This is a genomic window from Mesorhizobium sp. WSM4810 (assembly GCF_055811235.1).
This window is the reverse complement of record NZ_JBVVQV010000016.1, coordinates 13,763-67,773: the sequence shown is the minus strand read 5'-3', so window position 1 is coordinate 67,773 and position 54,011 is coordinate 13,763. Positions and strand designations below refer to the sequence as shown.

Here is a 54,011-nt window from a genome sequence, read left to right as displayed (position 1 = left end):
TTTTTTTTTTTTCTTTTTTTCTTTGGGTTCTTCCCCCCCCCCCCCCCCCGCGGGGGGGGCGCCTCCCCCCCCCCTCCCTCCGGGCGGGGGGGGGGGGGGGGGGCCGGGGGGCCCCCCAACCACCCGGAAGACGTGGTTTTTGAAGTTACACTAAGCAGGTACGTCAACGGCCAGCGACCTGGAAACGGCAAGGCCGTAAACGGAATTCGGGAGAGAAAGCGTCCCTATACCGTGGCCGAGACCTCAACGGCCCTCGCGATCCCTGTTTCTGGTGGCCTCCAGTAGGTCCGCTCGGGCGTGACTGTAGTTGCGGTTTATGGCCTGCCCGATTAGACCACCCCGCTGCAGCTGTTCATAGGAGATTTGCGCGCCTGTCGCACGGGCTGCAGCCTCAAGACCTGCTATGTGGCCGTCCAGATTCGCATTTCGTTCCTCTGCCTCATGCTGCGGCGGAGGCATTTGCCGCAAGATGTTTTCCATGCCGGGAACTGCGTGAGCTTGGGCCTGTTGATTTGCATCGAACTGGTGATACGCGGCTATAATAGCATTGCGTGCCACCGTCCTGATGTTGCCATCCGGATCAGAAGCCAATTCAACGGCCTGATCAAGAATGCGAGATTTGTTTTCCTCATTGAACTTACCGAAGTTTGGCGCAACGTTAAAAGCTCCGAGAGCTTGCGAGGCCGGCTCCATGTTGCCAATGCGATTGACAACAGCATCTTGCATATGTGGCGTTAGGTAATTGGCTATGTTGCTGACCGCTCTGACTTGCTCCAATGCTACGTTATCCGGCCGGTACCCCAATTCGGATGTCAATTTCCAGGTCAGCTCTCTGGCTGATTGTCCGAGCTGATTGCCCCGCCTTTCAAATTTTGCGAGTTCAGTTTCTGACCCGGGTTGAGTGCCCCGAACGGCTGTTCGCGCTTGCCTCCCGAGGTCTTTGAAGCCCGCAAGATTTCGCGCTGTATCGCGTGGGTTAGCGGTTACCAGCCGTTCTGCTACCTCGCTTAATGGCCCCTCTGGAAGGGACAGGATGTTACTGGGTTCCCTCCCGCCTTGGGATGAACTTGCAGCTGCGCGTGCGCGTTTGTTATCGCGATCCATGCTCGGTCTCCAAAGTCGTTATTCTACGCAATGAGGTTACCACCGAAGCTTGACCTGCTGAACCGATATGATGTTACAGTTGTAGTCTGGCAGAGGGTTCCCAGCCCCGTCTAAGCCAAAGATGATGAGGCTGGCATCAAATGCGATGAGTGAGTTCTGCCTGAGCGCATGAATGGCACGCCGTCGCCGACTCTTTGGCTGCTTCCGGTCCTTGCAAGAGCCCGGCATGATGTCCGCCGCAGCAGCTTCTCCTTTGAGCGCAGGTTTGCATGCTCGAGGATTCATGACGAGGATCGCCCACTCCGGCTGATCAGCCGCGGCCGAGTTGTCGTGCTCCCTCGGCAAGGAAAACAGTCGCGACCTGACCGGTAATTTGCGCAGCGCCGCGCCAATAGCATCACTGTGCCATGCCCGCGACTAAGGCATTCCTGCTGGAGGCCCGTGGCAATCTCCCGACCCAGCCGGCGCTAGGCGAGGAGCAAAGGTCCGACGAGGAAAAATCGCGCGTGGGCGGGCCGCACGGTCGCGCAATGCCGCCCCGTCCTTCACTCGGCCGTGTGTCGTCTATGAGTGCCGCGGTCGTCAGCACCAGCCGGTGGCGAGCCAACCAACGCCTGGGCGATCGCGACTTCTTCAATGCCTTTGGGCCTGGGTTTTCTCAACGGGAGTCGCCTGGCAGCCACCGCGGAACGGACGGCATATATTCAGCGCCACCTCCGCAGCAACATGACCGGCTGCAATTGCCGCGCTGCCCCAATCGCATCTTTGCAGGCGCACCATCGATATAACTTGCTTTGGCTGCATCATCCCTCGCCTTCCACGCCCCTCGACGGTGCAGGACTCACAGAAAATTTCAATTCCCTAAAGACGGGTTCAGTTCTTCACGCTGCAGTCTGGGGCCAACCTTGCACGGTCCTACACGATCGGGTGCAAGGGGGTGAATGAGGGTGCAAGTGGCGCCGACGCGCTCTGCTTGTGAGAAGCGATTGGCATTACTGCCGGAATGCAGCCATCCTGGCCGCCACCATGCCTGTTCATGGGCGCAGCCTGAATTGAAAGCCCTATCAAGGCTCAAATACGCTTCAGCTTACCGTCGCGATCGGCATTAGACACTCTCGCCACCCACATTTCTGCGCGATGCCAAAGCAAACGATCTACGCTAACTGTCAGGCCAGATTTCTCGAGTGGATCCGACCGCAATGATGTATTCGCCAGAGGGAGCATGGGCACGTACTTGTGACGTTTTTGCCTATGCCCCCGCGCCTCACCGCCGAGTCGGCTCTGGGCTTGCGTGGTCGCGACCGAAGATCCCAAGCCCTGTCGCCAGCCATGACGACCAGTGTCGGCTTTGCAACAAAGTCAGAGGTCCGACGGACAAGGGCGGCTCCTAAACCGTGTAATTGAAACCTTTTCTTTTTGGCACGCTCAGTGCAGCAGATGATCCTCAAACGATGCACGGAACCGCGATACACAGTGAGGGGAAATGAACATGACAGGCATCATTGCGTCGGTTGCGCTGTCAACTTTGTCTGGCTGCCAGAGGTTGGACCCAGGCCTGATATCGTTAGAGGTCGATCCTACAAAGCGGCATTCCACGTCCTGGGGGACCCCGATACGCAGAGCAACGTAGACGGTCAGCGTGTTTTCACGTGTGAAGGCCTGAGAAGCGGCTGTACACGGTTCCAACATTGATTTCGACCACGACCTGGGGAACGGGGGGCCGATCCCAGGCACAGAGACCGAGATTTACCACGATCACTGCGCCATGACGAAATCGTTGGATCATCAGGCATGGTTGAGGGCACCAACTATGATGGGAGCATCGACAGAGGCGATGGGTATGCAAGCCTGCTTAGCGACCAGCAACAGTTTGCTACTTTGAACGAGCTCTCACAACGAAGGCATCGTAGAGCCGGCCAGAGTTGCCTCTCGCCTGAAGCCGAGGCGCGCCTCAAACCATTTTGCTGTGCAGGTCTTTGCCGCCCCATGCGATTTGGGAGACCACGCATCGTTGAAGCGGATCAGCTTGCTTCTGCTGAGCGCATTTCGGGGGTCGGAAGAGAGTGGTTCGATCCGGCACTGACCCTAGAGCGGGGGGGCTTGGTTGAGCCGGTGCCGGACCGAACCGTCTCAGGCAACGCCGGCTATGTCGTGGGATATTGCGGCAACTCCGTGGCCAAACCGCGGCGGTGATGTGTCGCAGATTCACCGATTCCAACACGCGCATTGCAAACGTGACTGGACGTCCCGGAAACCGCGCAACGCTACTGGGTATGACGGGAGCTCTGCCGGTGGGCGGCCACTCTTGGCTATGAAAATAGCCGCCCGATCACGACAGTCCGATGCAGGAAGGAAAATACTCGCAATGTTGATTCCGTGGGGCGCCTGGCGACACACCACCACAAGCCAGCCTGCGTCGCCCGACCCCATCGAGTTCGACCAGATCCTTCGGAAGGGCTCACAACAGAGGACATGCTATCCAAACATTCGGATTCGAAGCAGAAGTCATGCGCTTCAATATTGCGGACTGATGCAACAGGCCCGGCGATTTTCATGACCGGGCAAGGCCGTTCCGTTTGTCAGCGATGCCGGAATGGCGGAACGGCCCCGAGTCGCCAGTATACAGGTGAGGCGAGCCAGCCGGGTGTAGGGTCGGGCTCTCGGCCTTTCGGGGAGACCGCATGAGCGGCAGGGTTTCGCGGCGCCAGTTCATCGCAGCGGCGGCTGGCGCGGGGATCGCGGTCAAGATCCGTTTTCTGGGCCGGCCCGCTGCGCCCATTGCCAATTCGCCCGGCCGTTCGCCAAACTGGATCGGACCGGACGGTCGGCCGCGTTTCAGGATGGATGCCGTGGCCAAGGTCATCGGGGACAAGACCTTCACCCGCGATTTTCGCGCGCGTGACATAGCGGGCTGGCCGCAGCAACAGAGCCACGCCTTCCTGATCCGCGGCACCCGGGCCGACGCCCCGTTGGACGGGCTGGACCTCTCACTGCTGGGCGAAGGTCTCAAGCCCGACCAATTGATAGTCGGCGAAGACCTTGTGCGCGATGGTGTTGCGCCGCCGGAAACGACGGCTCCCGGCTTCTATGGCGACATGTTCCTGGTGCCGAAGGGACGCATTCCGCGCCTGCTCGGTCAGCCGGTCGCGCTCTTGATCTACAAGGATTTCGCGCGGTTCGAGGCGGCCAAGCGGCTGGTCCGTTTCGCCGAGGGCGTAGTGCGCTGGGGGGCGGCCGACGGCTACGACACGCCACCTCATTACGGCGCCGGCCGTTTCGTGCGTATCGGCGGCGCGGCATCGGATAAACCCGACATTTATGCTCCGCTCGAAGGCACCACGATCTACGGCAGTTTCGACGGCGATCGGGTCGTCTGGCCGAAGCCGGATCAGAGCGGCGATGCGGCGGCCCGCGCCATGTGGGCGGCGGGCGAGATCGAGCATGAGATCACGGCTACCGGCGACGACGCGTTGGTCCTGAAGCGAAGCTATTTCTCGCAGTCGACCGACGCCTCCGCGATGGAAGCCGACAATGGCAATGCCTGGTTCGAGCCGGGCAGTTCGACGCTGCACGCACTCATCGCGACCCAATCGCCTTATGAGGTGGCGACCTCGACGCTGGAAATGCTGTCGAAATCGCGGTTCGCGGTGAAGGCGCTCGACCTTTCGATGGGTTACACGGTCGGATACGGTACCAAGGATCATTCGATCTTTCCCTACTACGCCATCCTGGCAGGCCTCTATGGCGACGGGCGGCCGGTGCGTCTTGCCAACGATCGGTTCGAGCAGTTCCAGATGGGGTTGAAGCGCCATGCCTTCTGGATGGAGAACACGCTTGTCGTGGATCGCGTCACGCACGCCTTCCGCATCATGAAAGGCAGGTATCGCACGGATGCCGGAGGCCGGCGCAATTTCTCGCCCGACATTGGCAAGGTCGGGGCCAACGCGGCGCAGAGCATCTACTATCTGCCGAAGAGCGATTTCTCGGTCGAAGTCCGCGCTTCGCGCGCTGTCGATGCCGGTTCGACTCGCGGGTACGGAACGCTGCCGACCATGGCCGCGACCGAGATGATGGTTGATGAGGCCGCCGAACTGCTCGGCATCGATCCGATCGAGCTTCGCCTCAAGAACGCGTTCAAGACCGGCATGCAGAACTCGCAGGGCGCCATTGCCGGCGAGGCGCTAAGGACCGAGGAGATCCTGGAGCGAGCCCGTGCCCATCCGTTGTGGAGGGATCGCGCTGCAAACAAGGCGGCGTTTGAAGCCGCCAATCCGGGTACTCGCTATGGCATCGGTTTCGCGCAGGTGCAGAAGGACTACGGCACCGGAGCCGAGGCCGCGGTGACCACGCTGTCGTTCGATCCGTCCGGCCGGCTCACCATGCGCCAGAACGGCAATGATATCGGCACGGGCCTGGCCACCTCGCAGGCGGCGATGGTCGCCGACATCATCGGCCGGGTGCCGCACGACTATGCCTTTGGGATCGTCGACTGGCCCGAGATGCCTCTCGCCTCCACCGAGGAGCCCTATACGACGCCGCAGGACAGGGAGGACGCGCTGGCACGCAATCCACGCTGGACGCCGTCGTTTATTTCACCGATGAGCGCCTCAAACAGCGCCTATTTCGTCGGCCACGCCACGCGGATGGCGGCGCGCGCGCTGCTGCACCTGTCGCTCTGGCCGGCTGCGGTCGCGCTCTGGTCTAGTGGACCGGGCGGCGGGCGGGCGGGGCCGCTCGCTGTTGACATGGCGGACGTGCGGATCGCAGATGGCAAATTGACGGCTGGAGGGATGGAGCCGCTCGCACTGGAACAACTCGCGGCGGCGGCGCACAGGCTCAGCCTGGTCACGGGGGTCAGCGTCCATGTCTTCAATCGCGGACAATGGGCCGAGGCGGTGTTCGATGTGCCGAACGTCGGCGCCGTCCGCTTGCCGGTCGACGCGCTTTCGGTCTGCTATGGCCAGAGCGCACCGGCTGGTTTGAAGGCGCTGATGACCTGCGGCGGCTTCCATTTTCTCGACCGGCGCCAGGTCTTCTATCCGCCGGTACAGCGCCAGAACGCCGCTGGCACCTGTTACACGGGCGTGGCGACGATCGCCGAAGTCGCAGTGGACACCGCCTCAGGCGACGTGAAGCTCCTTTCGCATCATTCCATCCTCGAATGCGGCACTCAAATCGTGCCGGAACTTGTCTCAGGTCAGCTCCAAGGCGGCCTGGCTATGGGCGTCGGCCACGCCTTGCTCGAGGAGTTGCCGCTCTATGAGGACGGTCCCGGCGACGGGACGTGGAACTGGAACCGGTATCGCCTGCCGCATGCCAGGGATGTCGCGGTCTGGACACAGACATCGGAGGTATTGGCGCCGCTTTCCGATATCGACCCACCAAAGGGAATGGCCGAGGTCGTTATGATCGCGATCGTTCCGGCGATCGTCAATGCCGTCAACCATGCCATCGGCAAGCGCTTTTATCAGACGCCGATCACGCCAGAGAAGATTCTGCAGGCCCTGCCGTGACCGTCGCCACGCGACCACTTTCGATGACCGTCAACAATCGCAAGGTCGGTCCGTTCGACGTACCTGACGATCTCATGATGATCGACTTCCTGCACGAATATCTCAACCTTACGGGCTCGCGGCTTGGCTGCGGCCAAGGCATCTGCCACGCTTGCGCGATCATTCTCGATGGGCCGGAAGGAAGTTCCCGCGAGATCCGGAGCTGCATCACCGGAGCGCATTTCTTCGAGGGCAAGTCCGTCCGCACCATCGAAGCACATGCCGAACGCGACGCGAATGGCGACGTCATCCGGCTCTCCGCGATTCAGCAGGCCTTCGTCGAACGTTTTTCGTTCCAGTGCGGCTATTGCACGCCGGGCTTTGTCACCGGTGCAAGCGTGCTGGTTGAGCGTCTCAAAGAGAAGCCGGTCCGCAGGGCGGATGTCGAACGCACGATCGAGCAGGCGCTTGCGCCGCACATTTGTCGCTGCACCGGTTATGTCCGTTATTATGAGGCGGTCCGTCACGTAATCCTGAGCACGCCCGGCCTGGTACAGGGCTGAGGTCCGGCGATGAGGCGTTCCCTGGATATTTGGGCCTGCGGCACGCATCAGGTCGACGTACAGCCAATACGGGCGGTCTGTTTCCGGCACCTGGGCGTGTCCCTTTTGCTTGCCGCGATACGGTCAAATAGTTCTCGTCCGTGCCTGCGCTTGCGCGGCACGCCTCGCAAGAATATGCGGCTCGCGTCCCAATGTTGCCGAAGCGGTCCAGAAGAGCGTCTCTTTGTTGGCCCCGTTTCAAATCGAAGAACGGTTCACCGCTCATTTTTCCGCTTTCGAGATCGCCGCATGGACCCAAGCTGGCACTTTCGCCTTGAGGGCGACTACGCGAGTCCATTCCTCGGGTGTCAGTCTGTTCTTGAGCAACTTCGCGTAGTGGACACCGTTAGCTCGGCCAAGGTGCGCGATTGCCCGGATGGCTTCGCCCGACCTGTTCTTTGGCAGGCTCGTGATCCAGGCGGGCGCGTGCTTGAGGCGTATTGTGCGGCGGCCAAGTTTCAGGTTCTTCGACTTTCCGGTCGTGAGAAAGACTGTTTGAACCGGAACTTGTGTCGTCAGGCCGAGCTGGTTCGCCGCCGTAGCACCGGTATTGACGACCTTCTCACCTGACAAGGAAGCGTACGACTTCACGACGGCTTCCGCTTCCGGCAGCACATATCCATAAGGCGTCTTCCTGTAGGGCGTGTACATTCCCCTGTAGACGCGCGCCAGTTCGCCCTTTTTCGCAAGTCTGCTCAGAGCTTGATCGGCTGCCGCACGGTTTCCAGAGCCAACGAATTCCTTCGAAGTGAGCAAAGCACCTTCCTTGGCTCTTTTCGTACGCATTTGAACCGCTCGCGTGACCTCTTCCATGGCATTAGCTCCTGTCAGAGAGAAGATTCTAGTTTCTGACCGAATTCGCTTTTATCATATTGATTACAAAAAACAGTTCAAGATGGACTATGGCCAAATCTGGACGCTATATCCCACCCAAATTATGACGCGGCCTGCCTGTCCAAACTGGACGTCTGGCATGAGCTTTTGGAACGGGATCAGGCTGCCGCAGGTCTTCGACCTTCCTGCATGGATGAATGAGGCATCCGGGTAAGGCGACTGCGGAAGATGGCCCGAGTCATTGCCGCCCTCGCCCGCAACTTCAGGCCCGACGAGGTTGCCGATGATCGGCAGCTCCATTTCGGGGCCGCGGCTCAAGGGTTTTTGGGAATCAAATCGCGACCATCTTACGGCCGCACCAAAGTCGAAATCGGTCGATTCAGAATCCGAGCTTCAGCGTCGGATCCACAGTTTCCCGTGTTTTCCTGAAGGTCTCGGCGAAGTTGTCTTCCAGAGCCACGTTTGCCAACGCAAATTCGACGAGCTCGGTATCAGATGTCAATCCGCTTCGAGCTTTGGCCTTCTTATTAGATCAGCACTCACCCGTCCCGCAATCCTGCCGTCCTTCTCAGCGCGCAGGCCGGATTCTTCCGCCCTCTGCAGGACGGCGTTAATCCTGGCCAAGCGACGCATCTGCAATTTCTCAGCCAGTTTGGGAAAGGTTCTCGTCCGCTTGCCCACCGACCCTTGGCCGCGACGCATACGTACAGCTATCTTCGTCATCGGGGTTCCTCGCAGGTCCCGTTTAACAAAAATCGATTTTAGACAACATAGCCGGCGAGGTGATTTTTCAAAAACCCCAAAATAAAAGGCGGTCGTTGGCAGCCCCGGAGGTTGGGTTGCTGAAGCTCTCCAAAAGGAGGGATGTCACGGCTGCAGCGACCGGATGGCTGGGTTTCGGAGCGCCAGGTCGTAGGCGCTCCCGGGCCAAGCTCGCAGCGGTGAGTTTTCACCTCATCCGAGCGGCCCGGCAGCGCCAAGTTGGCACGATTCGGGTGTTGCCAGCATCGCGCCAATTCGAAAGATCGGTGAGGCCTTGACCCTCGCCAGCACCTGACATGCTTTCTATAAGCAACTTGCGTAGGGATCGCGTGTGCAGCTATGATATCGAACTCATTGTGGACGCTGACATTTCGGAGGACCCTGCCTCCTCTTTGATGTCGTCTAGCCCGATGGCGTGCTTCAGCTATTGGGGGACGTGGAGATGGGCAGCAACCATCTGGTTGTCCGTGACCTGCATATCGGGGGCGATGCCCAGGTCCAATGGGGTTGGTCCGAATTGCGCAAGCTCGGTCGAGTGATCGCGGAGAAGCTTAATGTCGACTACATCGAAGTTCATGGAGCGGTTCGGACAACGGGTGCGAACCCGGGACGTCGTCCGGGTGTCGTCAGGCTCTCCCGTCCGGCTGAGCCTCAGCTTTCTACACGGCGCGAATACTCCTGAGGCTGCTCGGGTTCTTGTCAGGAGACAGCTGCCGCTGAGGACGGCCCATGCGGTACTCACGGAAATGGTCGATCACGGCAAGGCGTTCGTAACTGTTCCTTGCGTCGACGACCTGCGGGCACTTAAGGACGAACTCTCGTCCGCAGGAGTGATCGCGAAGGTTCATGCGCCGCGGCCGATAAGCGTTCGCGAAGTTCGGGATCGCACCAAGCTGTCCCAGGAGGCGTTCTCCGTGAGGTATGGCCTCGATCTGGCAACGCTTCGGAACCGGGAGCAAGGTCGCTCGGAACCGGATGCAGCGGCGAATACTCTCCTTTGGACCATCGCCCGGAATCCGGAGGCAGTCGAAAAATCGCTCGACATGGAGGACGAAGTGGCGGCGCCGTCTCGCTAGTAGTCTAAGTCTAGGGAGAGGGCCGTCGGAACGGCCACTCCATCGCGCGGCTACTCGGCAGCCAACGCGATGGCCGGCCGCCGGACGGAAGGCAACAGATCCGGGAGATGAGCGGATCCGGCCTGCTGTAGCGCCTTTCCGTCAGCCGTTTCTCGCCTGACCGCCGCAGTGCCAGAACGGGCCGCCCCGCCTTCCGACGCGTGTAGGGGCCCCGGTCACTCAGCAAGAAACTCGATTTGTTTCGCGCTGAATATATGCACAGGAAATCAGCATCTTTATGTCGCGCTATATAGCTCTCGAAGAACGGAAATATCCCGGCGAGCTAGCGTCGCCACAGCAGGTTCACGAGCTGGCAGAGGAAAACCGCAAGGCGGCAAACCACCTCCTTGAGCTCGGACGACCCGGCAAGCCGCTCACCAGAGCGCCTGACCGCGCTTTTGCTCCATCGTGGGCACAATCCCAATCAGATCCGCAAACTGCAGCACGACCTGTCGAGACGCACGGAGCACGGACTGGAGGCGGGCCTGCGCCTTCGCACGAAGACGGCCAAGCATCTCCAGTCCCTTAGCCAGAACCGGGAATATCTCGTCACCCGCTACGGCCCGGAACGGGCCGCCACCGCCTTGCAGATAAACCGCCTCACCGCCACCCTTGAAGAGGTGGCGGCAAAGGTCAGTGCATTGATCGCGCTGCCCGCGAGATTGCAGCAGGCAGATCCAGCTGCCTCCGGGGAGGTTCACGGCCGGGATTCAGCGGCCTCCTGGTCTGCTTCGACAGTTAATCCAATGACATGATGCACCAGGAACACGTCGACTAGGTACGCAGCCTCGTCCCGTGAAATCGGCAACATGTCTGCGGTGATTTCATTATCGATATAGGACTCGGCGTCCCAAAGGGTGCGAGTCAGCTTCTCGTTGGCCGGCTCAATCCGCTCAAGGACCCTTTCGAACGCGGCGTTGGCAGCCTCGATAAGCACAGTACGGTCGGCCCCGGCGACTGGCAGGGACGCAATAACGGCATGGGAATCCATGACGAACGTTTCCTTCTGGAGTGGCGGTCTCTTGCCTCAGCATTTTCGGTCGCCATGCCGACGCTGGTTCTTGCTGGGGTGGCTCGTCGAAGCGCCAGGCGCCACCTTGTGCTCACATGCGCAGCCGCAGGATACGCGAGAATTCGGCAGATGCAATCCAAGGTGACATCGTCGAGCACGGCAGCGCCAGGGACAGAACAGTGTCGGCGCAGTAGGCGAAAGGCGGTCTCCGAGCTTTAGCTTCCCGCACGAAGCGATCTGGAACCAAGCCTGATCTCCGGAGCCGCCGTCGCGCGTCCCGTCAAGCGCAGGCGCGCGCACTCCGCAAGGGCTTGAGCGGAGCGTCCCTTGAGGACGAGCACGGCTGCGCGAGGGACAGAGCGCGTCGGAGGCGGAGCGGGAGCGGGTTCAGGCGGCCTGATCCTTGGTGTGTCCAGAGCGTCTTCTTTGGTCGGCCGCTTACGCTGTTCCTGGGGGTGGCAACCTGGCCCTATCCTTGTCGAAAGCAAGGAGCTAACGGGATTAAGCCTTCCGGTTTCGGCACGCGTTGTCTAGTCGGCGGATAGATGAGTGTTGTGATGTCTGCTACAATCGAAAAGTAGAGTCGAGGGGGGCGACAATGGTTGAAGTGTTCCGCGGAAGGAGCGGTAAACTCGAACACGAAGGGGCCGCGCTCGGTAGAGTCCATGCGCAGGCAAATCACCGCAAGGCGTTGGGGTACTGGCTCGGGTTCTTGAAGGGCGTGATGGCCAGCGAGCGGGTCGAGCGGGCGGAGATGCCGCCACTCAGGGTCGAAGCTGAGCAGTTCCTGTCCCTTCTTCACGACGATGATGCTGCCGAGCTCATCCGCGATCTGGATATTTGGGGTAACGCGCCCGAAGAGATCTACGCCGTCCTTGAAACAATAATCGGCATACGCTCACGGGAGTTTGTCGCAGCTGACGACAAGGACGAAGTCAACGAGTTCTACGGATTCTGTGCCGGTATCGCCTGCGACAACTCCATCACGCCAGCAGAGGTCGAAAAACTGCTGTCCAGGTTGGACTCGAGTGTGGTCCTGCGCAGAGACAGCCGCGTGGCAACTCTCGGAGAAACTGCCAGAAGGTCTTTTGCTGACGGTCGCATAACCGCCGACGAGGCAGAAGACATATGCGGGTGGATTGCCCGTCTTGTCGGCGACAGCGCGACAGACACGGGGCTGCCTACCTTCGGCAATGTGGGTGTCATTGACGGCGCCTTGGAGGATGCAAGCCAGTTCGTGATTCCGAGCCGGATGTTCGTCCTCACGGGGAAATTCGCCATCGGCCCTCGAAAAGTAATCGCTGCGATGATTTGCGAACGCGGCGGTGATTGGAAGGACACCGTCTGCGGCCAGACCGACTACCTCATCGTCGCGGCCGAAGCGTCTCGGGACTGGAAGCACAGCCACGAAGGCACGAAGATCATCAGGGCAATGGAGCTTCGCGAAAAGGGAGGTCGGCCGCATCTGGTTCTTGAACCGATGCTGGCCAAAGCGTTGGGTTTCTGACCGCCTCCATCCGGCAAAGGGAAAACCTATTGTCTTGGAGGTGCGGCTTCAGAGCCTTGTCGTCGGAAGCGCGGAGCTGAACACCTGAGCCTTAGTGAATCGTGATACGGGTGTCTGGGCGCTCGCCACACTTTTCTGACAGTTTTAAGGCGAGCAGCGGCGGCACCTGCAGGAACAATATCTCCCGCAGGATCGCGGCACCGTCGTGCTTCACTGGTTCACCGGAAGCAAAAGCGAGGCTCGACGTGCGGCGATGCTCGGCTGCTATTTCTCCGTCAAAGCCGAGATGACCCGTTCGGATCGCGGCCGCTCTCTCGCCTGCACTTGCCCATCGATCTGATGGTGACAGAGACAGACGGCCCTTTCACTGCCAAATGTTTTCTGGCAACGAGAGAATTTTGAAGTTTCGTAGACTATCGGGACCAGTTGGACGATTTTGCACCTCGCGGCCTCCCGGCGGCTGCTTGACGCTCGTTAAATACCGTCGCGCAACATATATATCACGCATCCTGGACCGATGCCATCCAACCGCAAGGGAGCACCGCCCGGACTGCCCGCGCCTTGATCAAACCCTGCGTTCTGGTTATATTACTGGAAATATGTCGGAGGCAACTATGGGCAGCTCGCAAAAACGCGCCATTCAAAACTATCGATCTCGCCTCAGCGAGCGCGGCTTGGCGCGCTTCGAAGTGCTTGGCCGCGATGCTGATCGCGACCTCATTCGATCTTTGGCTCGCCGCCTGGCCGAAGATGGGCCGGATGCCTCTAGCCTGCGCGCTGCTGTCAGCCAGACCATCGCGGGCGAGCCACCCAAGCCTGGCGGGATCCTCGCCGCATTGCGTCGTTCGCCGCTGGTGGGAGCTGACCTCGATCTTTCCCGCCCCCATGAAGAGGGACGGAAGATCGACCTGTGACAGGCTACCTCCTCGATACCAACATCATCAGCAATGTCGTCAAATCGCAGCCGTCGGAATCGCTCCTGGCATGGATGTCGAGACAGCGTGACGAGGATTTGTTTATCGCTTCGCTGACCGTTGCGGAAATTCTTCGCGGGGTTCTGGAGAAGCCGCGCGGGAAAAAACGCGACGCACTTGAAAAGTGGTTCTCTGGGCCTGAGGGGCCGCCGGCGCTGTTTGCGGGCCGCATCCTCTCGTTCGACGACAAAGCCGGGCTGATCTGGGCGCGGCTGATGGCAGGAGGAAAAGCGGCCGGCAAGCCGCGCAGCGGGCTCGACATGATCATCGCCGCTGTCGCCGGAGCGAACGAGTGCGTGCTGGTAACGGATAACGAAAAAGACTTTGCCGGGCTCGAGGTCGTCAATCCGATACGCGGAGCGGTCTGATGCGGCGGCGGGTCAAGGAATGCTCGGGAGGGTAAGATGACTGAACCCAGATAGAGTGGACAGACTCCACTTGGAACCCGGTCGCAGGGTGCTCGATCGTTACGGCAGGCTGCACCCATTGTTATGCAATGGAGATGGCCAGACGGCCTGAGGCCATGGGCATCGCGAAATATGCGGGGCTTACCCGTAAAACGGGAAAGCGCACGGTGTGGAATGGCGTGGTGCGGGAAGACCGCGAGGCGTCGTCGTCGAAGGTGAAGGACCGGCTGAGAATCCAGATGTCGTAGAAGTCCTTCATCCTGCTATTCGCCCGCCCCAGCGCCACCATCGCCTGATATTTCTCGGCAATGACAGTTTCCCGCGCATAAGCCCGCAGCCGGGGCATGGGAAGTCGAGCATGGAAGGATAGTCCAGCTCTTCGGCACCAGGCTCCAGCGCATCGCCAAAGCCGATGTCGATCGTCAGGCTGACCCGGGCGCCGCTGATCGAGGCCGTCGTCCGCAGCCTGAGCCCACCATACTCCAGCTCCTCGCGTATGCGGTCGACCCGGAGTGCGTCAGCGTCGAACTCGACGCCATCGCCGGCGTCCTGCGCCAGGACCTCCCGAAAGGTCGCCAGCATTGGCTCCGCGCTCGGATCGCCAAAATCCAGCAGGTCAAGGTCGCGGGTGCCGCGGTGCGGATCATCGAACCAGCTCATCATCAGCATCGCGCCTTCAGCACGAAACGGTCGGCGTGGGGTGACTGGCTAAGCCGGAAAAGCAGCCGCTCGAGGGCGAAGCGGGTCAGAACCAGATCGAAGCTCTGGCCACTTACCTTGGCGAGTTGCAGCAGACGTGCGCGCACCGAGGCGCCGATGTTCTTGATCTCTTTAGCCATTGGCAGTCAGCGCCTCGATATACGGCCGGATGACCGTGGCGACACCGCCACGCTCGGACTGCCTGGCAATTTCGCCGGGCGTGGCCTTGCGCTGGCGAAGCGCTTCCTGGAGGCCCTCGATCGCCACCGACAGGCCGATCTTGTTGCGATATCGGAAACAGTCCGCGATTGTTGTGACAACCCCAAAGACCTTTACGGTCACGCCCTCGACAACATGAGTTTCGACGCTGTCGTTGAGCAGACTTTCGGTAAAACGCACGATGCGAATGGGTGTGCCGTTGGGTTTGGGAGCCCAGTCCTTCTGGCCGATGGCCAGCCATACCTGTCTCGGAAGCTGATCGGTCAGCTGGTGGAATGCCAGGGCTGACACAAGGCAGACAACGCCTTTGGGTACGCGCTTGGCAGCCTCGGCTAGGCTATGATTGGCGTCGAGCGGCGCATCGGAGAGCTGGTAGAGGCCGCGTGCGAGCCGGAGCACCTCCCCATCCCGTTCCATGCGACTCATCGTGGCCGCTGTTACGCCGGCGTTGCGCAGCTCCGCGAGACGCGCGATTCCGCGCACTGTCAGAAGTGCGTGGGCGATTTGGCGCTGGGGAGCGGGCTCTGGCATTGATACGAAATCTCGGGACTAAGGGGTTACAGTCCGAGGATTTGTATCACTTGTTGAGAATCAATGAAGCCAATCGTCAGCTGCATTGAGCCTTGCGCCGCAGCCATGCTTTGAGTTCGCCGTGGACGGCGGCGACTTCGAGCAGGATATTGGTTTCCCTGGGATGTGGTCCATCGGGATAGAGATCGGAGCCATGGACAACATGGATTTTTCATCCCCGTCGATGCTGAGCGTCCTGCCCATCGCGCGGGGACCAGCGCATGAAGGCCTCGGCCGTTCGCCGCATCTTCGCAAGCCGGCCTTACCGCGCAGCCGCCGTTGTGCTGGGGCGCATCCTAGCCGGTATGCACGTGTCGCAACAGATCCTTCAAAGAAAATCGCGGACTTTTAGCACTCTAAACCGCTGAGAATATGTACGTTGAGCCTGTCATTTGAGCCGCGGGTCGAGACCGTGGCGTATCGGAAACGATCTGCGATGCGGTCGGGCGTATTGACCTCGCCGGACGGCAAGATTGCCTCTGAAATTAGTGGGAGGACGCCAAATGGACGAAGTCAATACAAGGAGTGCCGGCCGATGGTGACACTGGTCATGCGCCTAAAGGCCGCGGCTCATCTTGATCGACTTCGAATCCTGGGACTTTGTGCGCATGCGGACCTAACCGTCTGCGAGCTAGCAGAAGTTCTGAGTCTGTCTCGCGAGCACGTGGTCGCACACGTCCGCCAGCTCGCCAGAGCCGGCTTTCTTCTCGGCAACGAACAGCGCCCCTGGCCTTCGTACCACCTCGAAGCAGGAGGCTCGGACGGCGGCTTGGTTCAATTGTTGGTTGATCTCCTGCCCCACGGCGATGGCCATCACACACAAGACCTACAGCGCCTGGAGGCGATACAGGGGGCGCGGTCCAAGGTGGCCGCCTGCTTGTCCTGAAACTTAGTCCCAATGGAGCGCGAAGCTGATATGAACAATTCGACTGGCGGCGCCATCGCGGAGCCTGACACTTACGGGTGGCCTCACCTGGCTGCCGTAGATTCTCGCGTTCACGAGCTGCTTTTAAGACAAGAGCGCCAGGAGCGGACGACCCTCAAACTTATCGCCTCCGAGAACTTCGCGTCCTCGGCGGTGTTGGAAGCGACCGGGTCTATTTTCACCAACAAGTATGCCGAGGGATATCCCGGCGCGCGCTACTACGCCGGAAACGAGATCGTCGATGAGCTTGAGAACCTTGCCATCGAGCGATTGAAGGCGCTATTCGGCTGTGAACACGCCAACGTGCAGCCTTATTCCGGCTCGCCGGCCAATCAGGCTGTCTGTCGAGCGCTGTTGTGTCCGGGAGACAAGATGATGGGCTTGACGCTCCCCGGCGGCGGGCATCTGACTCACGGTTGGGTCGTCAACTTCTCCGGCACTGACTATCAGCGAGTTCCGTACGGGCTGCACGACAAGACGCAGCAGATTGACCATGACCGCTTGCGCGAGACGGCCAAACGGGAACGACCGAAGCTCATTTGGGTCGGCGGAACTGCTTATCCGCGTATCTTTGACTATGAGGCAATGGCCGAAATTGCTTCCGAGGTGAACTCCTATCTCGTGGCCGACATCGCCCACATCACCGGCCTCGTTGTCGCAGGAGTGCATCCGAATCCTGTTGGCCATTGCGATGTGGTCACCAGCACCTCTCACAAGTCGATCCGCGGCCCTCGCGGTGGCTTCATCTTGTCAAGGAATGAAGACCGCTATCAGGCGCTCTATCATTCCAAGAGCAAACACAATCTGGCCAAACGCATAGACCGTGCCGTGTTCCCTCTCCTCCAGGGCGGACCGCACATGAATACGATTGCCGCGCTAGCTGTCGCTCTGCAGGAAGCAGGGAACCTGTCCTTCCGTGTGTACGGTCAGCAGATCGTCAAAAATGCCAAGGCGCTGGCCCAGGCGCTTCTACAGCGAGGTTATGAGCTCGTCACGGGGGGCACTGACAATCACATGCTGATCCTTGATCTTCGGGACCGGCCGCTATCCGGGAAAGCCTATGCCGAGCGCTTGTCGCAAGCGGGCATCATTACGAATTTCAACATGGTGCCGGGCGACCGGCGCCATCCCGCGCTCACCAGCGGCATACGCTTAGGTACGCCAGCAGTGACGTCTGTGGGCATGCGCGAGGCGGAAATGGTGCAGATTGCCGCTTTCATCGACCTGGTCTGTCGCCAGCCCGATGATTCGGACGTGCATGCCAGGGTGCGCAGAGACGTTGCCGACTTCTGCGCTGCGTTCGACGTGCCTGGCATCTCCGACAGGTAAGACGGCCAGATCAACTGTCACATCCAATTCCAACGTTTGAAGCGAGGACATTCCATGACCAGACAATTCGTGTTCTCTTCCGAATCCGTCGGCGCGGGACATCCCGACAAGATGGCCGACAATATCTCAGATGGCGTCCTCGATGCGATCCTCCGCAAGGATCCTACGGCTCGTGTTGCTTGTGAAGCGTTGGTGAAGTCAGGGATGGTCGTTCTGGCTGGCGAGATCACCAGCGACGCGCAGATCGACTACAGCCAAGTTGCCCGCGATATCATCTTGGACATTGGATATGACGACGATGCGATCGGCTTTGACGGCCGGCGTTGCGCCGTGATCTTGGCCTTGACCGAGCAGTCGCCTGACATCAGCCAGGGCGTCGACGAGGGACGAGGGCAGGATCTCGAGCAGGGAGCGGGGGATCAGGGCCTCATGTTCGGGTACGCGTGCAACGAGACCGAAACATTGATGCCGTTGCCAATCCAACTCGCTCACGAATTGACAAAAAAACAGGCAGAGGTGCGCCAAACCGGACGCCTTGGCTGGCTTCGCCCGGACGTTAAATCTCAAGTGTCGGTCCGTTATGAGGGTTTGCGCCCGGTAGCGCTTGATACCATAGTCCTGTCGACGCAGCATGACGAGGAGGTCTCACAAGCCACAGTCCGCGAAGGCGTCATTGAGGAGATCATAAGGCCGGTCTTGCCCCACGACTTGGATACGACGGGGATAAGGTTCCTGGTCAATCCAACAGGCCGGTTCGTGGTCGGTGGGCCGCGCGGCGACTGCGGGCTCACCGGACGCAAGATCATCGTCGATTCCTACGGTGGGATGGGGCGTCACGGCGGCGGCGCCTTTTCGGGCAAGGACCCGTCCAAGGTTGATCGCTCGGCCGCCTATGCGGCGCGGTACGTCGCAAAAAATGTCGTTGCAAGCGGCCTTGCGGATGTCTGCGAGGTTCAGCTTGCCTACGCGATCGGTGTGGCCGCGCCGGTGTCTATCCTGATCAATACCTTCGGAACCGCAAAGATCGACGAAAAAAGGATCGAGCGCGTCGTTCTTGAGCTTTTCAATCTCCGACCGAAAGGCATCATCAAGATGCTTGATCTCTTACGCCCAATATACCGCAAGACCGCGACATACGGACACTTCGGCCGCGAAGAGCCGGAGTTCACGTGGGAAAGGACGGACAGAGCTGAGGACCTGCTGCGTGAGGCAGGACCGGCAGCAGCGTGATGCGCCGATGTTGGATGCAGCGGCATACGGCAACTCCATTCCACACCTGCAAAAACCCGCCCGCGCCCGGCGCGGCAGAGGGTGGGTTTTTGGCGGAGATATGAATAGATGCTGGACTATGACGTGCTTTGTATCGGTAATGCCATTGTCGACATCATCGCCCAGTGCGACGAGGCATTCCTTGAGACGAACGGCATCATCAAGGGCGCGATGAATTTGATCGACATGAGGCGCGCCGAGCTGCTCTACAGCCGCATGGGCCCGGCCCTCGAAGCCTCCGGCGGCAGCGCCGGCAACACGGCGGCGGGCGTCGCCAGCTTCGGCGGCCGCGCCGCCTTCTTCGGCAAGGTCTCGAATGACACGCTCGGCGAGATCTACGCCCATGACATGCACGCCCAGGGCGTCGCCTTCGACACCAGGCCGCTCAATGGCGAACCGCCGACGGCGCGCTCGATGATCTTCGTCACGCCGGACGGCGAGCGCTCGATGAACACCTATCTCGGCGCTTGCGTCGAGCTCGGTCCGGAGGATGTCGAGGCGGACAAGGCGTCGGGCGCCGCCGTTACCTATTTCGAGGGCTATCTGTGGGACCCGCCGCGCGCCAAGGAAGCGTTCCGGCAGACGGCGAAGCTCGCCCACGCAGCCGGGCGCGAAGTGTCGATGACATTGTCGGATTCGTTCTGCGTCGACCGCTACCGCGAGGAGTTTCTGGAGCTGATGCGCTCGGGCACCGTCGACATCGTGTTTGCCAACAGCCACGAGATCAAGTCGCTGTACCAGACCGCCTCGTTCGACGAGGCACTGGCGCAGATCCGCACGGATTGCAGGATCGCCGCCGTGACCTGTTCTGAAAAGGGCTCGGTGATCGTGCGCGGCGGCGAGACCGTGGTGATCAAGGCGACCGCGATCAAGGAACTGGTTGACACGACAGGCGCCGGCGATCTCTATGCCGCCGGCTTCCTGCATGGCTACACGCAAGGCCGCGACCTGCAGACCTGCGGCGACCTTGGCTCACTGGCGGCCGGATTGGTGATCCAGCAGATCGGCCCCAGACCCCGGCAGAATTTGCGCCGCGAGGCTGAACAGGCGGGTTCGCTGTAGGGCGGCATTTCCGCCACGTGTTGCCCACCTTCCTGTTGTGCAGGCTGTCCAGACGAGCGCGTGTAAATCGAACGCGTACCAGTCCGAGAAGGATGGCGGTTTTTCTCCAAATTTCTGGTTGTTGAGGCTCAGGAACGTTGTCGCACTTCGGGCCAGTACTGCCCGATCATGAATGGCCAACACGCGCCATTTTTGACGAAGTCGTTTTGGGACGGGATCGTACAAATGGCAGATTGCCCGAGCGGCCAGGCACAGCCTGCGCACACCGGAGAGTGGCGCAGAAGGCTCAGCTCTACGGCGACCTCCGAATTGGGAGCCGCAGGTGAACAGTTCACATAAACACATAAACATTTCTTTATACCTCATTGACAACAAAGCGGGCTGCTGCGATTGTCCGCGTGTCGTGGTTCTCCGCTAGGCGTTGCCGTAGCAGAGCTAAGAGGGAAGCCGGTGCAATGCCGGCGCTGCCCCCGCAACTGTAAGCGGCGAGCCAAACCCATCAATGTCACTGGGGCGAACTGCCCCGGGAAGACGGGGCAGAGGCTGTGACCCGCGAGCCAGGAGACCTGCCACGGTAAACAACGTCCACGGGCGGGGTGTCTGGTGGCCGCGGCAGCTCGGCGTTTATGCCGGCCTGCTAGCGCCTTCCTTGTCCCCGCCGCAACCATCGGGGTATGGAATGAATGTCTCCCAGCAAGTTCCCATAGCAACGCTTGGCATGCCGCGTGTCGGTCGCCGGCGAGAACTGAAATTCGCGCTCGAAAGCTACTGGTCCGGAAAATCTTCTGCTGCCAACCTTCTGTCGACGGCGAAGGCACTCCGTGCCGCCAGCTGGAGCGAGCAGCACGACCGCGGCGTGTCGAAAATCCCGTCGAACGACTTCTCACTGTATGACCATGTGCTCGACACCGCAGCAATGGTCGGCGCCGTGCCAGCTCGTTACGGCTGGACGGGCGGCGAGGTCCCGCTCGACATCTACTTCGCGATGGCGCGCGGGACGCAAGGCGATACTGCGGGTTGTGGACACGCCAGTCACGGGCATGCAGTTCAGGGGCAGCGCGTAACCGCGATGGAAATGACCAAATGGTTCGACACTAACTACCACTACATCGTGCCGGAGCTGAGCCAGGATCAGACATTCGCGCTCTCGTCGACGAACCCAGTCGATCACTTTCTGGAGGCAAAAGAGCTTGGCATCCATACACGCCCGGTCATCCTTGGACCGGTCACCTTCCTCAAGCTGGCGAAGTCTCCCGACCAGGGTTTCGATCCGATAGCGCTCCTACCGCGGCTGCTGCCCGTCTACGAGCAACTCCTGCGGACGCTGGAGCTCTCGGGGGCGGACTGGGTGCAGATTGATGAGCCGGCGCTTGTGCTCGATCTTAACCCGATCGAACGAGCTGCCTTCGAATTCACCTACGGCCAGCTGTCGAAAGCCGCGCCCAAGTTGAAAATTATGCTGGCTACCTATTTCGGGCCGCTCGGGGACAATCTCGAGACCACGCTTTCGCTGCGCCTGGCGGGCCTACATCTCGATCTCGTGCGCGCTCCCGAGCAGTTGGAGACGGTTGGTCGGCTCGCACCGAAGGATCTGGTGCTCTCACTTGGCTTGATCGACGGCCGCAACGTCTGGCGCGCGAACCTGGCTGCCATTCTCGACCGCATCAAGCCGGTCGTTGCCGGCTGGCCGCTGGATCGCGTCGAGATTGCGCCTTCCTGCTCGATGCTTCATGTGCCGATGGACCTGCGGATGGAGACCGCGCTGGATGTGGACGTCAGTTCGTGGCTGGCATTCGCCGCCCAGAAGACTGAAGAGCTGCTCGTGCTGGCCCAAGCCTTATCCGAAGGCAGGGAGGCCGTAGCAGGCTCACTGAAAGCTTCTGCCGAGGCGGCCGCCGCGCGCGCAATGTCTACAAAGGTCCATGATCCGCTCGTCCACGGTCGAATTAGCAGCATTGACGGCGTCATGAAGCAACGAAAGCGCGCATTTGCCAAGCGCTCGAGAGTCCAGGCCGACACGCTCCGCCTGCCGCCGTTCCCGACGACGACCATCGGGTCCTTCCCGCAGACGCACGAGGTGCGCAGGGCGCGCTCCGCTCACGCGAAGGGCCGGCTGAGCTATGTCGACTACCAGGCCTTCCTGAAGAAGGAGACTGAGGCGGCTGTGCGTTGGCAGGAGGAGATCGGGCTGGACGTGCTGGTACACGGCGAGTTCGAACGAAACGACATGGTGCAGCATTTCGGCGAGCAGCTGTCCGGCCTCGCCTTCACCCAGCATGGCTGGGTGCAAAGTTACGGCTCCCGGCTCGTGCGCCCTCCCATCATCTTCGGCGACGTATCGCGGCCCAATCCGATGACGGTCCTCTGGTGGCAATTTGCCCAGTCGCTGACGAAAAAGCCGGTAAAGGGCATGCTCACAGGCCCAGTGACCATTCTTAACTGGTCTTTTGTGCGCGACGACGTACCCCGCGCCGAGGTCTGCCGCCAAATCGCGCTCGCCATCCGCGATGAAGTGGCCGACCTGGAAAGAGCTGGCGCAAGGGTGATCCAGATCGATGAGGCCGCGTTTCGCGAAGGCTTGCCCCTGCGGAAGTCCGACTGGAAACATTATCTCGGCTGGGCTGTCGAATGCTTCCGGCTCGCTTCAACGGGTGTAGCGGACGCGACCCAAATTCACACCCACATGTGCTATTCTGAGTTCAATGAGATCATCGACTCGATCGCTGAACTGGACGCGGACGTGATTTCGATTGAGACGTCGCGCTCCAAAATGGAACTGCTAGACGCCTTCACGAAGTCCAAATATCCGAATGACATCGGTCCTGGCGTCTACGACATTCACTCACCACGTATCCCGGAAGTCGGCGAAATTTTACATCTCGCCCAACTTGCCCGCGCGCGACTGTCGGACGGCCAACTGTGGGTGAATCCGGATTGTGGCCTCAAAACAAGGAAATGGGAGGAGGTCCGGCCTGCCCTCATGAACATGGTCGCTGCCGCATGCGCGCTGCGGGAGAAAGAGCGGGCGCAGGTCGCTGGGCCAGTGTGACCGGCAAACATGTGACCAGCGGGATTCGCGGATCGAATTCAAGGCAGAAGGAACGGCATCGAAAAGCCGCGCACTGCTCGAAGACGCGTGCGAGGCCCCCCACCCTTGTCGTCCAGCCGAAGGTCCGCGCGACGACTCAGCGGCGGGCAGGATCTGGAAGCGCTTCTGGTCGTCCGAAGGACGGATGATTTCGCCACGAAATGAAGGAAGACGGCTTTGTCCATGAGCTGCAGCCTCTCACAGGCGCCAGCGGCCAACAGACACTTCACCGAGGGCCAACGCTTGAGGATGCCGCCTGAGCACCGGCACCATCGAGATAGCGGCCGATCCAGTCGAGTCCGTTACAGCCGGACTCGTCGCTTCGATGACGTAGCTTCGGTTGCACAATGGATGTCCCGGTCGCGGCCCGACGTACGAACCCGGACCTCAGCGCCGACCTAAGGAGACCGACGCACCTTGGGTTGGCCCCTACTGTCGGGTTTGTCGAGTTAGCGACACGGCGATGTTGGGCCCGGCGTGTTGCCGCGCTTTCAGTGAAGCCATTGATAACGTGCAGAACAGTTTTTCTGAGGCGCTTCCTACCCAGTTGGCACGACTCTTGATGTTCTAGTGGTATGGCGGCATACGCGTCCGACCGGTATCACTGATTCATGCTCTTATTCAGCACTAGAATGGGCCAACAATGACGACCGATATCTCAGCCTATGGTGTGACCGAATTGGCTCCCGAAGAAGCATCTGCAATTTCGGGAGGGATGTTTTGGGCAATAGCTTTCGCGATTTTGGGACGTTCGGCCTTGCAGCTGTAAGCATAGGGGCAAAAGTCGCCGACCCAAATCACTGATTCACCCTTACATTTCAAGCTCTAGGAAAGGAGAAAAAAATGAAGACCAATATGCAAGCTTATGGTGTGACCGAGTTAACGCGCGAAGAAGCATGTGCAACGTCGGGAGGGTGGTTCTGGCTGGCGTCGGCAGTATTTAGCGGAGTTGCTGCGTTAGTATTTGGTATAGCAGCCGTGATAACATATGTTAAGCATCATTAAGATCCATAATATTCGCGACTGCTCTGGGGTTGACCTTTGTCATCTCCAGGCAGCTGTGGCCTGGTTTGTCGCGCTGACAGCGTGATGTTCGGCCCGGCGTGCCGCCGCGCTCTCAATTAAGCCGCCGAAACAAAAAAGCATAAGCGCTGTTCCGGAGCTTCCTGTGCAGTTGGCACGACTCTTGATGTTCTCGTTGGACGGCGGCACACGCCGCCGAGCGTGCATTACTGATTCATCGTATTATTTTGAGCTCTGGGAAAGGAGAAAACAAATGAAGGCGGAAATGTCAGCTTATGGTGTGACCGAATTGGTTCCCGAAGAAGCATCTGCAATTTCGGGAGGGATGTTTTGGGCAATAGCTTTCGCGATTTTGGGGACGTTCGGCCTTGCAGCTGTAAGCATAGGGGCAAAAGTCGCCGACCCAAATCACTGATTCACCCTTACATTTCAAGCTCTAAGAAAGGAGAAAAAATGAAGACCAATCTGCAAGCCTATGGTGTGACCGAGTTAACGCGCGAAGAAGCATGTGCAACGTCCGGAGGGTGGTTCTGGCTGGCGTCGGCAGTATTTGGCGGAGTTGCTGCGATAGCACTGGGTATAGCAGCCGTGATAACATATATTAAGCATCATTAAGAAGATCCATAATATTCGCGCCGCCTGGGGTTGACCTCGGTCACCTCCAGGCAGATGTCGCCTGGTTTGTCGTATGCGTGATGTACGGCCGACGCACTCTCAGTTGGGTTTGGAATAAGCTACAGAACGCCTTTTTGGCCTCTATTTGCGTAGTCGGCATGGGTATTGCCGCCTTTAGGCGCGGGGAAGTGCTGCCGAGCTGCAGAATGATCGCCGACTTTCATCGTTGAATTTTGGAAAGGAAAACAATGGATACCGACATATCAGTATACGGCTTGACCGAGTTAACCCGAGAAGCGGGATCATCGACTTCCGGTGGCCCTTGGTTCATAGCCTCAGTTTCTGCTGTAGGATTCGTTGATGTAGTACGCGCCGAAGACATGGTGGATGATTGGCAACATCATAGATCAATATCATTGTGACCAGCGAGACCGTGATCAATATCTCACTTATTCCTGAACTTGCCAACTGCACTGCAGAGAGCATCCTTTCTCGAGGATCAGATAGATCTTTGATCATCTACAAGATTATTTTGCTCTCTGTGGCTGCGGCGCTGGTCTCGCTGCCTTTCATCACAGTAATGGTATCTTTCCAAAGTGCCGGTATTATTCGACCCACCGTCGAGAAGACGCCCCTGGTGGCGCCGGTCTCCGGACGCATCTCCCGCATCCTTGCCGCCGAAAACGATCTGGTTGCTCAGGGGCAAGAGATCCTCGCCCTCGATGATGGGGTGGTTGAGGAAAAGCTCAGGGCGCTTAAAGGCGATATTCGCGCGAAGAGCGATTTTGCCAGTGACCTCGAAACCCTGATCTCCTCCGGCACGCAAGCCAAGGACCCGATCCGCCTCTTAACCGAGTCAGCCACGGCCGAGCGCGCCCATTTCCTCAACCTGCTGCGGGAGAACCGATATGCCCGCGATAATGCGGCCGCGGAACTTGAGCGTGCTAAGCGACTGCTCTCCGCTGCTGTAGCACCGGCAAAGTCCGTTGAGGAAAACGCCTTCGCACTTCAGAATGTCGAGATCCAGGGCGAGATCCTCGCCCGGCGCAAATTGGCCGAATGGAACCAGCAGCTGTTCGACGTTAACCTGCGCCTCCAGGAACTCACGGCCACCGTGCATCAGCTTGAGAGCGAACGGGACCTGACTCTCATTCGAGCCCCCGTATCAGGCGCTCTCGAGCAATTCTCGGGCCTCGCTTCCAGCAGCTACGTCCAGGCCGGGCAAACCGTCGCTTGGGTTTCGCCGGATGGTGAACTGGTGGCGGAAATCTTCGTTTCCCCCAACGACATCGGCTTTGTCCGCCCGGGCCAGTCGGTGCGTCTCCAAGTGGATGCCTTCAACTACAATCAATGGGGTGTCATTGACGCGACGGTGCTCGACGTGGCGCACGACTTCACCCTGCACGACGGGAGACCGGTCTTCAAGGTCCGCTGCGCGCTCTCTCGCCGCCACCTCGCCCTCAAGCACGGGGTCATCGGTAACCTGAAGAAAGGCATGACCGTCCGGGCCCGCTTCCTCCTGGGTGACCGCAGTGTCCTGGGACTCCTGTACAACGAGGCCGACGATTGGCTCAATCCGCTCCTGGCGAGCCACTGATCCTTCATTTTCCAAAAAGTCAGCGAGCCGCTATGTCGAGCAAAGCCATCAAGTTCAAGCAGCGCGACATCACCGATTGCGGGGCCGCCAGCCTTGCTTCTGTCGCGGCCTTCTATGGCTACAAGCTGCCGCTGTCGCGCGTCCGGCAGTATGCCTCGACCGACCGCTCCGGCACTACTGTGCTGGGCCTCATGGAAGCGGCCCGGAAGCTGGGCTTCGTTGCCAAGGGGGTAAAGGGTGGTTTCGACAGCCTATACAAGATCCCCAAGCCCGCCATCGCGCACGTAATCGTCAACGAGGTCCTGCATCACTTCGTCGTAGTCCAGGCGATCAATGCCAGGTGGGTCATCGTCATGGACCCAGCCTATGGTGAAATCCGCAAGCTGGCGCACGAGGAATTCAAAAAGCAATGGACTGGCGCCCTGGTGCTCCTGGTTCCGGCAGACACCTTCAAGCGCCGCGACGAGACCAGCTCACCCCTAGGTCGTTTCGTACGTCTGCTTGCGCCACACAAGGCGGCGATGGCGCAGGCTCTCGCCGGGGCCCTGGTGACGACGATCCTTGGGCTCTCGACGGCCATTTACGTCCAGAAAATCGTCGATCATGTGATTACAGCGGGCAACCGAAATCTGCTCAACCTGATGAGCGTCGCCATGCTGCTGATCTTGATTGTACAGGTCGTAATCAATCTCCTCAGAAACCGGCTCGTCCTGCAAACGGGACAGAAGATCGACGTCCACCTAATCCTTGGCTATTACAATCACATCCTAAGCCTGCCTCAGAAGTTCTTCGACACGATGCGCATGGGCGAAATCATTTCCCGCATGAATGACGCGGTGAAGATCAGGAGCTTCCTGAACGACGTCTCGATCAACATGTTCGTCGACGTGCTAATGATACTGTTCTCGTTAGGACTGATGTTCATCTACTCGTGGAAGATCGCGTTGGTCGTGGCGGCCTCCATCCCGTTGTACCTCTCCGTCTATTGGACCATCAACCGGCTGCATAGGAATCGACAGCGCGCCATGATGGAGAACGCTGCCGAACTTGAAACGCAACTGGTGGAGTCACTCGGAGCTGTCTCCACGATCAAGATCTCCGGCATGGAGAGCTTCGCGAACTTCCAGGTGGAGACCCGCTTCATCAAGATGCTTCATTCCGTCTACAGCTCCGGCCTGATCTCGATCTTTGGAGACAGTACCTCGACTTTCCTCGCAACTCTATTCACCATCGTGCTGCTGTGGTTCGGAACGACGCTTGCCCTCGATCAAACCATCACGCCCGGCGAATTACTGTCCTGCTACACCTTGCTGGGCTATGTCACCCGGCCGGTTGCCAGTCTGATTCAGACCAACCGGATCGTTCAGGATGCTTTTATCGCGGCGGATCGCCTGTTCGAGATCTTCGACCTGGAGCCGGGAAGCGGTGGCGGCATCAATGCCGACAAATCCGACATTGGCGACATCCACCTGGAGAAGGTCACGTTCCGCCATGGTAGCCAGCTCGAGCTTTTCCAGGATCTTAGCGTCACCTTCCGTCAGGGGGAAATGACAGCGGTGGTGGGGGAAAGCGGCTCGGGCAAGAGCACCCTTGCGGCGCTGCTGCAGAATGTCTACCCGCTTGAGGGTGGACACATACGGATAGGCCGCTATGCCCTCCAGGACCTCTCGACCGTATCCCTGCGCAAGGTTGTGGCTGCGGTGCCGCAATCGGTCGACGTGTTCTCGGGCTCGGTGATCGACAACATCGCCCTTGGCGAGTTCGAGCCGGACGTCGAAAAGATTCTCCAAATCTGCGATCAAACAGGGCTGCGGGAGGTGATCGAGCGCTGGCCCGGTGGCTTCCAGGCCTATCTAGGCGAAAGCGGCGTACGCCTCTCCGGAGGCGAGAAGCAGCGCCTTGCGTTGGCTCGGGCTCTGTATCGGGATCCGGAGATCCTGATCCTCGACGAAGCAACCTCCTCTCTCGACTCGGTCGCCGAGGCGTTTGTCCTGCGAGTGGTTGAGGATCTGCGTCGGGGCGGCAAGACCATAGTCATCATCTCTCATCGACTCAGCACCGTCCGTTGCGCCGACAAGATAGTGGTCTTGGACAAGGGGCGGGTTGTTGCGGAGGGAAGGCATGCTGATTTGGTGGCAACTGAAGGCGCTTACGCTCGCTTGTGGCGAGTGCAAACCGAAACCAGCTAACAGCTTCAGGTGAGGACATTGCAGATCCCAAGACCAATCATGGCTTCGCGCTGGTGGGCTCATCAGAACGCCATAGGAGCCGTCGGGAGCGCTGAACCGCCCGTCGGTCGAGCGGTCAAAGAAGATCGGCTCCCGCTAGGCTGTGTAGAAGCGGTGAACCTCCTGCCCTGCCGGTAGCTTCACCAGCTGGGGAAGGCGCCTGCCAGGTCTGCGGGAGGAAGTGGCCCGCTCACGCTCCTTGCTCAGGCTGCCGGCAAGCACGGTGGCGATATGGCGGTCCGTGCGGTCGAGCGGTTGGTCGCACCACACTACGTGTAAGGAGATTCTGATGTCGAACATGATGAAGGCGCTGGTCAAGGCCAAGGCCGAGCCGGGCATCTGGATGGAAGAAGTGCCGGTGCCGGAAATCGGCCCGAACGACGTTCTGATCAAGATCAAGAAGACCGCGATCTGCGGTACCGACGTCCACATCTACAATTGGGACCAGTGGGCGCAGAAGACCGTGCCGGTGCCGATGGTGACCGGCCACGAGTTCGTCGGAACGGTTGCCGATTTCGGCGCCGCGGTCACCGAATACAAGGTCGGCCAGCGCGTATCGGGCGAAGGCCACATCGTCTGTGGCCATTGCCGCAACTGCCGGGCGGGCAGGGGCCACCTGTGCCGCAACACGCTCGGCGTCGGCGTCAACCGGCCCGGCGCCTTCGGTGAATATCTGGCGATACCGCAGCACAACGTCGTGCCGATCCCCGACGACGTGCCCGACGAGATCGCCGCGATCTTCGATCCCTTGGGCAATGCGGTTCACACCGCACTGTCCTTTGATTTGGTCGGCGAGGACGTGCTGGTCACCGGCGCCGGCCCGATCGGCATCATGGGTGCGCTGGTGGCGCAGTGCGTCGGCGCGCGAAAGGTCGTCATCACCGACATCAACCCGGTGCGGCTGGCGCTGGCGAAAAAGCTCGGCGTCCAGCATGTGGTCGACGCGTCGAAGGAAAAGCTGCGCGATATCATGCCGGCGCTCGGCATGACCGAAGGTTTTGACGTCGGCCTCGAAATGTCGGGTGCGGCACCCGCCTTCCGCGACATGATCGACACCATGAACAATGGCGGCAAGATCGCCATTTTGGGCATTGCGCCGACCGGCTTCGAGATCGACTGGAACAAGGTCATCTTCAAGATGCTGCATCTCAAGGGCATTTATGGCCGCGAAATGTTCGAGACCTGGTACAAGATGATCGCGCTGGTGCAGGGTCCGCTGGATGTCAGCGGCCTGATCACGCACCGCATCGGCGTGGACGACTATATTTCCGGCTTCGAGGCGATGAAGAGCGGCAATTCCGGCAAGGTGGTGATGGACTGGCAGGGCGACTGGTCGATGTGACTTTGCGGAGGTGCTGACGGGAACGCCACCCTGGCTGCCGTCGATCTCCCCGCGAGGGGCATCGCTGGTGCAAGGCAGTGGCTCATGCCACCAACATGCGACGCTCAATCGTGCCGCGACGTATCACGGCCCAATCGGACGGCTGCGCTTGTGGCCATTCGCCCAGATCGGTCAAGGAATGCTCATTGGCCCCCGACGCGATCGCCTGTTTTCCCAATGCCTAGGATCGAGGTCGAGGTGTTGTGGGCGTTTCAGTTGGCAAGATGGGATATGTGATCTCCGGTCGCTTTCCGGTCAGCGAATTAAGGTAGGCAACGATCCGATCGATTTCGATTTGCGTTAGCTCTTGGCCAAGCTGGGTGGTGCCCATGATGGCGACGGCCTCGCTCAGGTCCCAGACCTTGCCCGAATGAAAGTATGGCGCGGTGATTGCTACGTTGCGCAGCGACGGCACGCGGAAAACATAGGAATCCTCGGGTACATTGGTGACGGCGAATCGTCCCTTGTCGTTCTCCGGCAGAATGTCGGCGCTAGGCTTCTCAACGAGGCCGAATGGATAATAGCCTTCCCCACCAATATTGACACCGGAATGGCAGGACGAGCAGCCCTTTTCGATAAAAAGGGCCAGGCCCTGTTTCTCTTTGGGACCGATGGCGGTCTCATCGCCATTGAGGAAGGCGTCGAAGGGGGCCGGCGTGACCAGTGTCGCCTCGTAGTCTGCGAGTGCATTGACTAGATTGTCGAGGGTGATGGGATTGGCCTCATCCGGGAAAGCTGAATGGAACAACTCCACATATTGCGGCATCGATTTGAACGTCTCGACCACTCGATGCGGTGTGTTGGCCATTTCGACACCGGCCTGTATCGGCCCTTTGGCCTGAGCTTTCAGGTCTTCGGCGCGACCGTCCCAAAACTGTGATTTGTTGAAGACAGAGTTAAACACCGTCGGCGCGTTGCGCTGCCCCTTCTGCCAACCATGGCCAATCGAAGTTTCACGATTGTCGTCGCCCCCGGTGGCCAGGTTGTGGCACGAGTTGCAGGAGAAAACGCCTGAGGACGAGAGGCGTGGATCGAAGAACAGTGCCTTGCCGAGGGCAATCCTGTCCGGCGTGCTCGGGTTGTTGGCGAGCGCCGGCGTGAATGGCAAGGGCTTGAAGGTGGCCAGTGCCGTTTCTCTGAGGTCTGGCGGAATGGACTGCGCAGCAAAAGCTGTGGCTGCCACAAGCGCAACAGCCACCGCAGGGAATAGAATTTTCATAAATGGAGTCCTTACGATGTGCACGGAAACCATTCTCCACATGCGGCCTGCGAACGCCCTGCGCTAGATCAGCGGATCGAGGGAATCGTGCCTGTCGACCAAGCCAATCGAGCGGCGGAGACATTGACTGCGATTCATCGCCCGACGGCGGATTCAATGGTGGCGCGCGCGCAGTCGCTGTTTGTTCGCCTGAGGGTTTGGTCGGTTCTGTGGCCTGTCGCCACATGCTGGCGCAACGCCAGCCTGTTTCATACGCGCAAGCTTTTCTGCCCCCATCGAGTGCACGGCTCATGGTTTACAAGCTTTCTGCGTCTTCCCTCTGCAATTCAGACGGACGAGATCGGAACGGAAAGGCGGACACTGGCGCAGTTATGGGACAGCGACTACCAGGCAGATCAGTGTCACGACCGCGTGATGTGGTGCTATAGACCTCAATCTTGGACGAGCAACGAACAATCCTGTCGTGACATTTGTTGCTTTCACCGGAAATCACCACTAGAAGCGACGCTCCGCAGACCAATCCACCGGAGAGTTTCATGCCAGAAGAAGACTTCAAAAACATCGACAACCTCATCCAGCTTACCACAGATGTTGTCTCAGCCTATGTTTCCAACAATCCCGTTCCGGTGGGGGACCTTTCAGCCCTGATCGGCCAAGTGCACGAAGCTTTGAAGGGCACGGCGGCCGGTCGCGTCTCGGCACAAGAGCCGACGGTGTTGACGCCGGCGGTCCCGATCAGAAAATCGGTGACGCCGGACTACATTGTCTCCCTTGAGGATGGGAAGAAATTCAAATCGCTAAAGCGTCATCTGTCGACCCATTACGGGCTGAGCCCTAATGAATATCGCGCCAAATGGGGTCTGCCGGCGGACTATCCCATGGTCGCGCCGAACTATGCGGCTGCCCGCTCTGCGTTGGCCAAGACAATGGGACTCGGCCGCAAACCGAAAGAGCCTGAAGTCTCGGCGCCGGAGAAGCGGTCCAGAAAGAAGGTACCAGCGTGACTTCTTCCTCATCCAGACCCGCTGTGGGGCTGGCGGCTCGATCGGCATGATGTGAGCGAAACATCGAAAGGCGGGATCAAATCCCGCCTTTTCCTTGCACGGTGTGATTACACGGCGCGAAGCGGAATGGAATTGACATAGCGCAGAGACACAGGAGATCGCAGGGGTAAAAGGAGGACAGTTGTCAACTTGGGAGGGAAACTGTTGCAGACTTCTATCCTGAAAGAACATCGCGAGGCTCTCCTGCCTTGGTACACCATCTATCCGACTGTGCCGGAGTTCTCCGCAGCGGTCGGCGCAGAAAGCTATGAGGAATGGCTAAGAGGTCTGCCGGCTGACGATCCGGTGTCGCTCTATCTCCACATTCCGTTCTGCCGATCGATTTGCTGGTATTGCGGCTTTCCGACCACGATTGCCCGCAACCATGGTCCGATCCTCGACTATGTGGCCGATCTGCGTGACGAGATCCGTTTGGTCTCGGAGCAAGTGCCGCAGAGGCTCGTCGTGAACGACGTGCATTTCGGCGGTGGAACCCCGACCCTGATCGGGGCAGCGGAATTCTTGGCCATGATCGAACTCCTGCGCCGCCGCTTCGCGTTCAGGGAGCCCGCTACGATCGCCGTCGAAATTGACCCGCGCACGTTCACGCGCGAGATCGCCGAGGCACTGGGAGCAGCCAATGTGAGCCGCGCGAGTCTCGGGGTGCAGAGTTTTGATCCAATTGTTCAGAAAGCGATCAACCGGGTCCAGAGCGAGGCGCAGACGGCCGCTGCCGTCGAAGAGCTGCGCCGGCATGGAGTAAGCGGCATCAACGTCGATCTCATGTTCGGTCTCCCGAATCAGACGGTAGAGTCCTGCGTCCAGACTGCGGCGGCAACCGCCGCCATGCGTCCCAACCGGCTTGCGGTGTTCGGCTACGCGCATATTCCATCGGTGATCAAGAATCAGCGCCTGATCGAGAAGACTGCGCTGCCGGACAGCGTCGCCCGCGCCGAACAGGCTGCGGCCGTGGCAGATACGCTGGTTGCGGCCGGCTACCGAGAGATCGGCCTCGACCATTTCGCCTTGCCGGACGACGAACTTACGCTGGCGCAGACCCGCGGTCGGCTACGCCGTAACTCGCTGGGTTACTCGGCCGACACCTGCAAAACCGTGATCGGTTTCGGCGCGTCGGCTATCGGGCGGGTCGGCGATGGTTACGTCCAGAACGAGGTGACACACGAGTCCTACAGCCGGCACATAGCAGGGGGCCGTCTGGCAACGTCAAAAGGCTACCGGCTCACAGACGAAGACCGCGTGCGAGCCGCAATCATCGAGCGGCTGATGTGCGATTTGGAGGCCGATGTGCCGGCAATCTGTGCGGCCTATGGATTCGATCCAATCCGCTTTCTCGATTCAACTGAACGCCTGGCGAAGCTGGCCGAGGACGGGGTAGTTGACATCGAAAACGGTCTCATCCGGGTGCGGCAAGAGCATCGCTTCGTGATTCGCGCTGTTGCGGCCGCATTCGATGCTTTTCTCGACCGGGTTGTCCCATAAAGCACAGCCAAGCAGCGTGAGGGGCGCCAAAGCGATAAGCTCGTGCCAAACGGCACGCTCGTAAAAATGCCGCAGGCCCCGGTCACGGCGCCCCTGCGCGGATTGAAGTGTTGGACCTTCCCGAATGGACGAGCGTGCCGCCCACAACGCGTCACAGTCATACAACGGTCACTGGTTTTGTGAGATGCCCGGCCGGTCGACATCTGTGCCTATGAATACTACCGTTTCGCAGGCAAGAAACTGGCGGAACGACAAGATCGTCGGCGCGATGATCTCGTCCATCGCTCGCGCATTACGTGTACATCGCATCAAGTTCGATGCGGCAGGCTTTTATTCGTCAGTGATAAGATCAACAGTTTTGGGGTTATGGACGGAAACTAGCCTAGCCTAGCCACAACTAATAGCGACGTGGGTACGATCCGAGAATTCTCAGGCCATCAATCTCCGCCAACGCGGCCAGCGCCGGGTGCGTCAAAACGTGTCCAGCGACATCGATGACATACTGATGGGTGTCTAGCCGCTCGCAGGTCGGACGCTGATAGACATTGAGAACGGCTAAATTGTCATTCGAGAACCTGTTCAGGACACAACCGAGATTTTCCTCTGAAACGCGGAGGTGAAGTGTCGTCCGGTCAAATCCTGTCGGCGCAGGGGTCCTGTGCCCGAGCACCCACCACCGCGTAACGTTATGCAGCCCTTCTTCAATTCCTGTTCGCAATATCTGCAGATTGTACAGCTTGGCACCAAGCGCAGGACCAAATGCCGCTATCGAGGGAGATTTTTGCTTAGCGACGAAAGATGTCGCTCCCGTACAGCTCTCTCGCTCGACATTGGGCATGTTCTCGTCGAGCCACCCGGCCACCTCCTGCAAGGCCACGGGGTGGCCCACCACCTTAGCGATCATCGAGAAACTCGCATCCTTGCTGGCCATGAGGCTGTAGCTCAGGACCTTCGGGTACTCGGCGATAATCGTGGGAGACCTCAAGCTCAAGACTTGGTCGAGGTAGGGAGTGGCTCCGACCAGAGAGGTCGTAGCTGGGACGCATGCAACATCGACGCAGCCATTCTCATATGCTTCGAACAATCCGTCGCTGAACGGAACGAGTTCAACTTGGTCACCAAAGAGGTCCAGCGAGGCTTGATGGGTCCAGGTCCCCTCAGGGCCAATGTACCCTGCCCGCTTGATCCAGGAGGTGTCGATCGCTGGAGGCTGGCTGAATTGCTCGTTCATTTCCCCGGCACGCTCGATCGAGAATGCGATAAGCATCTGCTGCAGAAATTAAGAGGGCTGGGACCCGCCCCTCTTCGCTTGCAACATCGTGTGGCAGTAGAATTTAGCAGCTTGCTACAATCCGCTGCCCCAGTCGGCCGGGATCCGTGTTCTTGCCCGCTCCTATGGCGCGGTCAGTGGCACTTCTGCCCGGCTCTTGCCGGGCAGAAGCAGAAAAAGGTCAGCCAGCTTTGCTGAGACTGCCAGCGGATGATTTGCCAGTACGGCGGTCCTGTTCGACCTCGTAGTTGATCTTCTGGCCCTCATTAAGGGTCGAGAGGCCTGCTCGTTCGACAGCGGAAATGTGGACGAAAACGTCCTGACCTCCGTTGTCAGGCTGGATAAAACCGAATCCCTTAGTGCTGTTGAACCACTTCACCGTTCCAGTCGCCATAGTGTATTCCTTTGTAACCATTCAATGTAGGCAGGCCATAAGCCAGGTCCGCTTCATATCCGAGACTTTAGGGCAGCAAAAGCTAAAATAGCAAAAGCCCGGTCAAATCGCTAAAGCGGCTCGCAAGCTCCATCATGACCGCCTGTCGCGGACAGCGTCTCCCGCGCTGGCGCTTCAAATGGCAAACACAAGTTCTGAAACGCTCCGGTAAATTCCAGAACCGCGTCTATCGCTGGTTTGGAGTCCTGTTAGGGACCTGCGATCGGCCGATGTGAGAAGAGTACGCGGACCAGCAACTACGGGCGCGCGCTAACGCCACCATCTTCGCCGCAGTCCTAAGGGTATTTCACCTAGCCACCTCTTTAAGCGGCAAGGCTCCCCAGTCGGCGGTGTCTGACGTCGGACAATGTCGGAGGTAGGCAACACAGAGTCCGTTGAATCGCATCGCCGAAACGGCTTTCTCATCTGGCACGGTTCCTGCGGGGTCATGCAAAACGCGCAGGAGAGTCGTCCCATGATCCCCACACAGAAAAATGCCGCCCCACCTTTCGCCGACCTACTCAAAACTGACATCCCAGCCGGGCCTGGCAGCATTGTGAGGGCTCGTCTGGACCGGCGCTGCCCACGGATCCACCTTCTCCCAGTGGGGGCGACAGGGACGCAGCACCTTCAAATTGAGGGACAACTCACTTCCCTGCGAACCTTGTCCATCGCCCGGTCACCACAACCGAAGCCACCGTCTGCTTGGCTGCGGGGCGCACTTTTTGCGACCGCGCTGGCATTTCTGACGACCGCGCCGTCTCCGGCGGCCGCCTATGACATAGCGAATTTCCTGCTCGACAACGGCATGGAGGTGGTCGTCATACCCGATCACCGCGCGCCCATCGTCACCCATATGGTGTGGTACAAGGTCGGCAGTGCCGACGAACCTCCGGGCAAATCCGGCATCGCGCATTTCTTCGAGCATCTGATGTTCAAAGGGACGGCCAATCACGGCGCCGGCGAGTTGGACCGCGCGGTGGCGGAGATCGGGGGCTCGCTAAACGCCTTCACCTCTTACGATTATACTGCCTTCTACGAAAGAGTGGCGCCCTCGGCAGTGGAGCAGATGATGAGCTTCGAGGCTGATCGCATGCGCAATCTCACCCTCACGGATGACGTCATCAACACCGAGCGGGACGTGGTCCGCGAGGAGCGTCGCTTGAGGGTCGACAACAATCCGGAGGCGCTTCTCGATGAGGAGGTCGTCACGACGCTCTGGCAGAGCCAACCCTACCGGATCCCGGTGATCGGCTGGATGCACGAGATCGAGAAGCTGGACCGCAACGACGCCGTGGCTTTTTATGACAAGTACTGGCCGAACAACGCCGTGCTGGTGGTGGCAGGCGACGTCGAGCCCGAGGCCGTGAAGGCGCTGGCCGAGAAGACCTATGGCAAGGTCCCGCGTGGACCAGATCTGCCGCCACGCGAACGCCCGTCTGAGCCGGTGCAGAACACCAGGCGCACATTGACGCTAAGGGATGGCCGCGTTTCGGTCCCCATCTTTTCCAGATATTGGGTGGTGCCGTCCTATCGCACCGCCGAGCCCGGCGAAGCCGAGGCGCTGGACCTGCTGGCACAGATTCTCGCCGGGGGCAACCGCAGCCGGCTGTACCAGGAGCTCGTTGTGAAGCAGGGCATAGCCGCAGCGGCCGACGCTGATTTCGATGGCACCATGCTGGATGCTGGCAAGTTCAGCATCCGTGGCTGGCCGCGCGGCAAGGCGAAGCTTGCGGATGTCGAGGCCGCAGTCGACGCCGAGATAGCGAGCATCGCCAGGAACGGCATCACCAGCGACGAACTGGAGAAGACGAAAAACCGCTATATCCGCTCGTTCATCTTCGCCCATGACGAGCAGGTCTCCGTCGCTGGCATGTATGGCGCCACGCTTGCCACAGGCGGCAATGTGAAAGACGTCGAGGAATGGCCGGACCGCATCCGCAAGGTCACGGCCGATCAGGTTAAGGCCGTTGCCGCCCGCTACCTCGTGTCCGACCATTCGACCACCGGCTATCTCCTGCCCAAGGAAAATTGATATGATGACGAACCAATTCCGCAGGGCCATTCCACAGGCATTGCCCTCTCCTTTTGGACAAGGCTGGCGCCTCGCCTCCTGGCTGGCTGTCCTTTGCCTTGCTATTTTCTTCCTCACCCTGCCAGCGTGTACCGCCCGTGCTGCGGCGAACATCCAGGAGGTGAAATCTGAAAAGGGGATCACCGCCTGGCTGGTGGAAGACCATAAGCTGCCGATCGTCACGCTCCAGTTCGTGTTTGACGGCGGCACCAGCCAGGACCCGGCCGGTAAGGAGGGGCTTGCCAATTTGATGACCGGCTTGTTCGACGAGGGCGCAGGCGATCACGGCGGCGACACCTTTCAGGTGCGGCTCGATGATGCCGGCGCTGAGATGAGCTTCCACGCGCGGCCTGACGGCATCTATGGCTCGGTGCGCATGCTTTCCCAGCGCCAGGACGCCGCTTTCGATCTCATCAGGCTCGCGTTGAACAGGCCCCGCTTCGATCAGGAACCCTTTGACCGAATCCGCGCTCAGCTTCTCTCCGGCATTATTGCCAACGAGCGCGAACCTCACGCGATCGGCAGGGATGCATGGCGGCGCAGGCTCTACGGCGCGCATCCGTATTCGAGGCCGCCCGAGGGCACCAAGGAAAGCCTGGCCCGCATAACGCCCGCCGATCTAAGCGCCTTCCACAAGGCCGCTTTCGCCCGCGAGGGGCTGCACGTGGCGGTTGTCGGCGACATCGATGCCAAAGCCCTGAGTGCAAGGCTCGACCAGTTGTTCGGCGATTTGCCTCAGAAGCAGGCGCTCGCCCAGGTACCTGATGTCACCCCGAAGCTCGGCCAGTGGACGTTGGTCGCATACGCCCTGCCCCAGACTTCGCTCCAGCTGGCTTTTCCCGGCGTCGGACGCAGCGACCCGGAATTCTATGCCGCGCAGCTGATAAACGATATACTCGGAGGCTCGCCCTTCACCTCACGTCTGTTCCAGGAAGTGCGGGAAAAGCGTGGCCTGGCCTACGGTGTGTCCTCTAGTTTGGAAGGCCACCAGCATTCCAACACGCTTGTCGTGACCACGTCGACGCGCGCCGACAGGGCGGCGGAGACGCTCGACCTGATTAGACAAGTAATCAAGGAGCTGGTGGACACCGGGCCAACAGCGGCCGAGCTCGAAGCGAGCAAAAAGTATCTGATCGGGGCCTATGCTATGAGCAATCTGGGTTCCTCCACGGCGATTTCAGCCACGCTTCTCAGGCTGCAGCTCGACAAGCGCGGCATAGACTACATCCAGCACCGCCCTGCCCTCATCGAGCAGGTGACGCTCGACCAGGTCAGGGCGGTGGCGAAGAAGCTGCTTTCGGTCGAGCCCGCCATTATGGGCGTTGGCCCGCGGCTAACTGGTGTCCCGTGACAGCGAATAATCCCGCGCTCTAAGAATAGATGCTGAAGAACTCCGCCCACATACGTTTGGCTGATTCGACTATGGTGCGGCAGGATGAACGCCTTTATTTCTGCCTGCTCGCCCGCAGACTAGGCTCTCGCCCGGCGGTTCGATTGCCGAGCAAGAGACCGTCGACGTCCGAGAAGGTATTAACTTTCGCGTATTTGAAATACGTGAAAGTTCAATTCTCTTAACATATGGAGTCAGTATGCTAACTTTCCCGTATTTCACATACGAGAAAGTTAGAAAATGGCCCTTCACCTCGTCGGGGAAAACATCGATAAGACCCGCAGCCACTATCAGGCTGAAACGGGCAAGCTCGTCCAGCTAATGCGCGGCATCTATGTCGATGCCGGGGAGGATATCGAGGCCACGATACTCAAACACGCCGTCCGCATCGCCAAATACCTGTATCCCAACGCTTACCTCTCGGCGGCGAGCGCTGTCCTTCTCGGCCCGACCCGCGATGGCCGTCTGTTCCTGAGCGGGCGACGAATACAGCGCACGCGCTTGCGCTCGCTGGAAATCATTCAGAACGCAGCTCCCGACCACCCATCAGTCGCTCAAGCGAATGTCGATGATGGCATGGGAGAATTCCGGATCGACGTCTCCTCGATGCGCCAGCGCTTCCTCGAAGCTTTCCGCCTGCGCAGCGAACACGCGGCATCCATCGATGAGACGATGCGCGAGACAATCGCGAACCGCCTCATAGAAGAATACGGCAGCGCCCAGGGCGCTGCCGACGCGACATGGGCGCTTGCCCGCGAAAACCAGTGGTATCGCGAAGGCGAGCACGCTGAGCGCTTCCTCCTCCGCCGTCCAGTGACCGCAGAGCCTGCGCGCAATGAAGCCGCGTTCGATCTGATCGTAGCGTGGCACGGCGCTCCGCTCGGCAATCTCAAACATGATGGTTTTGAGTGGCGCTGGAATCCAGACGATCAGGATGGCCCGCCACTTATTCGCCAGACCACGCCGGGCAAGCTCCCTCCTTTCATCCTCTCGCTGCTGCCTGAAGGCTGGCTTGAGTCGGTGTTGAATGACCGCGACGAGCGCGCGACGCTGCGCTCGGGCAAACGCTACATGTCCAACATCACCATCGTCGAGCGTGCGAGCGATCTCTCCGCCCTGCCGCCCGACGTCCTGCTAACCCGGCTCACTGGCTTCACTAGAAATTCTATCTTCACTGGCCAGTATGCAGGGCCGGGTCGGGGCGATCTGGAGCAGAGCTTCGAGCGCAATCTGGCGCAGATTTTCGAGCGTACCGATACGCCCCGTTTATCGGGCGTTCAGATCAAAGCGCCGATGTTCCTCGATATCGACGGTACTCTCTCCCCCAGTACCGGCAAACCGTTCACCCACATCCTCAAGCCTGCCGGTACAGGTGGATTTGAGGCCCTGCCGGTTATCGAATGGCAGTCGCTCGCTTTGGGCAGCGCGGCCGGTTTCAAGACGCCCGCGACGGCGCTCGTCCCCATGCCTGACGGGATGCCTCCGGCGCTCCTCGTCGAGCGGTTCGACATCAGAACGAGCCTTGACGACAAGCACCTTTTGGCGCTTGAGGATTTTTGCTCAGTGCTCGGTGTGCCCACGGAAGCAAAATACGACGGCACAATGGAGCGAATCGCGCGGGCACTAAGACCGCTATCGACCTCCCCCGAAGACGACGTCCTGCTTGTCCTCAAGCGATCCTTATTCGCCTGGCTGATCGCCGATGGCGACATGCACCTGAAGAACATGGCACTGCTGAAAATCGCAGAGCCCGGCAGCGCGCAGTTCAGCTCAGTCCGCATGGCTCCGCTCTACGACGCGGTCACGACTCGCGTGTTTCCACATCTCGAAAAAGACCGGATGGCCCTCAAGCTGAACGACAAGGACGATCGTCTGCGGCGCGCCGACTTCAAGGCTTTCGCGAGCACGGCTGGCCTCAGGGCAGCCGATGCGGATACCAGCATCGACGATCTTGTTGCAGCCCTCTCACGCGCTCTCAACCACCTCGAATTGCCGCCGCCTCTATCAGACGGCTCTCAAGGCGCGAAGATGGCGGAGCAAATGCGCGCGATCGTCCACGAACGCATCGATGGGTTTGCGTAGATATATCGATCTACTGATACGACGGTTTCCGCTCTCAGACCCAAACACCTTATTGGCCGAACCGCCTAGCCATATAGCGTTCGAGCTTGAGCTTGCGCTTTTTCCCAATCCGGCCTCCCATCCGCGTCCAATTTTTTGACCCCTTATGGACTGTGCGACGTCAGCGTTCGCCCGGGCGGAGCTGGTCAAGGTTGCGCAGCCCGGGCGGGCGCGGATCGCGCTTGGCAGCTGAAGGGTGATCAGGCGCGGTTCTTGAAGCGCCAGGACTCATGTGGACAGGTGACAAGTCATCGATGCTGCGGACTTGCAACTTTTCTCTGTCGTGAAAGGACAAGTTCTTTATCAATAATCCAAAATTTCGCATTGGAATCATAATTCTTGATGATGTTCCCATAGTCTTTCTGCGCGAAGGATCGTTACCCGTATGGGCCAAGACTCTGCTTCGCCGAAGGCCACGCAGGAGCTTGGCCTCTACGACGACGCCATGGAAGCCTTCTTGATGGCGCAGGTTCCGGGCCATTGTGCAGGAAGCGGGCTCCCAGCAAAAACAAATCACACTGGGTAGAAGGACTCGGAAACGCCGCAAACCAACCCTGCAAAATCTCAGAAAACGGCAGGAATGCTGGATTCGGTGAAAAACGAAAGCAAACCTCTTCACTGCAGTCAAACCGCGAAGCCGATGGGGCGTCTTTGCGCGCGGCCCTCGATTTCCGCTTGTGCACGGGCAGGCAAGCTGACACTACCGGTCGATCCCGGACCAGCCGCGCCAGGCGCTGTCATCCTGCGCCAAGCGCAATTGGCAGCTAACGGTCGAATTTAATTTGTTGAACCGGGTGCGAGCGGCACCGATGACCGCCCTTTGAATTGCAGCGTGTTCTCGACATGGCAACGGTCGTCGGTGCGCCGGTCGACGTTATTGTCGTGCATTCCTTTCCCGCTTCGTTCCCGATCACTTCGCGGATCCAATGACAGGTATCGGCGAAGCCGCCGACGCGAGGGCTGCCGCGAAGCTGCGCTTTCCACCATTGCTCATCAGTCCCACGGAGATTGTTTCCAAGTTTCATGAACGGCATCCACGAGCGCTGCGGCTAGATCTTGGACATGGGTCTCGCTCATTGGGGTCGAGAGCGCGCCAGAGCAATTCGTCGTCATTAGAAAACTCCGTTCCAGCATTGCAAGGTGCACCTTTGCGAGCGCCGCCTTCTGCAACGCGCTCGGGAACGAGGTCCGGTAGTTTCGGATCACTTCGGTCTTCAGGTGGAGCCGAAAGAGGGAGCTGGCGCCGGTAACCTGCGCTGGGAGTTCGCGCCTTCTGAGTTGCTCGATGATTTCACTACGAAGCGTTTCGCCCATCTGGTTAAGACGGGCCACGGCATCCTTTGTGTATGATTGTAGTGCCACCAGCCCAGCTGTCATGCTGAGCGGGTTTGCGCTGAACGTGCCGCCGTGAGACACGGCTGGCTTGCCCCTGGTGTGATCGAAGACCGCCATGTACGACGCAGGCCCCGCTACGGCTCCAACGGGCAAACCTCCGCCGATGATCTTGCCCAAAGCGACCAGATCCGGCTCAAAGCCGAAGATGTCATGGGCGCCACGGAAACCGACGCGGTAAGAAACGACCTCGTCAACCACAAGCAGGATACCGTAGCGGTTACAGCAATCCTGGATGACCTCCCGCAAATCCGCCTCTATCGGAACCATGCCCACGCGGGGAGCAACTGGATCGAGAAGGATCGCGGCGAGGCGCTCATGGTGTGCACGGATGAGCTCTCTGCACGACTTGGCCTCGTTGTAAGGAAGGACAAGGACATCCGCGGCGGTGGAGGCGGGAGTTCCACTGGCATAGAGCACACTGTTAGGCGACGAATCGCCCCAGTTGTCTGGTGCAGAATCAAGGCTCACTTCCACATAGTCATAGGCGCCGTGATATGCGCCCTCGAACTTGGCAATCATCGGGCGCCCTGTAATAGCGCGAGCGGCCTTGACAGCGAACATAACAGCCTCGGTGCCGGAGCTCGTAAAGCGGACCTGCTCAAGCTTCGGCGAACGCGTCGTGATTGCTTCCGCGAGCCTGGTCTCGCTTGTGGTCGGAAGCCCGAATGCGGTGCCGTCGTCCAGGACCTTGTGCAGCGCCTCGATCACCGGCGGAAAGGCATGGCCGTGAATGAGCGAGAAGGAGTTGTTTGCGCAGTCGAAGACCTTGCTGCCGTCCGCGTCAGTGATCCAGCTGCCCGCTCCTGCCACAGCATATGGCGGGTGGGGAGCGAAGAACTGCGCAGCACGCATGCTGCCGCCGGGCGTGATCTTTAGCGCTCGTTGAAACTCCTCGCGAGATTTTGGCCCAACGACCTCTCCCCGGTTGTGGCCCAGCCCTGAAATGCGCTGCATGTCCGAACTCCTTGACTACCTTTGTCGAGATGGCGAGGCTCTATAAAACTTTGATGCCATTTGGCGCTGGAGCGAGTTCTGATGGAGGTGCTTGCACCATCAACACGGATCGAGAATGCTGCCTACTTTCGTGGCGGAATCGCAGCTCGCCGGCACTGGTGCCGCAACCATCACGCGAAACTGCGGCGTCGGCACGCCGGCATCGCGGGCTAGTCTCTTGGCGATGATCTTGTCGAGCGCTAGCCCATGCCGGGGCGGGCCGGATCCGGTGTACGGGATGCCCGCCGGGGCATGGCGGAAACGTGGGTGAGACCACTTCTCGCCCTGAATACCGTACGCATGTTGAAGGCGATCCCCGAGGGCCGGGCCTGCGGATGGGCGGCATAAACCACACGAGCGAAGCGAGCAGTTCTTTATCGCCGTCGCACCCCGGCGTCTGGTGGCCGCCCTCTCGCAGTACCGCCGTCATGCTTTCGACCTCGCCGCGGTGGTCGACCTCCGGGCGCGGCTGTCCGAACCGATGATCATGCCGGTGTGACCATGGATCTATACGACGACTACTCGCATCAGCTACTCCCTCAGTTTGCGCACCGTCACGTTCTGCGCGCAGTTGGTTGATCGAGAGGAACAATTCGTCTGGGCCCCCCGGCCGTTAACTGTCACGTGCAATTGACGTGCCACCGAGGAGCGCGATCAAAAGGAGAAAAGCACGCATTCGTGCCACGCGGGTGGGATGCCGGCGCGTCTGTTGTGTCGCGTTTCGAAACTAAGACGTCTTCAATCGGACACGGCCGGAAACAGGAAAATCTCCTGGTCTTCAAGGATAGAGGCAGAGCTCGAGGCAACCAAGGAACATGGATCGGCGCCTATGCTATCTACAAACTGGATCCCTCCAGGTCGATTGCAGCCCCGCCCCTCGAATCGCAGCTCGAGAAGCTCGGCATCGACAACACTCAGCGCCGCGCAGCCTGATCGATCGGTGATGCTCGATCAAGTCAGGGCAGCGGCGGAGCTGCTTCCGGCCGAGCCCGCCATTTATGGTCGTCGGCCTGACGCTGGGGGCAAGGATGAGCCCGGCAGCCCAGTTCGCCTTCCTTCTCCCTTTCTCGGGGAGATAAATTCGGTTCGGTGAGAAAGGCCGGCGGAGCTGTTTTCGCGGGCGTGCGAAGCACCTGCCGGGTCAGTCGACCGATCCGCCGAATCGTGGCTCGCCTTCTCCTCATGGGAGCCTCCCTTCCGATGGCAGAGATCGCGATCCGTTCAGGCCACGTGAACTGGCTGCTCGGTCGGAAGCCGATGTCCATTGTTCAGGTTGTCACTTAATCATCGACCACGACAGTTCAAGAATTCTCCCTTTAAGTTGAGTGCAATGGTCTACCAGCCATCAGGCCGAGGCCCTATAAGCATCCCCGGACGCGGAATATACACCGACGCCTGCTGACATGCGTATCCGCAGTGTTTGAGAGGAATTCAGTATTGCCCCTGTGCCTGCCGATGGTCCGCCACCTGAAATCCGCGGACCTGTTTGGCGCCATTGATCGCCTGCCGGCGCTCGGCACGCCAGTTAGCGAGCGGACATTCGAGGTCCTCAACCCGTCGAGCGGCGAAGTGCTGGCAGTACTTCCCGACATGGGCGTGGAGGAGACACGCGCTGCGATCGAAAAGGCCTACGTAGCGCAGCCTGGATGGGCGGCTCTGACCGCCCGAGAACGCAGCGACGTTCTGTGGCGATGGCATGAGCTGATCATCGACCACGCCGGTGATCTTGCCGCCATACTCACTGCTGAGATGGGCAAGCCGTTTGCCGAAGCCAAGTCGGAGGTTTCGCATGCGGCCGCGTATCTGCAATGGTACGCCGAAGAAGCCAATCGCATCTATGGCGAGACGATCCCCGCACCCTCGACAGACCGTCGCATGCTGGTGATCAAGCAGCCGATCGGTGTGGTCGGCACGATTACGCCATGGAATTTCCCAGCGTCGATGGTGGCGCGCAAGATCTCGCCGGCCTTGGCGGCGGGCTGCGCGATCGTGCTCAAACCTGCTGAACAGACGCCGCTCGTGGCAGGCGCAATGTTCGCCCTCGCGCATCAAGCCGGCTTTCCAGACGGTGTCGTCAACCTGATCTATGCGTCCGAAGGTGCTGGCGTTGGACGCGAACTCTGCTCCAATCCCAAGATCCGCAAGATCAGCTTTACAGGCTCGACCGAGGTTGGCCGGCTGCTCATGCGCCAGTGCTCGGACCAGATCAAGAAGGTCAGCCTCGAGCTCGGCGGCAATGCCCCTTTCATTGTCTTTGATGACGCCGACATCGACGCTGCGGTTGACGGCGCGATCCAGGCGAAGTTCCGCAATGCCGGCCAGACTTGCGTTTCAGCGAACCGCCTTTACGTCCAATCGAGCGTTCACGATGAGTTCGTTGAGAAGTTCGTGGAGAAAGTCCGGTGCTTGTCGGTTGGCGACGGCTTCGCCCCCGGAGTGGACGTCGGACCGCTCATCGACTTGAATGCTTTGGCCAAGATCGAGTCCCACATCGCAGATGCCGTTGCCAAGGGTGGGACAATTCGATGCGGGGCCGAACGTATTGGCAAGGATGGCACCTTCTTCAAGCCCACAGTCCTCACTGAAATCTCCAGCATGATGGCGGTTGCGCAAGAGGAGACTTTCGGGCCGCTGGCGCCGATCATTCGCTTCCACGAGGCGGATCAGGTTGTGCGTGAGGCCAACGACACGATCTACGGCCTCGCCGCCTATTTCTATGCCTCGAACCTGAAGCGTGTCTGGCGCGTGGCCGAGGCATTGGAATATGGCATGGTTGGCATCAACACGGGGCGTATGTCTTCGGAAGCGGCGCCCTTTGGCGGGATGAAGCAGTCCGGCATCGGGCGGGAGGGTTCCCGCCACGGGCTCGAAGACTACCTCGAAATGAAATATCTCTGCATAGGCGGAATCTGATCTCTATGTGGATGGACACCTCCGGCTCAGAATGAACCAAAGGGATGATCGAGCGCTTTGGCGAACCTGCTTGCGGCTGGTTCGGGTCGTCTATCGCGACCCCGGCCTGCGCGCCTTAAGTGTGCATCTAGGCGCCCAGTACGTTGAACCGCCTCTGCGGCGACGAGCCAAGGCGCCGGTACCTGACGGTACGTTGCTCATCCTATCCAACCGCGGCAAGCATCTCATCTGTGCGGGGCGACAGCATCAAGAAGTACCCGGAGATCCACGCCGCCGACAGCTCACCTTATATGGATATCCTGATAGATTCGGCCGCAATCGCTCGTTTGGGCCTCATAAATGTCCCCTGGTAAACGACGTATAGCTTCTTCGGAACGGGCAGGTGCCGATCACAGTTCGGCGCCCCAATTGCCTCATTTAGTAATTTTGTCCGATCACGTTCAGATAGGGTTGAGGGGCATTTTCCGACCCACGTTTTCGGCTCGCTGTCGTGAAATTCAAACACGGGATGAGCGCCCTTTCCGACGTGCTTGAATCGACGCTCGCCCTTGTCATAGCGCTGCCCTGTTGCCTTCCCTTCTTTGCAACGCCGGCCGCTGCCATTTTCTATCTTCACTCCTGCCAAGCATCAATACCCGGCCGCCGCCCCCAAAACGAAGTGTCTCGGGCTCTGCCTCAAAAAATGCCCTAAGTCGCAATACCTCCTCTTCTGTTGCCGCGGCCCAAGCTCGGCGCCTAGCAGGCTTTTGAACGGGTCAGGCTCTTCGCGAAGGGACATCGCAGGCGCCCGACTGTCACCCTGACTTGGCGGAAACGCGAAAACAAATGAACGGGTAAACCACTCGCGGTCGGCGTCAATATCGGTACTGAATCACACCTTGGGGGCGCGGGAGCGACTCTCGAAATCGTTCGATAGGCTGTCCGACCATTGGAAAGTCCGCCAAGGCACCGGCGTGTTTGCGTCCGCGGCGCGAGACAATGCTGGATCACTGTGGTGCCATCAATCACGATGGTTCTGCAGAGAAACGTCTCGCCAGGTGGTTCACGCGAACTAGAACGCGATCGTCCATCAGATGCGCTGACACAGCGAATGTCGTCAGCCCAACGGTGCAGCGCGTCCGCACGGCGAGCGGTTGCGGACACTTTTTACGCCGCAACCTCCTTATTGCCGCACAAGCAATTGAGCGCCCTTCGCGCATCGCTCTGAATCGCTACAGTCGCCGGCATTCTCGCCTGGACAAGATACAGTGACACTAGACGTGCCCAGGCCGCACATCCACGAGAGACATTGAGGGGTGAGATCCAATGATTATAGCGCATCTGCTCGACATGGACGGGGTCCTGGTCCGCGGCGGCCAACCGATTGCTGGCTCGGTCGACTATGTCGCCGGGCTAGTCGCCAAGGGTGAGCCGTTTCAGATCTTCACCAATAACTCGCGCTTCACGCCCGAAGATCATGCCGAGCGTCTAAGAGCGCTTGGCTTCGCCGTGCAGCCAGAGCACATCTACACGTCGGCGCTCGCCACTGCGCGGTTCGTGGAACTGCAAAAGCGCGGATCATCTGCTTATGTCATCGGCGACCACGGTCTGGTCGAGGCCCTGCGGCAGGCAGGCTGCCGGATAACGGAGTTTGCCCCCGAGTTCGTGGTCCTCGGAGACACCACTTCGTACCACTACGAGCAGATCGCAACTGGCGCCGAGCTTGTGGCGAAGGGCGCGCGCTTTCTCGCCACCAATCCGGATGCGACTGGCCCGACCGAGCGGGGCTCCCATCCGGCATGCGGTGCAGTCGCAGCACTAATCGAGAAGGCCACCGGCCGTCAGCCCTATTTCGTCGGGAAGCCGAACCCGTTCATGATGCGCAACGTGCTCGACCGGCTCGGAGTGCGAGCTGTCGATACCATCATGGTCGGTGACCGCATGGACACCGACGTGCTCGCCGGGCTGGAATCGGGGCTGAAGACAGCCCTTGTGCTTACTGGGGTCACGAAACTGGCTGACATAGAGCGGTTTCCATTCAGGCCGGACCACGTGGTCGAGTGCCTTGCCGATCTGGGCCAGATCATCGTGAACCAATAAGCCGAGGGCACCACTACACGAAGACCAAAGGCTCCCTCTGCGTTCCGCATGGCGGCCGTCAACCTGGGCAATTATCGGCAGGAACAGCTGGCCGCATCCAGAAAAGAAGTGATAAGCATGACAACTTAGTCGAAAATATACCCATGTAGACCAATGCAGGCCGGTCTTGGCTTCTATGAAGCAAGAGTCTTCGACCGAAGAGTCTCGCGCGCCGAAGTAGGCTACGTCCAGCGAATGGGTCAGGTCGGATCAACCAGATGCGTTCGCTGCGACACTCACGCCCGACACCGCCTTCGTTTCTGTGATGGCTGCGAACCACGAGATGGGCGTCGTTTAACCCATTGGAGTTTAGACCGATATGCGCCTCGCTCCGGAGGCGATCCTACACGTGGACGCCGCGCAGGTTGTTAGTCGTATACCCATAGATCTGACAGACGAGTTCGTCGAAGTCGATCTGCTCTCCCTATCAGCGCATAAATTCCAGGGCCCGAAAGGCGTTGGCGCGTTATACATTAGGGAGGGGTTGCGCCTCGAACCGCTTTTTTATGGTGAACAGGAGGACGGGCGACGGCGCGGGGACGCTGAACAGCTAAGCAGCCGTCTGACTGGCCGTTGCCGCGAACAGGCGGCTCGGCGGCTGCGTCTAGCGAGTGGCATCGACGCGCTTCGAAACAACTTTGAACGGGAGTTGGCAATCCGCCTGCCGCAAGTACGTCTTAATGGGATTCAAGCACCGCGCCTTCCAAATACGTGCTCTTTGACCATCCCGTGGTGTGAGGCCGATGCGAATGTCGAGCGCCTGGCGATGCGCGGAATCTGTCTCTCCACAGGTACCGCATTGCGCCTCTAATTTGAAGTTCTGAACGCGAGTACATCTGAACACGGATGCCCGGCAGGAGACTGAGCTCGCTGCCGGGCCGGGTACGCCTTGGGAGGTGGCGTAATTCAGCGACTCTCGTGGAGGTGGGAACCACTCAGTCCGCGTGTTTTGCTGAATAGCATGCATGTACCGTGCCAGGTCAAAAAGCGCTTAAAAACACCCGAGAGTCAGGTTCCTGTACCTTGCGTACTCGACATTGTCGGCTATCGGACAATACGAACGTGCCTCTTGGCATCGAGGATGCCTCAACCAGAGCGCCCTCGAAGGCCGTTCGCTGCCATGTCGAGCGGGCCAATCGGTGGTAACGGGTTTTAGCTCCGAACTGTTCGCCCGCTGACGCACAGGGCGGACTGTCACTTTTTAAAGAAGGAAATCTCTGTACCCTCCATTGATGAGTGCGCGGCCACGCGAGACGGCACGGCGAATGCGGTCGCGCAGATGATCGCGAGGATCCCTCCAGTCGGCATGGACGCGCCGTTGACCAACCAGCGCTTCGGCGAGCTCACGATGTGACGCTCCAGCAAGTGAGCCGTCGAGCGCACGAAGAATGAAGGTCAAACGCGGACCGCGTCTTTCCGGCGGAAACAAGCGGGCGGGCAGGTGTTGACCCAGACTTAGAGCATTGAGGCACTCGAGCGCCCTCAGACGGGGCTTCGAAAGCATCGCTGGCCAGATCGCCTCGGTGCGGAGGCAAACAGGGCGCAAGATATCCGCGCCAGAGACGGCGAGCTGGAGCGTATGTTCCGCATTGCGAAGAAGAACATGCTGGCCCTTGTCGGGCGCCAGCAGGACCGTCGCACGACATGGCAACGCCGAGAGCTCGAACGGCAATGTCGCCGAGGATGCGGACAGCTGTTCTGCAATGACCGGCAGCACATGGACGCACCAGAGCGGAGACCAGAATACGAGCGAATTTCGCCCATAAGACTCGGCGAAACAGGAGACCCCATTGTGACAGGTCGCCGGGCGACGCGACCACGTCGAGAAAGGGTTGGTGCGACAAAGTATTGGCCTGCTGGCTTGCAGCCGTCAAATCACGCTGGAATGCTGGATTGCGGCGCAAGAACTCCCAGGCCCATTCGCGCGGCGTCAGACCAGCGGTGTAATCGTACGATCTTTCATCGCGCCAATCAGCCTCATCCGCGCCAGTCACGAGAACTGTAGGCATCACTGTGCTCCCCTGCCCGCCCCCAGGGAGGCCGAAACATCATGCCACCTGGCAAAGCACCGGCGCCGGGGCCACCAGACCCCGATGACGCCATTTGGTCGAAGAGTGTGCCATTGGCACCTTGGAGGGCAGAAGGCGCGCGCAAATGGCCACCAGACCGTCGAACCCGCGCAGCGACAGCCAGCGCGGCCTGAGCACGCCAAGGGAGCCGGTTTGATGGCGGTGATCGGCTCCTGCGTCGCGTTCCAGACGTTCCTTGCAGGCGCATTAGCGTGGCGGTGGATTGCACGCTGCTTGTGGGAAAGTTGTCGTAGCGCCGGCGCTATAAGCTCAGTCATGGAGGTCTCCTCGGGGGAATTTCCGCCATTGGAGGCCAAGTTCCGCGCTATGGCAGCCTGTATAGTTGTACAGGTTAAGCCGACAGCTCAGTGGACCGCAAAACGAACCGGCGAGGCGCGCAGATCGCTTTTTGCCGGTGCTCACGCCGGGGTTTTGCGAGCGGCATGGAGATGGAGCGGCCGGGGCTCACTAGCGCCTGCTGCAGCTGATTCTTCCAAGCAGACTTGCCCCGCACTGCCCTGTTGCCGCGGCACACCAATGCGTAGCGTCAGGTAGACATCGTCGACCATTAGGCGTCTCGTTGAGATACTACGCCGAGCCCGAGCTCCCCCAATCCTAAACCCTCATATCGGACGGCGGCCCGACATCAGCCCAGGTTGCCATAGGGACGAGTCCCATGCGTTCGCCCGAATGCAGCTTGGTGACTTGATCGACAGACTTCAAGAATGCAACCAAGGGAACGGTGCAGGCCAAGATTGCGGCAGGGCTTGGGCACCATCAGGTCGCCCAAGCGGCGCCAGCCCTTTCCTCGAATCTCCGGTTTTTTGCCGCTGGACCACAGCCCAGCCACTCCTGCTTGAGTGCTGCACGGTGTCACCGCTCGCGCCGGAGGTTGATCCGGTGATTACGGGGTACGCTCGTTGTCGCATTCGCGACGATGTCTGACATCTGACACAGCGCTGCCAGAGCGATCCCATTGTTCCGTAAGGATTTCCCAGTTGGCACGACCGTTGCGGTCCTATGCGCAAAAGCACTGCGACGCCGCACCGACTGGGAAGAACTCATCCATGATCACGCTTTTCGAGCATGCGGGCGACGCCGCAAACATTGATCCTTCTCGAGCAGGCGAGAGCCATTGCGCCTTCATTCCTCAGGTCTTTCGCACATGAGCGAATTCGATTTCCGCCCAACGCTGAATGCGCCCGACGATGACCCTCATCTTTGGCTTGAAGATGTAGAAGGCGAACCGGCACTTGCGTGGACCGCCAGCCAGTCGGCAAAGACCCTGAAGCACTTCGCGGGAACGCAGTTCGAGCGCGACCGGGCGGCCCTGACAGCGATTTTCGACCGTCCTGACAAGATTCCCACCATCTGGCGCCGTGGTCAGTACCTCTACAATTTCTGGCAAGATGCCGGAAATCCGCGCGGACAGTGGCGCCGGACCACCCTTGCCGCCTACATGAAGGCGGATCCCCAATGGGAGCTACTGGTCGATCTGGACGCCCTCGCGGCTAGCGACGGAGAAGACTGGGTCTGGGGCGGCGCGTCGATCGAGCCGGAGACGCGCGAAAGAGCCGTCTTGCGCCTGTCGCGCGGCGGCAGCGACGCGGTCGTGCATCGCGAATTCGACCTGAGCTCTCTGAGCTTTGTCGCCGACGGTTTCAATCTCCCCGAGGCCAAGGGTGACATTGATTGGCTCGACCCCAACACGCTTCTGCTTTCCAGTGCGCTTGGTCATGGCATGGCCACCCGCTCCGGTTACGCGCGCACCGTGCGACTGTGGAAGCGTGGCGCGGATCCCCTCACCGCGCCGGTAATCTTCGAGACCGGTTCCGAAACCCTGGGTGTGTCTGGCCATCTGGACCGTACCGCCGAGAGCGAGCGCGTGTGGTTCATCGAGCAGCTGGCCTGCTTCGAGAAGATAGTCCGCATTGGCGATGAAAGCGGGCCGAAGATTGAGATCGACCTTCCTAAGGACGCCTGGTGGGGTAACTTCGGCGATTGGCTGGCGGTAAAGCCGCGCACAGCATGGACGGTTGCCGGGACGACCTATCACGCCGACGCGCTGATCGGCATCTCGCTTTCCTCTTTCCTGGCCGGCGAACGCCGTTTCAGTACCCTGTTTGAACCGGACGAGAGGCGCTGTCTGCAGTCATTCTTCTGGAATGACGGGAAGCTCATTATCGCCTACCTGGCGAACCTCGTTCCTAGATTCGAGGTGTTCACGCCGGGCCCGCAGGAATGGACGCGCCGAGCCCTGGACACCGTTCCCGTGCAAGGGACTGTTCACCTCTGGTCACTCGATGCCGCAGACCACGAGACCAATGGGGAGGTTCTGGTCGGGGCTCATGATCCAATCACCCCGCCGCAGCTTTTCCTATTCGATCTCAATGCCGCGCCGCCTGTCAGCGCTTCAGTAATCCTGAAGCGCAGCCCGGAGAATTTCGACGCATCCGGCCTGGTGGTCACGCGCCACGAGGCAGTATCGATCGATGGTGAGATGATTCCCTATACACAGGTCGGCCCGGCGGATGGGAACGGGGATGCCCCGGTTCATCTCAGCGCCTATGGCGGGTTCGGCATATCGCTCCTGCCCTCCTACAACTCCTCGCTCGGCAAGCTGTGGCTCGAGCGCGGCGGCACGTGTGTGGTGGCGAACATCCGCGGGGGCGGCGAGTTCGGCACCCGGTGGCACGATGCCGGGCGGAGGGAGGGCAAGCGTCTCGCCCATGACGATTTCGCCGCCGTTGCCGCCGACCTCGTGCGAAGGGGCATTACGCTGCCGAGGCGGATTGCCGCCGAGGGCGGCTCAAATGGCGGCCTGCTGATCGCCAACATGCTTACCCGCTATCCTGAGCATTTCGGCGCGCTGTTCTGCACGGTTCCGCTTATCGATATGCGCCGCTACACCAAGCTCCTGGCGGGCGCGAGCTGGATCGACGAATATGGCGATCCCGACAAGGCTGACGATTGGGCTTTCCTGAAGGAAGTCTCCGCCTATCACGCCGCGACGCCCGGACAGCCCTATCCGCCTATCCTGCTCGCGACCACGAAGCGGGACGACCGCGTCCATCCGGGCCACGCGCGCAAGATGGCGGCAAAGCTGCAGGCCCTTGGCTATCCCGCGTACTTCTACGAGCCCGGCGCGGGCGGCCACGGCTACGGCAAGGACAATCGGGAGCGCGCTGCATTCATCAGTCTTGGCATCCACTTCCTTCGCAGCGCGATCGGCTGGCACGCCGATAGCTTTCATAGACGACCGGGAGCTCGAGAAAGGCGGGCGTCGAATGAGTGAGTAGAGGTCGAGGACTGCGATAAGGTGCAAATAATGCGAGCACGGTTTGCGCAAATGCGCGCCCCGCACGCTGTCGATATCAATCAATACTGCAGGACTATTGCAGTCTACCATTTCTGAAGAGCAAGGAGAAATATCATGGCAACAAATCGAGTGAAGGTGGCGCGGGGAGTAACAGCGGCCGTCGTCTTGATGCTGCTGGCACAGCCGGCTATCGCGACTCCAAAAGCCCCCTGCGCCTCTCCGCCTCCCCCTCCGCCGCCCCCCGAACCCAGCCCCGCAAACACACCAAACAAAAAACCAAAAAAAGGGGGGTTACCCCAGACCCCCCCCCGGGCCAAAATATGGCTAAAGTAAAAAAAAT

At 59.8% G+C, this 54,011-nt stretch carries 37 protein-coding genes, 4 pseudogenes and 1 riboswitch; of the genes and pseudogenes, 28 read left to right on the top strand and 13 right to left on the bottom strand.

Annotated elements, in window-relative coordinates:
* Nucleotides 1-243 precede the first annotated feature (243 nt).
* Complete coding sequence (locus AC0L3O_RS22125) at nucleotides 244-1,104, bottom strand: hypothetical protein (protein WP_065010963.1); 861 nt, start codon at nucleotides 1,102-1,104, stop codon at nucleotides 244-246.
* A 2,681-nt stretch (nucleotides 1,105-3,785) separates the two neighbouring features.
* Between AC0L3O_RS22125 and AC0L3O_RS22120 the strand changes: the two genes are divergently transcribed.
* Nucleotides 3,786-6,617: a xanthine dehydrogenase family protein molybdopterin-binding subunit gene (locus tag AC0L3O_RS22120; RefSeq protein WP_473616589.1), complete on the top strand. Its 2,832-nt coding sequence runs from the start codon at nucleotides 3,786-3,788 to the stop codon at nucleotides 6,615-6,617.
* A 23-nt stretch (nucleotides 6,618-6,640) separates the two neighbouring features.
* Nucleotides 6,641-7,159 carry a (2Fe-2S)-binding protein gene (locus AC0L3O_RS22115; RefSeq protein ID WP_473616587.1) on the top strand — a complete coding sequence of 173 codons (519 nt, stop codon included), beginning with the start codon at nucleotides 6,641-6,643 and terminating at the stop codon, nucleotides 7,157-7,159.
* A gap of 261 nt (nucleotides 7,160-7,420) precedes the next feature.
* Here AC0L3O_RS22115 and AC0L3O_RS22110 read toward each other — a convergent pair whose 3' ends face one another.
* The gene (locus AC0L3O_RS22110; protein WP_473616586.1) at nucleotides 7,421-8,011 is read right to left on the bottom strand and encodes a DUF6088 family protein; all 591 of its coding nucleotides are present in this window, start codon (nucleotides 8,009-8,011) and stop codon (nucleotides 7,421-7,423) included.
* 1,529 nt (nucleotides 8,012-9,540) lie between these two features.
* Here AC0L3O_RS22110 and AC0L3O_RS22105 point away from each other — a divergent pair.
* Nucleotides 9,541-9,870 carry a helix-turn-helix domain-containing protein gene (locus AC0L3O_RS22105; RefSeq protein ID WP_473616585.1) on the top strand — a complete coding sequence of 110 codons (330 nt, stop codon included), beginning with the start codon at nucleotides 9,541-9,543 and terminating at the stop codon, nucleotides 9,868-9,870.
* Between the two features lie 386 nt (nucleotides 9,871-10,256).
* Nucleotides 10,257-10,664: a hypothetical protein gene (locus tag AC0L3O_RS22100; protein ID WP_473532499.1), complete on the top strand. Its 408-nt coding sequence runs from the start codon at nucleotides 10,257-10,259 to the stop codon at nucleotides 10,662-10,664.
* Here AC0L3O_RS22100 and AC0L3O_RS22095 read toward each other — a convergent pair.
* Nucleotides 10,607-10,900 carry a hypothetical protein gene (locus tag AC0L3O_RS22095; RefSeq protein ID WP_473616583.1) on the bottom strand — a complete coding sequence of 98 codons (294 nt, stop codon included), beginning with the start codon at nucleotides 10,898-10,900 and terminating at the stop codon, nucleotides 10,607-10,609. The two genes, AC0L3O_RS22100 and AC0L3O_RS22095, sit on opposite strands and share 58 nt — an antisense overlap.
* 619 nt (nucleotides 10,901-11,519) lie before the next feature.
* On the opposite strand from AC0L3O_RS22095, the gene AC0L3O_RS22090 reads away from it, so the two are divergent.
* The 5 genes and pseudogenes from AC0L3O_RS22090 to AC0L3O_RS22070 all read left to right on the top strand — a co-directional run.
* Nucleotides 11,520-12,428 (top strand): BRCT domain-containing protein, encoded by a 909-nt coding sequence (locus AC0L3O_RS22090; RefSeq protein ID WP_473512907.1) that lies wholly within the window; start codon nucleotides 11,520-11,522, stop codon nucleotides 12,426-12,428.
* Nucleotides 12,429-12,633: 205 nt separating this feature from the next.
* Nucleotides 12,634-12,768 carry a hypothetical protein gene (locus tag AC0L3O_RS22085; protein WP_473512908.1) on the top strand — a complete coding sequence of 45 codons (135 nt, stop codon included), beginning with the start codon at nucleotides 12,634-12,636 and terminating at the stop codon, nucleotides 12,766-12,768.
* A 274-nt stretch (nucleotides 12,769-13,042) separates the two neighbouring features.
* A complete protein-coding gene (locus AC0L3O_RS22080) occupies nucleotides 13,043-13,342 on the top strand; it encodes a hypothetical protein (RefSeq protein WP_082982646.1) in 300 nt (99 codons plus the stop codon).
* Nucleotides 13,339-13,770: a PIN domain-containing protein gene (locus AC0L3O_RS22075; protein ID WP_065010975.1), complete on the top strand. Its 432-nt coding sequence runs from the start codon at nucleotides 13,339-13,341 to the stop codon at nucleotides 13,768-13,770. Before AC0L3O_RS22080 ends, AC0L3O_RS22075 begins: the two co-directional genes overlap by 4 nt.
* A gap of 50 nt (nucleotides 13,771-13,820) precedes the next feature.
* Nucleotides 13,821-14,012 (top strand): annotated as a pseudogene (locus AC0L3O_RS22070) (DUF5131 family protein); the annotation flags it as partial.
* On the opposite strand, the pseudogene AC0L3O_RS22065 reads toward AC0L3O_RS22070, so the two are convergent.
* From AC0L3O_RS22065 to AC0L3O_RS22055, 3 genes and pseudogenes are all read right to left on the bottom strand, one after another.
* Nucleotides 14,012-14,648 (bottom strand): annotated as a pseudogene (locus AC0L3O_RS22065) (nucleotidyl transferase AbiEii/AbiGii toxin family protein); the annotation flags it as partial. The pseudogenes AC0L3O_RS22070 and AC0L3O_RS22065 sit on opposite strands and share 1 nt — an antisense overlap.
* Nucleotides 14,641-15,258 carry a type IV toxin-antitoxin system AbiEi family antitoxin domain-containing protein gene (locus tag AC0L3O_RS22060; RefSeq protein ID WP_473616582.1) on the bottom strand — a complete coding sequence of 206 codons (618 nt, stop codon included), beginning with the start codon at nucleotides 15,256-15,258 and terminating at the stop codon, nucleotides 14,641-14,643. The pseudogene AC0L3O_RS22065 and the gene AC0L3O_RS22060, both read right to left, overlap by 8 nt.
* Nucleotides 15,259-15,928: 670 nt before the next feature.
* Nucleotides 15,929-16,111: a hypothetical protein gene (locus AC0L3O_RS22055; RefSeq protein WP_065010976.1), complete on the bottom strand. Its 183-nt coding sequence runs from the start codon at nucleotides 16,109-16,111 to the stop codon at nucleotides 15,929-15,931.
* Nucleotides 16,112-16,213: 102 nt separating this feature from the next.
* On the opposite strand from AC0L3O_RS22055, the gene AC0L3O_RS22050 reads away from it, so the two are divergent.
* From AC0L3O_RS22050 to tdh, 10 genes are all read left to right on the top strand, one after another.
* The gene (locus AC0L3O_RS22050) at nucleotides 16,214-17,551 is read left to right on the top strand and encodes a serine hydroxymethyltransferase (protein WP_473616642.1); all 1,338 of its coding nucleotides are present in this window, start codon (nucleotides 16,214-16,216) and stop codon (nucleotides 17,549-17,551) included.
* Between the two features lie 54 nt (nucleotides 17,552-17,605).
* Nucleotides 17,606-18,781: a methionine adenosyltransferase gene (gene metK, locus AC0L3O_RS22045; RefSeq protein WP_065010977.1), complete on the top strand. Its 1,176-nt coding sequence runs from the start codon at nucleotides 17,606-17,608 to the stop codon at nucleotides 18,779-18,781.
* A 108-nt stretch (nucleotides 18,782-18,889) separates the two neighbouring features.
* On the top strand, nucleotides 18,890-19,882 hold the full coding sequence (locus AC0L3O_RS22040) for an adenosine kinase (protein ID WP_473616580.1): 993 nt from the start codon (nucleotides 18,890-18,892) through the stop codon (nucleotides 19,880-19,882).
* Between the two features lie 387 nt (nucleotides 19,883-20,269).
* Nucleotides 20,270-20,470, top strand: a riboswitch (cobalamin riboswitch).
* Nucleotides 20,471-20,585: 115 nt separating this feature from the next.
* A complete protein-coding gene (gene metE, locus AC0L3O_RS22035; protein ID WP_473513502.1) occupies nucleotides 20,586-22,931 on the top strand; it encodes a 5-methyltetrahydropteroyltriglutamate--homocysteine S-methyltransferase in 2,346 nt (781 codons plus the stop codon).
* Nucleotides 22,932-23,813: 882 nt separating this feature from the next.
* Nucleotides 23,814-23,975 carry a hypothetical protein gene (locus AC0L3O_RS22030; RefSeq protein ID WP_156768248.1) on the top strand — a complete coding sequence of 54 codons (162 nt, stop codon included), beginning with the start codon at nucleotides 23,814-23,816 and terminating at the stop codon, nucleotides 23,973-23,975.
* A 271-nt stretch (nucleotides 23,976-24,246) separates the two neighbouring features.
* Nucleotides 24,247-24,408, top strand: coding sequence for a hypothetical protein (locus AC0L3O_RS22025; RefSeq protein WP_163603080.1), 162 nt, complete (start codon nucleotides 24,247-24,249; stop codon nucleotides 24,406-24,408).
* A gap of 38 nt (nucleotides 24,409-24,446) precedes the next feature.
* On the top strand, nucleotides 24,447-24,608 hold the full coding sequence (locus tag AC0L3O_RS22020; protein WP_156768246.1) for a hypothetical protein: 162 nt from the start codon (nucleotides 24,447-24,449) through the stop codon (nucleotides 24,606-24,608).
* 511 nt (nucleotides 24,609-25,119) lie between these two features.
* On the top strand, nucleotides 25,120-26,205 hold the full coding sequence (locus AC0L3O_RS22015; protein ID WP_065007344.1) for an HlyD family secretion protein: 1,086 nt from the start codon (nucleotides 25,120-25,122) through the stop codon (nucleotides 26,203-26,205).
* Nucleotides 26,206-26,237: 32 nt separating this feature from the next.
* Entirely contained in the window at nucleotides 26,238-28,394 is a 2,157-nt protein-coding gene (locus tag AC0L3O_RS22010) for a peptidase domain-containing ABC transporter (protein ID WP_473616579.1), read from the top strand.
* A 328-nt stretch (nucleotides 28,395-28,722) separates the two neighbouring features.
* The gene (tdh, locus tag AC0L3O_RS22005) at nucleotides 28,723-29,775 is read left to right on the top strand and encodes an L-threonine 3-dehydrogenase (RefSeq protein WP_473616578.1); all 1,053 of its coding nucleotides are present in this window, start codon (nucleotides 28,723-28,725) and stop codon (nucleotides 29,773-29,775) included.
* Between the two features lie 220 nt (nucleotides 29,776-29,995).
* On the opposite strand, the gene AC0L3O_RS22000 is transcribed toward tdh, so the two are convergent.
* Complete coding sequence (locus AC0L3O_RS22000; protein WP_095780368.1) at nucleotides 29,996-31,033, bottom strand: cytochrome-c peroxidase; 1,038 nt, start codon at nucleotides 31,031-31,033, stop codon at nucleotides 29,996-29,998.
* Nucleotides 31,034-31,569: 536 nt separating this feature from the next.
* Between AC0L3O_RS22000 and AC0L3O_RS21995 the strand changes: the two genes are divergently transcribed.
* Together AC0L3O_RS21995 and hemN are read left to right on the top strand one after the other, a co-directional pair.
* Entirely contained in the window at nucleotides 31,570-32,037 is a 468-nt protein-coding gene (locus AC0L3O_RS21995; RefSeq protein WP_065011147.1) for a Ros/MucR family transcriptional regulator, read from the top strand.
* 204 nt (nucleotides 32,038-32,241) lie between these two features.
* A complete protein-coding gene (gene hemN, locus AC0L3O_RS21990; protein ID WP_473513504.1) occupies nucleotides 32,242-33,576 on the top strand; it encodes an oxygen-independent coproporphyrinogen III oxidase in 1,335 nt (444 codons plus the stop codon).
* Nucleotides 33,577-33,973: 397 nt separating this feature from the next.
* On the opposite strand, the gene AC0L3O_RS21985 is transcribed toward hemN, so the two are convergent.
* Together AC0L3O_RS21985 and AC0L3O_RS21980 are read right to left on the bottom strand one after the other, a co-directional pair.
* Nucleotides 33,974-34,843 (bottom strand): prephenate dehydratase, encoded by an 870-nt coding sequence (locus AC0L3O_RS21985; RefSeq protein ID WP_473616577.1) that lies wholly within the window; start codon nucleotides 34,841-34,843, stop codon nucleotides 33,974-33,976.
* 184 nt (nucleotides 34,844-35,027) lie between these two features.
* Complete coding sequence (locus AC0L3O_RS21980) at nucleotides 35,028-35,240, bottom strand: cold-shock protein (RefSeq protein ID WP_008874821.1); 213 nt, start codon at nucleotides 35,238-35,240, stop codon at nucleotides 35,028-35,030.
* A 514-nt stretch (nucleotides 35,241-35,754) separates the two neighbouring features.
* On the opposite strand from AC0L3O_RS21980, the gene AC0L3O_RS21975 reads away from it, so the two are divergent.
* The 3 genes from AC0L3O_RS21975 (at nucleotide 35,755) to AC0L3O_RS21965 (ending at nucleotide 40,825) form a co-directional block, all read left to right on the top strand.
* On the top strand, nucleotides 35,755-37,314 hold the full coding sequence (locus AC0L3O_RS21975; protein WP_473616575.1) for a M16 family metallopeptidase: 1,560 nt from the start codon (nucleotides 35,755-35,757) through the stop codon (nucleotides 37,312-37,314).
* A gap of 4 nt (nucleotides 37,315-37,318) precedes the next feature.
* Nucleotides 37,319-38,704 (top strand): M16 family metallopeptidase, encoded by a 1,386-nt coding sequence (locus AC0L3O_RS21970; protein ID WP_473616641.1) that lies wholly within the window; start codon nucleotides 37,319-37,321, stop codon nucleotides 38,702-38,704.
* A 279-nt stretch (nucleotides 38,705-38,983) separates the two neighbouring features.
* Nucleotides 38,984-40,825 (top strand): type II toxin-antitoxin system HipA family toxin, encoded by a 1,842-nt coding sequence (locus AC0L3O_RS21965; protein WP_473616574.1) that lies wholly within the window; start codon nucleotides 38,984-38,986, stop codon nucleotides 40,823-40,825.
* 1,032 nt (nucleotides 40,826-41,857) lie between these two features.
* On the opposite strand, the gene AC0L3O_RS21960 is transcribed toward AC0L3O_RS21965, so the two are convergent.
* A complete protein-coding gene (locus tag AC0L3O_RS21960) occupies nucleotides 41,858-43,213 on the bottom strand; it encodes an aspartate aminotransferase family protein (protein WP_473616573.1) in 1,356 nt (451 codons plus the stop codon).
* A gap of 1,476 nt (nucleotides 43,214-44,689) precedes the next feature.
* On the opposite strand from AC0L3O_RS21960, the gene AC0L3O_RS21955 reads away from it, so the two are divergent.
* The 3 genes from AC0L3O_RS21955 to AC0L3O_RS21945 all read left to right on the top strand — a co-directional run bounded on the left by AC0L3O_RS21955 (nucleotide 44,690) and on the right by AC0L3O_RS21945 (nucleotide 49,094).
* Nucleotides 44,690-46,165, top strand: a complete 1,476-nt coding sequence (locus tag AC0L3O_RS21955; RefSeq protein ID WP_473536680.1) for an NAD-dependent succinate-semialdehyde dehydrogenase — start codon at nucleotides 44,690-44,692, stop codon at nucleotides 46,163-46,165.
* Between the two features lie 1,305 nt (nucleotides 46,166-47,470).
* On the top strand, nucleotides 47,471-48,244 hold the full coding sequence (locus AC0L3O_RS21950; RefSeq protein WP_473497314.1) for an HAD-IIA family hydrolase: 774 nt from the start codon (nucleotides 47,471-47,473) through the stop codon (nucleotides 48,242-48,244).
* A gap of 358 nt (nucleotides 48,245-48,602) precedes the next feature.
* Nucleotides 48,603-49,094: an aminotransferase class V-fold PLP-dependent enzyme gene (locus AC0L3O_RS21945; RefSeq protein WP_473616571.1), complete on the top strand. Its 492-nt coding sequence runs from the start codon at nucleotides 48,603-48,605 to the stop codon at nucleotides 49,092-49,094.
* Between the two features lie 390 nt (nucleotides 49,095-49,484).
* Here the strand turns inward: AC0L3O_RS21945 and AC0L3O_RS21940 are convergent, their stop codons facing one another.
* Nucleotides 49,485-50,000 (bottom strand): DUF2285 domain-containing protein, encoded by a 516-nt coding sequence (locus tag AC0L3O_RS21940; RefSeq protein WP_473616570.1) that lies wholly within the window; start codon nucleotides 49,998-50,000, stop codon nucleotides 49,485-49,487.
* A 115-nt stretch (nucleotides 50,001-50,115) separates the two neighbouring features.
* Nucleotides 50,116-50,292: pseudogene (locus tag AC0L3O_RS21935) on the bottom strand (transcriptional regulator domain-containing protein); the annotation flags it as partial.
* 1,225 nt (nucleotides 50,293-51,517) lie between these two features.
* Here AC0L3O_RS21935 and AC0L3O_RS21930 point away from each other — a divergent pair.
* Nucleotides 51,518-53,647 (top strand): prolyl oligopeptidase family serine peptidase, encoded by a 2,130-nt coding sequence (locus AC0L3O_RS21930; protein WP_473616569.1) that lies wholly within the window; start codon nucleotides 51,518-51,520, stop codon nucleotides 53,645-53,647.
* Nucleotides 53,648-53,754: 107 nt separating this feature from the next.
* Here AC0L3O_RS21930 and AC0L3O_RS21925 read toward each other — a convergent pair.
* Nucleotides 53,755-54,011, bottom strand: a pseudogene (locus AC0L3O_RS21925) (hypothetical protein); the annotation flags it as partial.

Coding starts and splice junctions, on each gene's coding strand:
- AC0L3O_RS22125 (WP_065010963.1), bottom strand. CDS start 1,104: ATGGATCGCGATAACAAACGCGCACGCGCAGCTGCAAGTTCATCCCAA.
- AC0L3O_RS22120 (WP_473616589.1), top strand. CDS start 3,786: ATGAGCGGCAGGGTTTCGCGGCGCCAGTTCATCGCAGCGGCGGCTGGC.
- AC0L3O_RS22115 (WP_473616587.1), top strand. CDS start 6,641: ATGACCGTCAACAATCGCAAGGTCGGTCCGTTCGACGTACCTGACGAT.
- AC0L3O_RS22110 (WP_473616586.1), bottom strand. CDS start 8,011: ATGGAAGAGGTCACGCGAGCGGTTCAAATGCGTACGAAAAGAGCCAAG.
- AC0L3O_RS22105 (WP_473616585.1), top strand. CDS start 9,541: ATGGTCGATCACGGCAAGGCGTTCGTAACTGTTCCTTGCGTCGACGAC.
- AC0L3O_RS22095 (WP_473616583.1), bottom strand. CDS start 10,900: ATGGATTCCCATGCCGTTATTGCGTCCCTGCCAGTCGCCGGGGCCGAC.
- AC0L3O_RS22090 (WP_473512907.1), top strand. CDS start 11,520: ATGGTTGAAGTGTTCCGCGGAAGGAGCGGTAAACTCGAACACGAAGGG.
- AC0L3O_RS22080 (WP_082982646.1), top strand. CDS start 13,043: ATGGGCAGCTCGCAAAAACGCGCCATTCAAAACTATCGATCTCGCCTC.
- AC0L3O_RS22060 (WP_473616582.1), bottom strand. CDS start 15,258: ATGCCAGAGCCCGCTCCCCAGCGCCAAATCGCCCACGCACTTCTGACA.
- AC0L3O_RS22055 (WP_065010976.1), bottom strand. CDS start 16,111: ATGGCCATCGCCGTGGGGCAGGAGATCAACCAACAATTGAACCAAGCC.
- AC0L3O_RS22050 (WP_473616642.1), top strand. CDS start 16,214: ATGAACAATTCGACTGGCGGCGCCATCGCGGAGCCTGACACTTACGGG.
- metK (WP_065010977.1), top strand. CDS start 17,606: ATGACCAGACAATTCGTGTTCTCTTCCGAATCCGTCGGCGCGGGACAT.
- AC0L3O_RS22040 (WP_473616580.1), top strand. CDS start 18,890: ATGCTGGACTATGACGTGCTTTGTATCGGTAATGCCATTGTCGACATC.
- AC0L3O_RS22030 (WP_156768248.1), top strand. CDS start 23,814: ATGAAGACCAATATGCAAGCTTATGGTGTGACCGAGTTAACGCGCGAA.
- AC0L3O_RS22025 (WP_163603080.1), top strand. CDS start 24,247: ATGAAGGCGGAAATGTCAGCTTATGGTGTGACCGAATTGGTTCCCGAA.
- AC0L3O_RS22020 (WP_156768246.1), top strand. CDS start 24,447: ATGAAGACCAATCTGCAAGCCTATGGTGTGACCGAGTTAACGCGCGAA.
- AC0L3O_RS22010 (WP_473616579.1), top strand. CDS start 26,238: ATGTCGAGCAAAGCCATCAAGTTCAAGCAGCGCGACATCACCGATTGC.
- tdh (WP_473616578.1), top strand. CDS start 28,723: ATGTCGAACATGATGAAGGCGCTGGTCAAGGCCAAGGCCGAGCCGGGC.
- AC0L3O_RS22000 (WP_095780368.1), bottom strand. CDS start 31,033: ATGAAAATTCTATTCCCTGCGGTGGCTGTTGCGCTTGTGGCAGCCACA.
- AC0L3O_RS21995 (WP_065011147.1), top strand. CDS start 31,570: ATGCCAGAAGAAGACTTCAAAAACATCGACAACCTCATCCAGCTTACC.
- AC0L3O_RS21985 (WP_473616577.1), bottom strand. CDS start 34,843: ATGCTTATCGCATTCTCGATCGAGCGTGCCGGGGAAATGAACGAGCAA.
- AC0L3O_RS21980 (WP_008874821.1), bottom strand. CDS start 35,240: ATGGCGACTGGAACGGTGAAGTGGTTCAACAGCACTAAGGGATTCGGT.
- AC0L3O_RS21975 (WP_473616575.1), top strand. CDS start 35,755: ATGATCCCCACACAGAAAAATGCCGCCCCACCTTTCGCCGACCTACTC.
- AC0L3O_RS21970 (WP_473616641.1), top strand. CDS start 37,319: ATGACGAACCAATTCCGCAGGGCCATTCCACAGGCATTGCCCTCTCCT.
- AC0L3O_RS21965 (WP_473616574.1), top strand. CDS start 38,984: ATGGCCCTTCACCTCGTCGGGGAAAACATCGATAAGACCCGCAGCCAC.
- AC0L3O_RS21960 (WP_473616573.1), bottom strand. CDS start 43,213: ATGCAGCGCATTTCAGGGCTGGGCCACAACCGGGGAGAGGTCGTTGGG.
- AC0L3O_RS21950 (WP_473497314.1), top strand. CDS start 47,471: ATGATTATAGCGCATCTGCTCGACATGGACGGGGTCCTGGTCCGCGGC.
- AC0L3O_RS21945 (WP_473616571.1), top strand. CDS start 48,603: ATGCGCCTCGCTCCGGAGGCGATCCTACACGTGGACGCCGCGCAGGTT.
- AC0L3O_RS21930 (WP_473616569.1), top strand. CDS start 51,518: ATGAGCGAATTCGATTTCCGCCCAACGCTGAATGCGCCCGACGATGAC.